We start from the raw sequence: 57671 nt of genomic DNA, 5'->3' as shown, positions 1-57671 counted from the left end.
TTTACGCATTCTCTTTACGAAGGGGCTTACTGAACTCTTATCATTTCCCCATAAACAATCATGGTAATAATCTGTTAATGGTGTTTGTCTTAAAATACTAAAAGCTTTATGACAATAGCTGAAAGCATAAATTAAAGTGAAAGGGAATGAAATTGTTCCCTTTTTACTTTAGAACTTCTTAAACTAATGGGGTTTACTTGAAGATCATTGAGTTGCATAGGCAGCTCTTTTTTTCTTATTGAACTCCCATGAAAGAACTAAATTATCTTTCATTTTCTGTGGTGAAGTGCTAATTTTAACGGGCACTTTAATTGAAGATTCGCATCCAGAAATAATCAATAAAAACCAAACTAGATAAATAAAGAACCAACTGTTTTGATCAAACTTTGTTTCAAAACAGTTGGTTTCTTTCTGTATAAAATCAGTGTTTGCGACTTACTTTTAATCGAACTTTATTCAAAAGCTACAGAATATGTTGAGTTACAATAAAGATGTATACTAGACAAAAAAGTTGTATACTGATTACTTAAACAGAATACATGAGTGATTATAACTAATCTCGTTATACTTTATAATCACATTATCTTGTAAATAAGATGATTTAGCATGAAATACAAACCTTGGTACAGTGTGTTGCTGTATCAGGGTTTTTTTACGGTTATTTATTATGGAACACAAAATATATACAATTGAATAGCCTTTATTACATTGATTGATTTACAATTCAAATTAAAAAAAGAACTAATTATTATGAAGAGATTGATCATTAAAAACAAAGTTCGATAATTTAAAATGAAAATTGATTATTTTAATAAAGTTTTGTATCAAAGCAGGATTTTTTCTTATTCAACAATCGGGCCATTTAATTGAATGAGGAAATTGTTTAAATTTGGAACCCTTGCCATTCTATATCGTTAATCATAATTATTAAATGGCTATTTTACTGAATATTTAGAGAGAACTTTTTACACTTTACCTTGCTAATTAGGTTGTGAATTAGAGTTTTGCACATCTCAACCGAACCCGTTAACAAAAAGTAACGCTCTTTTATTTCGAAAGATGCAGAGGATTGACGTTATTACCAACAACCTGTGCCATCTTTTATAGACTCCTTCATATTCCTTTTCCCAAGATGGTATTGAATTCGCAGGATAAGGGAACGTGTATAAATAGACAATTTAGTAACGGTGTAAATCTGCATTTTTCAACCGGCTCCTCAGCTTCAACTAATGGGGGCGTTAATTAAAGATTATTGAGTTGCGTAGGCAACCATCTTTTTCCTTATTGAACTAACACTGCAGTTTAGTTGAATAACAAATGCTATAATTTGGATATAAAAAGAAATGAGGGAAGATATGAAAGTTAGAAACTCAGTAAAGGCAATTATTTTGGATGGGGAAAAAATATTATTAACTAAAAACCAAGATGACGAGGGGTATTTTTTTCTTTGTCCTGGTGGAGGGCAAGAACATGGTGAAACATTCCATACCACTTTAAAAAGAGAGTGTATTGAAGAAATTGGACTTAATATAGATATCAAAGAATTATTACATATCAGGGAGTATATAGGAAAAAATCATGAATACGCTGAATTTGATTTTGATGTTCACCAAATAGAATATTATTTTTTATGTCAGGTAAGTAGAACTGAAACTCCAATAAAACCAACAAATCCTGATAATCATCAGGTAGGTGTTGAGTGGATTCGTATTGAGGATTTATTAAATTACAGGCTATACCCAAAAGAGTTAAGAAAATATATAATTGGATATTTAAATGGTGAAAATTCACCAGTTTATCTTGGAGATATAAATTAACTTGTTATTAGCAAGGTCTTTAGTAGAAGATCATTAAGTTGTTCAGGCAGCACTTCTTTTATTTAACTACCGGGTGCTTTAGTGGAGTAAGGCGAATTAAAATAATCAATCCTTTTTATAAAAACAGTTATTAAAAATAAAAGAAAGCTGTCATTTTGATCAATCTTTATTCAAAATGACAGCTTTTTATATACAGTTAAATCAAGGATTTAGAGTGATTCCAATTAATTTGTCGTTAGTTGAAAGAGGTTCACTTTATCCCTTTAAATTCCCAATAATTTTTTTCGAAAAAATTAATTATCTCATCTTTATAGTTAAATTGATCATTGAGCTTTTGTAATAACTCAATATCATGGGTATGAGTTTTTCCTGTTTCTAGCATTTCTCGATATAAATCAATATAAGGGAGTTTATTATGAATAGCGTTGTTTAATTCCTTTTCTACATCATAGGGAATTTTTTTAAATCTCACCTCTGCAATCCCTGTCTCATCAATTTCAAGAATTGCATACTGAGCACGTAGATCAGAATGTAACTTGCCCCATTTGTAAAAGGGCTGTCCTACAGTTCCTGGGTTAATAATCAACTGATCATTGCTACTATAGCGTAACAATTGGTGATGGGTATGAGCATAAATCGCAATATCGTAATCATGCTCAAATAACTGATCAAAATTTTTCTGATCATTAGTGGGCCATAAATCTCCTCCATAATTTTTATTTTGTAAATTATGGCTAATGCTGATAGATAGATTATTAACTTGTCTTGTTAAATGTAATGGTAAGCTCTTAATAAGATTAATATAGCTTTCATCTAAATTTTCACACTGATACTGAACTAACCTAGAAATATAGATATCAGAAGCATTATCAAAGTCAATCTCTTTATTCAGTACGTCAAGGAAGCAGTCTTCCCAATTTCCTTTAACGTAAGTAGCAACTTTAATACTATCTAATATTTCAAATAAATCATTTGCCCCAGGCCCAGGCATGATTAAGTCCCCTAAAAACCAATATTCAGTGACACCTTCTTTGATCGAATCTTCGATAACTGCTTTTAAAGCACTTGCATTCCCATGGACATCTGCTAGTAAAGCAATCTTATGTTTCATGTCTTTCATTTCCCTCCCTTTAAATTGACGTATAATCTAAACAGAATGTATATTTTTGTTTTATCATTTTATGGTATATTATAAAAATTATTTAGAAACCTTCAATCGAAGGGCTGAAAAAAAAGCAAAGCCCAAGAATGCCGTAAAATTACCATTCTTGGGCTTTTGATTTCGGTGTATTTACTCTAAAAAGGACTTCCTGGATAGCCTCTTTGCCTTTATACACTGATGTAAGAGCTATCGGATTAGCTCTATCTGCTTTGATTTTTACCAGATGGATACTCGATCTTCTGGAGTTATATACATGCCATCTCCAAGCTTAATTCCATAGGTATCATAGAATTGCTGAAAGTTCACAATCGTGCGATTAACCCGAATTTTAGCGGCTGAATGTACATCGTTTTTGCTCAGGTACGCTGCAAATTCTTTTGTGGTTGTGGATTTCCATATTTCTGCATTGTTTTCGAAATATGCTTTATAATCCGGATTACTCATTTTGGATACAACTTGTAGTGAAGCCGCCATTCCACCTAAATCAGCGACATTCTCACTTAGTGTAAGCTGACCGTCGTTCAACACACCCGGGATAATCTCAATTTCGTTATAGAACTCAATCAGTTCCTGGTTTTTCTCTTCGAATTTCTTAAAGTCCTCTTCTGTCCACCAGTTATTTGCATTTCCATTTTCGTCGTATGCTGATCCGTTGTTATCAAATGCATGGCTGATTTCATGGCCTATGACCATGCCAATGGCACCATAGTTTGCTTCAGGTTTAGCGTTAATATCATAGAAAGGCGCTTGAAGAATACCGGCAGGGAACGTAATTTCGTTATTAAAAGGATTGTAGAAAGCATTTACGGTATATACGCTTGTACCCCATTGCAACCTATCCACCGGTTTTCCTAGCTCGGCTTTCACGTTATCAATGTATGCTTTGTTTACTGTCAAGGTATTAGAGAACAGCGAACCACCTTCGTCATATGTCTTGATCGCTACTTTATCTAATGTCGTATCCCACTTATCTGGGTAACCGATCTTAACAATCATCGTATCCAGCTTTTTAATTGCTTTAGCTTTTGTTGTTTCTGACATCCAATCAAGAGCTTTGATTCTCTCCTCATACGTAGCAATTAACTTCTCTACCATTTGCTCAACATCTTTTTTAGCTTCTGGTGAAAAATGTTTCTCGGCAAACATTTGCTCCAAATATCCGCCCATTGTACCAGTTATCTTGGCTACTGCGACTTCCTTATCTGTTTTTTCTCCTGTAACGCCATATAACGTTGCGTCAAACTCTTTGGCAGCATCTTCGAAATCATCTGACAACAAACCGCCTGCTGCCATAAGCAGGTGCACTTTGGAGTAAGTTTTAAGCGCATTAAGATTAGTTTCAGTCAAGAGTTCAGCACCTTTTTGCGCCAGCTTCACATCGAATACGATCACTTTATCAGTACTGTCGACTTTCATCGATTTCAAGACTTGTTTCATATCTACTGTTTTGAACATGTCATCGAATTGTTCAATTGTATACGGATTATAGTATTTATTGACATCGCCTTGTTCATGAGGTTCAAGCGATACGGAAGCTAAGCTTTTCTCCATTTCGTAAACATTCTCGGCAAGTGCTTTCGCTGCAGACTCTTTCTCGCCCGATAACTCAAGAAGTCTGGCCATATATTGAATATAGGCTTTTTTCGCTTTCGAGTCTTCCGTGTCAAAGCTGTTCTTATCCAGACCTGTAGCTAATCCAGCGTAATACAAAGCATTTTCACTGCTGTTCTTTGCATCGTTCATGATTGCAAAGCTGAATAATGAGCTTTGACCCGAATCCTTCTCCAGGGTAAGATCAGCTTGAATAAGTTCATCAAGCGTTTTAGCCTCGTCTATTGCCTTTACATATTTTTGAATAGGTTCAATCCCTTGTTTATTTCTATTTTTCTTATCCAACGCCGTCGAATAGAAGTCGGTAATTTTCTGTTCTTTTGTTCCTTCTGCGAATTGTTTGCCAACGAGCTCATCTATTATTTTTTCTATTTTATCGTTATTTTGCTTATGCAGCTCGGAAAATACGCCGCCCATGATTTCTCCATCCGGAATTGTCGATTTATTTAACCATTCCTTATTGATTGCTTCATAAAAATCGTCATTTAAATGGGAGCCTTTAAGCGTCCACACTCTGGCGATAATTTTTTGGAACTCATTGATCGTAATATTGTCATTTGCGCCTAATGTGCCGTCAGGTTTGCCAGTCAGTACGCCTGCTTTTGCAAGTTTATCGATATCTTTCTTAGCCCAAGCTGGTACATCGGTGAACTCGACATCAAATGTTCCGCTGCGCAGATCATTTCCGACAGGCTCTGGTAATTCGCCGAAAGCTCTACTCAACATGACTAAAGCTTCAATCTTCTTAGCCGGCTCATTCTCTCTTAAATCTTCGTTTTTAGAGCCTTGCATAATGGATTCTTTATTAATTCCTGGTTGATAAGCATCTGCTGCCAGCAACAAGGTTTTAACGATTTCTCCTCTTGTCGCTGGTGGCGACATTTCATCGGCAAATGCCGATACGCTAACTGATAGGACCATTATTATGGCCATGAGTAAGGATAAAACCTTCTTTTTCATCTTCATTCTCCTTTATAGTAGATTTGTATAAATAAAGATAAATGGGTGTAATTTAGTATTTCTACCATTTGAATACCATTATAGTTGATTTATTTCAGTTTGAAAATATGTAAGGAGATTTTTCATTTTCAAGAGAGCATTGTCTAGTCTAGCGCTTTTAAGCTAGAGCGGTACCACTAGTAAGATCACTTTTTGGTTAAATAAAATCCACCTCTGCTAAAGTTAAATATGAGGAAATGTGGCGAGTATTTAAGGATTGAAAGGTAAGCACAAAATCGATTCCGGACGCAATTATGCCGAGACAATTGATTTCAAAGCAACATGTGTGCTCGTTAATAATAAAGAATGATAATTGGTAATAACGTTTGATAAAAATCACCTCTTTAGTTATTCTTGGAGGTGATTTTTAATGTATATTTATGTTAAAATTGATGTTTATCTTGTGAAAAAATGTACTTGAACTAACGAAGAAGGTTAGTGCAATAAAGGTACTTTATTGATTATCTATATTGTTTATAGATAATAAAAAAATATACTTAGCTATATAGTGAATAATTTTAACTTCTTTCGCACAGACAAATTTTTTGTTGCTGCCGCTTCGCTTTCGCACAAAAAACACTTGTTGCTGCCGCTTCGCTTTCGCACAAAAAACACTTGTTGCTGCCGCTTCGCTTTCGCACAAAAAACATTTATTGGCCCAAAGCCAATTCCAGACGCAATTATGACGAAGCATAATTGATCTGTATAGAAGTAAAGGGGAAAAATATGAGAAAAAAAGTTATTTTATCATTAATGTTAATGACATTTCTTTCTGCTGTAGAAGGAACAATTATTAGTACAGCAATCCCCCGTATAACGAGTGATTTGTCAGGCGTCGAACTTGTTAGTTGGGTATATGCAATTTATATGCTAGCCACAGCCGTTTCGACTCCAATATACGGGAAACTGGCTGATTTATTCGGTCGTAAAAAAGTTTTACTGATTGGAGCTACAATATTTTTAGTCGGCTCTGCACTTTGCGGTGTTGTTACATCGATGGAACAGCTCATCGTCTTTCGTGCCCTTCAAGGTCTAGGTGCTGGCGCTATTTTGCCAATAACAATGACAATCATGGGTGACTTATATAGCGAAGTGAAAGACCGTGCAAAAGCACAGGGTTGGATTAGTGCTGTTTGGGGCGTCTCTGGTGTAATCGGACCATTAGTTGGAGGATTTTTAGTTGATTCTCTCTCTTGGCGCTACATCTTCTTCTTAAACGTTCCATTTGGAATTATCGCTTGCTTAATGATTGTAATTTATTATAAAGAATCTATTAAACCTGCTAAGCACCATATCGACTATCTTGGAGCGACGGTATTTTCATTAAGTACAATCGCGCTACTATACGCGTTATTAACAGGTAGCAGTCAGCAAAACTGGGAGGACATTACAATTGTTAGCCTCTTAATCTTTGCAGCTGTTGCATTCATTATTTTCTTATTCATTGAGAGAAAATCTCCGGAACCATTAATTCCGCTAGCACTTTTCTCTAATCGTACATTATCTATTATAAACATATTAACTCTTATTTCTGGTGCAATGATTATTAGTATTACAATGTATCTTCCGATTTGGAGCCAAGGTGTATTAGGAAAAAATGCGACAGAGGCCGGACTCGTTTTAATGCCGCTTCCTGTTATGTGGACATTTGGCACTATTTTTTCTGGGAAATTAATTGATTACTTAAAAACGAAACAAATCATTCTACTTGGAGCTAGTATTCTTTCAATTGCTGCCTTTTCACTATTTACTTTGTCAACAAATTCACCAGCATTCCTTATTTATGTTGCAGTTGGATTATTCGGCTTAGGAATGGGGCTTATTGTACCTATTTATATGGTAACAATTCAATCAGCTGTTCCAGCCCATACGCGAGGGACGGCAATTGGCTTAAACACATTTATCAATACGTTTAGTCAAACATTAGGTGCTGCAGTTTTCGGGGCAATTTTCAATACGATGATTCATGCACAGGGGATTAAAAACCTTGATCTCGTATCTTCTGGTGGACATGGAGGAACTACAGCAAACATAGTAACCAAATCACAAGAGGCATTAGCTTCAAGTGTACATTTCATTTATATGAGTACTTTTATATTAGCACTAGTAACTTTAGTAATTGTTTGGTTCTTATTAAAGCCATCCACACAACCTAGTGAGCAATAAAAACACTTTTACTTAAAAATATGGCAGTAGATAAAATGTTTTTAATTATTTTAGAAAAGCAATAATATAATTTCATATTAAAAAAGCGCGAGAAATCAATGTTTCTAAAATTGATTTCTCGTGCTTTTTTAATACATACTATTTAATCGTTCTTTACACTTTGTCGATAAATGAAAACACTACTAATTATCCCAAGTCCACCAAATAACAAAATCCATTTTTTGTTGAAAATAAGCCCATAGACCAGAATTGCGCTACTAATAATTCCACTTGAAAAAGCACTGGATACCATGGATTTGTTTGTTGGTTTAGGGAATTGAATAGAGGTCCCCAGATTTTTATTTCCCCATTTACAAGCCGCATCCATAATGTTAAGTAATTTATCTAACATCTTTTTATTCCTCTTTCCTCTTAATTTTTAAATACAATGAAAGAAAAAATAGCATTGGAAAGGGCACCCAAAAAAGATAACGATGAAATTGATAAACAAACCATACCGATAACTTTTTTCGTCCTCTGTTCTCTATTCTTTTTGGATAATAAAATAAACCCTGAGATGAGCAGGACGATTGCTACAATGATATTAAACACGATGAAGAACGGTGTTGATTCTTTAAGAAAATCTATAATATTCCAAAATAAACTCATTGCTCTCCTCCTATTTTATATTTGAAATAGAGCTTCTACTCAAAGATACTTGCTACCAACTGCTTAGTCATAAATTGAAATGCAGCAAAATGGTCACAGTTCTTTGATATTCCGTCTTTACTTGCAATACTAGAAAGAAGTACGGTGAAAGTTGAAAATGCTAACTTTTCCGGAACTTTTAATTTAAGATTTGCTTGTTTGATTGCAGTACGAAAAAGATTACTACTATCAAATATTAGTTTTTCTTTCATTTCCTCCGAAAGCTTACTATAAAATGCTGTGAAATCGATTGTTTTTACTTCATAAAGAAATGGTTTGCTTTCGTATTCATAGTAAAGTTGGATTATTGCTGTTTCAAAGCCGGACTTTTCAGGGCATTGTTCAATTCGTTTAATAAAATTCCCATAAATAGTTTCTTGAATGTCGTACAAAACTTCAAAAAAAAGTTCTTCCTTACTTGAATAAAAATTATAAAAAGTACCCGTTGATATTGCTGTTTTTTTGCATAATTCACCAATACTTGTTTCTTTATAACCTTGAGAAATCCAAAAAGCCATACACTCATCTTTCAATTTACTTTTAATCATAATTTTATCTTCTTCTGAAAAAACTTTTTTTCCTCTTGCCAAAGGTGAATACCTCCTTTATGAATTATTTATATGAATATTCATGTTGTATATTCATATAGTATCATCAACACGAATTCATAACAAGGGATTAATTTCGTAAATTTCATCAACTTTGGAGGAGACGATTACCTGACTAAGCCTTTTCAAGCACAAGAATTGCAAGCGCATTTTGGGCGTTATTGAGAAGAAGCGGGAGCTGGTCTAGGGATTGCTATTGCAAATTGGATTATTGACAAACATCATGGCAAAGTAAAAGTACAGAGCGAAGTTGGAGTGGGAACATGTTTTGAAATTATTTTTCCAAAGAATCAAAAGCTATAAAAATACGCGAAGACCAAATAAAAACGGGGGTTTATATGTAGGAAAGATTACATAAACATTAGAAAAGAATCCATTTTGATTAGTCTTCTTTTCAAAATGGATTCTTTTATTTGTTGGAAGGATCACTGTGAAACAGAATCCTCAATTCTTTTAAAAATTAATAGGACTGAGCTTAATAAAAATACTACCAAATAAAATCTTTATTAGACCATCTATTACAAAAAAGATATCTAGATTAACGTTAGTAATCATTAATCCTATGAACGCATTGATGATTAAACTGATTGATAGAAAAAGCATTAATTTACCATGTACCGGAATAAAAGGTAAGAAATGAACACCAACAGCTAAAATAATTAATAACCAGCAAGTTCTATAATCATCGGCGAAAAATTGAAAACTAATAAAAACTAAAATTGCTAATAAAAAAATTGAAAAATTAGACCACCTTTTTTGGCCGCCTGTACCAGGACCGACTGCTAATTTCTCTCGAGTTTTAGGGCTTAATTGCCAAACCATACCTAGTATATAAACGATGGCAAATGGCCAAATATTTGGATAGCCGTTATATTTTATTAATAATAAGAACATTGCTATGCCAGCAATTATTAGCCATATCCCATTAATCTTTTGTCTGGGGTATTTGTAAGCTTGTGTTTCCATGTTCTATTCTCCATTCTTAATTTTCTACTTCCTCGAATAATAGATTTCTAAAATAATATATCAAACTGAATTATATTTTTTTGTCATAATTTGTCGATGTGTATAGGTCCAAATTAAGTTGCATTGTTTTAAACCTTATAAATACTAAAAGCATTTAAAAAGACGGTAATAATTGGATTTATATACCATATTTTATTTTTTTCTTTGTATAATAAGAGCATGAATATTTCAAAATCATAGAGTGTAAAAAAGGGCAGGAGTTAAAATCGAATATGTTTGAGGATGCTAAAAAATTAATTTTTAGAACTTTAAAAAATGATGATTATCATTTCGTTCTTCGTTGGAGTAAGGACGAGAAATTTTGCGAAGCCAATGGGTGGAGAAAAAATTTAGACGAAGAAGAATTATTTAGTTGGTGGCAGTACAGTGTGAATTTGAATCGTAAGGATTTTATTCGCTTAGGAATTGAATATAAGGACAGATTAATTGGTTATGCAGATCTAGCAGAGATTCAAAGCGACAGTGCTGAAATAGGTATTGCTATTGGTGAAAGTCAGTTATGGGGGAAGGGTATAGGAACTACCGTAACTCACATGTTCATAAAGTATGCGTTCGAGAAATTTGGTATTACAACATTTTATGGTGAAACACATGAAACTAATTTTCGTTCAAGAAGAATGATGGAAAAGTTAGGGTTTGAGGAAGTTAGTAGAAACGGCAGTGAAATTTATTTAAACAAGGATACACCTCTTATGCAGTATAAATTGTATCTAGAAACAGACGACACTTTGAGGATTCGCCTTCCGATATAACAAATTTATTAAGGTATGAAATGTTAAAAACGTATACCGTGAATATAAGTTGATTTCCGTCCCTGCTGGACGCCCCCCTGGAAAGTGCTCATCTGAAACGGAAATCAACCCCACGTTATGGTTAAAAGGTTAAAAATAATTTATTGACAATTCAAACAAATATACTATAATAATTATCAAGATTTGCATAACGAAAAATTGTTGATAACAATTTGGAGTATAAGAGTAAAAGTGTTGAAGAGAACTAGTAGTTTTAATGGAACTGACAGAAAGTAGCCGGTTGATGAGAGGCGCAAGGAAAGTTAAAATGAATTCATCTTGGAGCTGCGTACCGAACTTTAGTAGGCTACGACGGGTTTGCATCCGTAATCAATGCAAAGGTATCGCATTTAGCCGTACCTATTGAGAAGAGTTATGTGAGTAGCTCTTAAATTAAGGTGGTAACACGTTCATAACACGTCCTTTAGGTTTATTCCTAAAGGGCGTTTTTTTATCTTCATTCAGCAGAAGCGGGTGGTAAGATGAACGTGATGTGACTCCTTTTATAGAGGAGCCCAGTCTAAGAACGTCACATCCTGTGGCAATTTATCTGTAGCGAAAGCAAAGCGTCAGCGGCAAATGTTTTCTGCGCGAAAGCGAAGCGTCAGCGGCAATTACGCCAGGGCGAAATTGATTTTTACTCTTATAGAACTTGCAATATTAATTCAATATTAAAGGAGTTGTATTGTATGTTTTTAAAACTAGAAGAACAATTAAAGATGATTCAAAAGGGGGTAGGTAAGAGCGTTAATGAAGGAGAGGTTTTGCCTGATAAAATCCCCACAATGTTAATTGAAATAGGGAAAGAGTCTGTACTAGATATTATTCCATCATTAATTGCTGAAGAATATATTAAAAGTAAAAGTGAGTTTATGCGATTAATGAAACAAAATGGCGTTTCTTTAAATGGGGAAAAGCTTGTGGAAGATGATACTGACATAATATTAATGAATGATGAGATTTTACAAATTGGGGAGCAACAATTTATACGATTCATAAAATAAGGGAACTAAGTTGAATTATTCGCCAATCGATAACTAAACAACTATATCAGATCCTTAAACGAGTTTTAAAAAAATCACCTTCGATATTACGAAGGTGATTCTCATTGTTATTATTTCCCTAGAACAAATTCAGCAATTTCATCTAAAATCATTTCTTTACCTAGAGGGAAGTAGCCTTTATTGACCGCATCATTTTTAATAATAAATACGTGGTTGTTCTTAACAGCATTCATGTTTTTCCAAATTGTTTCTTCTTGGAACTCTTTTAAGCGTTGAGAACCGTCACCTGTTGTAAATACGAATAGGTAATCTGGATTGTAGTCAATTAAAGCTTCTTTTTGTACTTGTACTAGTGGTTCATCCATTGGTGTACCTGGAACTGCTGGTAATTTTAAATCTTTAAAGAGTACGCTACCGTAACCATAGTCACCATATATACGGAATGCATTTGGATATGCAGCCATTTTCATGAACTTCGCATCACCAGTTTTAGCAACGATTTTATCGTGTAACTTGCTTGCCTTTTCGTCATATTGTTTGAACCATTCTTTTGTTTCTTTTTCTTTATCGAAGATTTTACCTAGTTCCTCAAACTTTGGACGCCATTGATCTAATGGAGTTTTTAACATAACAGTCGGTGCAATTTTAGATAGTTGATCATAAATTTTTTCTTGACGATCATTTATAAGAATTAAATCTGGTTTTGCAGCAGCCACCGCTTCGATGTTAATTTTGTCACCCCAAGCAGAGCCGACCGGTTTTACATCTTTTAATTGATCTTCAATATGTGGATCAATTTCTTCTTGAGACGTATTTGCAGTAATGATTGGTTTCATGCCAAAGATTAATAACTCTTCTGTTGAACCACTAAGGTCAGCAATTTTCTTTGGATTAGCAGGGATTTTAATTTCCCCCTTGGCATGTTCTACTGTACGTTCTTCTGTTTTAGCGTCTGTTTGTTTTTCTTCTTTTTTATCAGAAGAGCAAGCTGCAAATAGTATAGATGTAATAACTAATACCATTGTTAGTAATGTTAGTTTAAATTTCTTCATATTTTTGTTCCTCCCGGATAAATTGTTTGCGACCCACTGCATTCTAATGGGTGTTCAACATCTCAAGCTAAAATGAGAAGCTCAACGCCCATTAGAATGCTCTCTCTATCTATTTAAGAGAGGAAGAGTGCTCCTTCTTTTATGCTTTTATCTGTTCTAGATTATTAATTATTGTCAAATCGTAAGTTAAACAAATTGGCTTACTGTTTACAGGGCATGAAACGATTAGTGCTTCAATTTCGAACACATTCCGAAGTGTCTCACTTGTCATTACTTCATCTGGAGTTCCTTGGTGAATCAGTTTACCATCCTTTAAAGCAATCATATGATCAGAAAAACGAGAAGCATGATTTAAATCATGAATGACCATAACGATCGTACGGCCTTCTTCTTCATTTAATTTTTTTAATAACTTTAAAATTTCTAGTTGGTGAGCCATATCTAAGTATGTTGTTGGTTCATCTAATACAAGTAGGTCCGTTCCTTGAGCAAGTGCCATTGCAATCCATACTCGTTGACGTTGGCCACCTGATAAAGCTTCTGCTGAACGGTTGGAAAACTCTGTCATCCCTGTCACTTCAAGTGCCCAATGGATGTAGCGATAATCTTCTTCCTTCAGTGTTCCAAATCCATTTTGGTGTGGAAAGCGGCCATATGAAACAAGTTCAAACACAGTAAGACCCATTGGAACTTCTGCAGTCTGGGGTAAAATCGCCATTTTCTTTGCAATTTCTTTTGTTGACTGTTTTTCAATTGCCTTTCCATCAAGATAAACAGTCCCTTGTTTTGCCTTTAAAATACGAGAAGTTGTTTTTAACAATGTAGATTTCCCACATCCATTTGGTCCAATAATCGTTGTTATCTTTCCTTCGGGAATCGCCACTGATAATCCATCTATTATTAATCCTTCATTATAGCCAACGGATACCGAATCAACTGCTAAAGTTACCATCAAAAAAGACTCCTTTTACTTTGTCCTCATAAGTAAATAAATAAAATAGGGTGCACCAATAATAGAAATAACAAGACCGACTGGTATTTCTGAAGTTGTTAGTACACTTCTTGAAATTAAATCTGCAAATAGTAATAAAAAAGTGCCAATCAATGCTGCTGTAGGTAACATAATTTGATGTTTTCCTCCAACAAGACGTCTTGCCAGGTGGGGTGCCATTAATCCGATAAATCCAATGCCACCGGCAACAGCTACCGATGCACCAGCCAAACAAACGGCGATAAATAATAATTTACGTCTTTCCTTCTCTACATTTACACCAAGGCCAACCGCTGCTACATCTCCTAAATTCATTACATTCAATACATGTGCCTTGCAAAATGCAATGGGTAGAAATATGAGCATCCAAGGTAGTACGCTTAATACAAACTTCCAATCGGTTCCCCATAAACTCCCTGCTAACCAAATAGTTGCAAAGCGAAAATCATTTGAAGTCATTTTCATCGAGAAGATTAAACTAACAGCACTAAATCCTGCTGCAACTGCAATACCGACAAGAATTAAACGAGTGGATGAAACGCCGTTCTTCCAAGCTAGCGTATAAATAATAACCGCTGCTAATAAAGCACCAACTAGCGCAAATAATGGAAGAATGAAAACTGATATTAGCGTACCGGTCCCAACTTTCCCGAAGAAAAAATAGACGAAAACAACAACTGTTAATCCAGCACCAGCATTTATACCGATAATTCCAGGGTCAGCAAGTGGATTTCTAGATAAGCCTTGCATGATAGCTCCTGATATCGCTAGCGCTGAACCAACTAAAATCGCGATAACCATTCGAGGCATACGAAATTCGAATAAAATGACAGATTGATCTTCGGCTCCTAACCCAATTAACGATTTCAATACATCTATTGGTGGTATTTTAAACGTCCCTGTATTTAAGCTAATTAAGAATACCGACACAATTAGGCAAGCTAAAATGGCTAAAACTGAAATATTCTTTTTTGTTAAGATTTTTTGCTTCATATTTTCCCTCTCCCTTCATTACGAGCTAAGTAAAGGAAGAATGGAACACCTATTAAAGCTGTAATTGCACCAATTGGCGTTTCAAATGGAGGATTGATAACACGAGATAACATATCTGCACATTCTATTAACAAACCACCTAATACTGCTGAACATGGAATGACCCATCTATAATCGGACCCGACGAGAAAACGCGTCATATGTGGGATAACAAGTCCAACGAATCCGACAGAACCTGCCATAGATACGGCTGACCCCGTTAAAACGAGCACAAGTACAGTTCCAATAAATTTAATGAAGGTTGTATTTTGTCCAAGCCCAATCGCAATTTCTTCGCCGAAACTTAAGATGGTAATGTATCTCGACATTAAAATCGCTATAACAAGACAAACAAGTCCTATCGGTAGCAACATATCAATACTTACCCATTTCACACCTGAAACGCCTCCTGCATTCCACATGCTCACTTCTTGAGCAAGATTGAAATAAAGTGCAATACTAGAAGATATGGCCCCAAGCAGTGCACTAATCGCTGCACCAGCTAACGCTAACTTCACAGGTGTGAGCCCTCCAGGTGAGGATGCACCCACACCATATACAATACTTGCACCAAATGCGGCACCAATGAATGAAGCAAGAACAAACATTATGTAAGGGGAATTAGGGAAAAATGCATACGTAATTGCAATTCCAAATACCGCACCATCTGTAATACCCATTAAAGAAGGCGAGGCAAGGGGGTTTCGTGTCATACCTTGCATAATTGCTCCGGATACCGCTAGAAACGCACCAGCGACTACTCCTCCAATTGCTCTTGGAATACGAAGCTCCCAGATGACATTATGATGTGTAAGTAAATCATCGAATTGAAAAACAGCTTGCCAAACAGTCGTTAAGCTAATATCTGCCGCCCCAAATGAAATGGACATGCCCATACTTAAAGCTAATAAAATCGTACCTACTATTAAAATAATAGAAGCAATAAGCGGTCTGCTCTTAATCTTTTTCATATTCGTTTCTTGTTGTTCTATGCTCCTCGCGCTTGCTTCCATCCGTTACCATCCTAACTAACAACATATATTCGTTAAAGTGAGATTCATTCTCAATTATAGGCAAAAAAAATAAAGGTTCGCCTTAATTGATAATGATTCTCATAATCACTTGTCCTATTCTACATAGCACCCTAAAAGATTGTCAAACATTATTTTTAAAATATATTAATTTTGTTTATTTTTACATATTTGAATATGCTTATAAGGCTTCCATTAAGCGGATTTCAGGAGGGGAGTGTGGATAGTTAAATTATTTAAATAATAATAAATTCGAATAGAGACTATCAAAATAAAAACCAAAAGTGTGCTTGTAAAATGTGGCCCTTGAAGCATCGTTTTTTGTTTTCTTACTATAATAATTATGCATGGCTGTCCTCAAAAGGTTCTATACTTTAACAGCTTTATAATTAATCTTATAGAAGGAAATCATACAATAATCCAAGTCCTTTATAGGTTATCGCAACAAAGGTAATCTAATTTTTAAGTATTGCATAAACCCTTTTATATAAAGAAATTGATGAATAATTTATAAAAATGCAATGAATTGTTATGTCAAATAATAGGGTATAGTATATTTAGAGTTTAACTTTAAAATTGAATTATTTGTTAATTTCTCTCTCATTTTACCATTACCTTGCAAAATAATGGTATGCTATATCACGATAATAGTTTATGGAGGCGGTACTATGTATTACAGTAATGGTAATTATGAGGCTTTTGCACGTCCTAAAAAACCAGTGGGTGTTGATGAGAAATCAGCGTATCTTGTTGGTTCGGGGCTAGCTTCACTTTCAGCCGCATGTTTTTTAATTCGTGATGGTCAAATGAAGGGAGAGAATATTCATATTCTCGAAGAACTAGATATCTCAGGTGGTAGCCTTGATGGTATTTTAAATCCGACAAGAGGCTTTATTATTCGCGGTGGTCGAGAAATGGAAGATCATTTTGAATGCCTATGGGATCTATTCCGTTCAATCCCATCATTAGAAGTAGAAAACGCTTCTGTTTTAGATGAATTTTATTGGTTAAATAAAGAGGATCCTAACTATTCGAAATGTAGATTGATTGAAAATAGAGGACAAAGACTTGAGGATGATGGCAAGTTTACATTATCTGATAAAGCATCTGAGGAAATGATTAAATTATTCTTTATTCCTGAAGAGAAATTAGAGGATGTAAAAATTACAGATGTTTTCTCTGAAGAGTTCTTTGAATCGAATTTCTGGCTATATTGGTCTACGATGTTTGCTTTTGAAAAATGGCATTCTGCAATGGAAATGCGTCGTTATATTATGCGTTTCATTCATCATGTTGGGGGTCTACCTGATTTATCTGCTTTGAAATTTACAAAATATAATCAGTACGAATCTTTAGTACTTCCTATGATTAAATATTTGGAAAGTTATAATGTTGATTTCCAATTTAATACTGTTGTAGAGAATGTTTTAGTTGATAAAGTTGGCGATAAAAAAGTAGCCCATACTTTAGTGTTAAAACAAAATGGTGTGAAAAAGAATATTGAGCTAACAGAAAATGAATTAGTGTTTGTAACAAATGGTAGTATCACGGAGAGTACAACTTATGGTGACAATAATACGCCGGCCCCTATAAGTACTGATTTAGGCGGAAGCTGGTCACTTTGGAAAAACATCGCTTCCCAAGATTCTGATTTTGGTAAACCAGAAAAATTCTGCGATAACCTTCCAGAAGAAAGTTGGTTTGTTTCAGCAACGCTTACTACATTGGATGATCGAGTTGCTCCGTATATTGAAAAAATCAGTAAAAGAGATCCGTATGCAGGCAAGGTAGTTACGGGTGGTATTGTAACTGCTACAGATTCTAATTGGATGCTAAGCTATACGTTGAACCGACAACCGCATTTTAAAAATCAACCAAAAGACCAATTAGTAGTTTGGATTTATGGTTTACTATCAAATAAACCAGGTGATTTTATTAAAAAGAGTATCACGGAATGTTCTGGAATTGAGATCGCGCAAGAGTGGTTGTACCATATGGGTGTACCTGTAGATGAAATACCGGATATTGCGCAAAATTCTTGTAATACTATTCCATGTTACATGCCTTATATAACATCTTACTTCATGCCTAGAGCAATGGGAGATCGTCCTTTAGTTGTCCCTAATGGATCTACTAACTTAGCCTTCATTGGGAACTTTAGTGAAACAGAAAGAGATACTGTATTCACAACTGAATATTCAGTAAGAACAGCGATGGAAGCTGTTTATCAATTATTAGATATTGATCGAGGCGTTCCAGAAGTATTTGCATCTACTTTTGACATTCGTACTTTATTATCTTCAACTGCTCGCTTACTTGATGGTAAAAAATTAACAGATGTAGATGCTCCATTTATCTTAAAACAAATAGGTAAATTTGGTATTCATAAAACGAAAGACACAATCATCTATGATTTACTCAAAGAAAGTGAATTGATATAGAGATATGTGCTAAAAAAGCTGATTCATAATTGAATCAGCTTTTTTACATTAAATAGTGAATTTTTTCATTTCGTCTCTTAAAGCATCAGCAATAGCATTTAGGTCTTTAGCTTTTTCAGAGACAGTCTCGATGCTTTTAAGCTGTTCATTTGCGGAAGCGGAAACTTGTTCTGTTCCAGCAGAGGTTTCTACTGCAGAAGCAGATATGTTTTGTACGGCACTAATGATTTGCTCCTTGCGTTCATCCATCTCATGAGATAAATGTTTCACATCTTGTGCCACTCCACTCGTTTGGTCTAGAGCTACCTTTATTGTATTAAAGATTTCGCTAGTATCCTTTGTAGCTTTTGCATTTTGTTCGACAATGCTAAGGCTCGTACTGATTTCCTGCACAGCACTTTTAGAAATATCCTGAATGGCAGAGATTTTATTCTTAATATCCTCAGTAGCATTAGATGTCTGTTCCGATAATTTTCGGATTTCATCCGCGACAACTGCGAAACCTTTACCGGCTTCACCGACGCGAGCTGACTCAATGGAAGCGTTTAGAGCCAATAAATTAGTTTGAGTTGCGATGTCTGTAATTGTATTAACAATACTTGATATATCAGATGAAGTTTTATCTACTTCTTGAACAATGTTGCTTACCTGTTGAGAAGATTCTCGATTTTTCTCTGACCAAATAGAGAGTTGATTGATGGTTTCTACACCTTGATTACTTAAATGATCAATATCCTCTGTCATAGAAGCAATCTTCTCTGTGTGCTCAATAACACGATCAATGTTTCCAGATAGTTGATTTAATTGTTCAGCACTTTTTTCTGTATCATGAGCTTGCTCTTCTGTAGCCTTTGCTACTTCATTAATGGCTGAGCTAATTTCATCAGTCGTACGTACCGTATCTTCTGCTATTTGAATAAGAATCTTTGAGGAATCTGATAGCTCGGAGCTAGTTTTATGTATATTGACGGTAACATTCTTTAATGCCGATTGCATGCCAGAGATGCCTTTTGCCATAAGACCAATTTCATCTTGATGATGTAATAGCTTCTCTAATTCTGGATTTTCGGTAAAGTCTAAGCTAGTAGTTTGATGAATGATATTTTCAAGATTCTTAATGGCAGTAACAATGCGACCAATAATCCACCACATTAAAGCACCTATAACGATAAAACTCACTATGCCTGTAATAATCTGATAGCCTAGTACAGAGTTTGTAATAGATTGAATACCGCTTTCAGGCACCCCAATATCAATTACGCCATAAAGCTTGCCATCTTTATATATAGGTTCCATGATGTCATATGTCCAAATACCTTGAACTTCAGCATACCATCTCGTAAATTGCTTTTTTCCGTGCTTGGCACCATCGATTGTGTATGCATCCTCATATGTTTTTCCTAATTTCCCTTTATCACTATGCGCCACTGCTTTTGCATTGGTATCAATGACAATAGCATAAGTTACATTCTCTTGTTTTTCTTTTGACTCCACAAAATCTTGTAAAGATGAGATGGGATCATTCTCAGAATTTAATATAGTTTCAACTTGCTTGGCGATTTCATAGACCTGTTCATTGGCTTTTTCAATTAAAACTTCTTTACTATTTTTGCCCACAATCCAAACACCTAATACGGAATTAATGACAGATGACAATAACAGCAAACTTAATGTAAAAAACAATAATCGTCGCTTAATGCTTTTGTTTTTCAAATAGTTTCCTCCTCTGAGTTTTATTGGAACTTTATGCCTATGAAAACTCAAATTTTAAGTATAGTATTATGTACTGAAGCAGGAATGTCAATAATGAATTGAGAGTCTTATTACTTAAAAAGTGACAGATTAGAGTATAAAAGTCCTTTTGTTTTTCGATAACCTTGTGGATGTTAGAACAGATCGGAAATACCTATTTTCGGAGTGTAAACAGTGTTAGTTGTTTTAAATAGCCTCTCATTTAAAATTTATATTAGTAGGTAGCGACCGACTGTTATTTCGCCGGTTGCTTTTTTAGTGTAATAAAATAAAAATCGATGCAACTAACTATCAATCAAAATGCTCTAACGGTATGTAAAGAGAAAAAGAGGTGATTATATGCGATCCGAGTTTCTTGTAAAAAAAGCAAAGAAGGGAGATGGAGAAGCGTTTATACAATTAATCCGTCAATATGAAATAACGCTTTACCGGACAGCAAAACGACTAGGCTTGAAAGATGAGGACATTGCAGATCTTTTACAGGATACAATACTGACAGCGTTTGAAAAAATAGATTCTCTAAAAGAAGCAAAATATTTTAATACATGGATTTGTCGAATACTTTTAAATAACTGTTATCGCTTTATGAAGCAGGATCAACGTACTGTACCACTGGATGTGACGACATTGCATGAACTGCGACACCAAGATCAAATTTCACTTGAGCTTGATGAGGCATTAGAAAGTCTAGATGAGAGCTATCGCATTGCTTTAACGCTTTATTATGTGAATGGGCTCACGACAAAGGAAATAAGCGAATTTCTTCATGAATCAGAAGGGACGATTAAGTCGAGAATTTCTAGAGCGAAGCAATATCTGAAAAATAATTATTATGTTGAGGGGGCACAATTGCTATGAAAAAATCATTAGACGACCGTTTACATGAAGAAATGAATAGAGAACAAGAAATACCAGAAGTTGTGCAAAAAGCTTTTGATCGTTCCTATACAGAAATTCGCTCTAAATCAAAGAAAAAGACAAAAAAACGTTGGTTGAAGCCTATTTCAGCTGCGGCTGCATGTGCAGTTCTCGCTTCGGGTGTGATTTTGTCTAATGATACAGCGATGGCTAAACTAAAAGCATTTCTAGGTTTCCAGGAGGATGCTGGAATTGAACTTGCTAGTCAAAATGGAGAAGTACAATACTCTGGGGTATCGCAAAGTTCACAAGATGTTACGGTCACACTTGAAAATACATTTGCTGATGCCTATCGTGTAGGGCTACAGTTCAAGATTTTACCAAAGAGCATGGATATAAGAGATATTCAGCATATAAGTATTGAATATCGTATATATGATTCTAAAGGAAAAGAAATTGATGCCCATGTTTCAGATACAAAGCCTCTTACTTCAAAAGGTTTAGCGGGTAATACTGAGGAGCGAATGCTGAAAGGAACCGACCAATCCATAATTTTAGAACAAATATTACAGTCGAATGACCAGGCATGGCCTTCTCTAGATAACGCTCAATTAGTAATTGAAACAATTCATTTCTTTACAGAAAAGAAAGGGATTGTTCATATTAATGGAGAATGGCCATTTACATTGACACCAACGAAGGTTGTAACACAATCATTTGAAGCGGAAAAGGCTGTTGAGGGTATTCAACTACAATCAGCAACCCTTACGAATGGCTCTATGCATGTATCTTTAATAGTTGACGTTTCCGAGGATGAAAATCAATTTTTTGAATGGGCGTTAACAAATGAAAAGGGAGAGTCCTTTTATGCACGAGGAGCCAATATAGAATTGAAAGATGGGAAAACTTTTGTTAATTTAGTTTACCCTTATAGTATTTGGAATAAAGAAAAACAATTAAGCTTAAATATTAAGGGCTATGAAGAATTAAAATTAAAAAGTAAAGACTAATAGATAATTTAAATATTTAGGAGTACATTGGCAGCTATATCGCTAATGTACTTTTTCATTTGTTTATCAATAATAAAGCGAACGGGAATCTATAAAATCTCTTTTTATTTTTGGATAATATGGGAATTGTCACCAAAAATAGTGAGTGACATTAGTTAAAACGTATGCTATGTATATAAGTTGATTGGAGTGGAGGCTGGGCGACTCCTTGGGGATTAGCGATTAAGAGGAACGAAGGCTAAAACCATCACGTCCTGTGATAACGCCTTCGTGACCAACATCGTGTTGGCCCGAGACCCTGGAGCGAGCAAAGCGAGTGAAGCGGCTCATCGGACGCCCCCAGGAAGCTTTGCTCTGTGCGAAAGCGAAGCGTCAGCAACAAAGCGCCCAGCCGGAACGGAAATCAACCACACGTTTTGGTGATGAACCTTATATGGTATAGTATTGATAAAATTACAGAAATACAAGGGGGGATTGTTTGATGAGAAGGTATACTTTTTTTGCATAGCAAAGGCTATTGCAATATAGGATAAATTAAATAGCCTTTGCTCTTCCTAAAAAAATATTAAATTTAGGAGTGCAATTATGAGCTATAAAAAAGCAAAGCATATTCTACCAGCTGAGTTGCTAGAGTTAATACAAGAATATGTTGATGGTGAATATATTTATATACCGCGGAGAGCAGAACATAAAAAAGACTGGGGATCCAATACTGCTACAAGAAAAGAATTGGGTGTAAGAGACTGTAATATTTATAACGATTATCTAACGGGAGCGGACACGGCTACTTTAGGTGAAAAATATTATTTGTCTTCGAAGAGTATCCAAAGAATTGTATTAAAAGAGAAAAGAAGAAGAATAGAATAGTATAAGCCAGTGTGGTTTTTGACCACATTGGCTTATTTTCTTTTATGAAATATGTATGAGGTTTTTTCAGGCAATCTAGGCTGGGTATAATTTAATCAGCTTCTTGTGAATTTCCATCTTTAGTTTATTTTGATATTCATTCAAAAAAGGAGAGAAAAAAATGAATTTTACCAAAGTATTAGGGACCTCTTTTCCATCAGTACAAACTGAGCGCATTAAATTAAGAAAGTTGAAGTTGGAGGATGCTCCTACGTTATTCAATTATTATTCAAATGAAAATGTATATCGTTATCTTGATTGGAATGGACCAGAAACTCTAGAAAGAAGTTATGAAGTAATTAATTTTTGGAACAAAGGCTATGATGAAGGTTGGATTATTCGTTTTGCTATTGCTAACAAAGAAACCGATGAAATTATTGGTACTATTTTTTTAAGTGAATTTGAAGGCAAACGAGCTGAAATTGGTTATGAATTATCTGAAGAATATTGGCATCGAGGTATTATGTCGGAAGCTGTTAAAGCAGTATTATCAATAGGATTTGATCAGTTAGGTTTAGTAAGAATACAGGCAATTGTTACAGAGGAAAATATAGCTTCAAAGAAACTATTGTCGAAATTCAACTTTAAGGAAGAAGGTTGCTTAAGACAATTTGAATGCCATAGTGTTACTGGAGAATGTAAAGATATGTTGATCTATAGTTTGTTGCATACTGAGTTTTCGAAAAAGAATATATAAGTTTTATGGTAATTTCAGATGGATTTCCAATAAAAAATGCGACAAAAACCTATTTAATGAGTTTTGTCGCATTTTTATATTGTGGTCTATTTTTCTCTATTTTTGAAAATTCCTGTTAATAGAAATTCCAGTATGTGATAATAACCGTAAATTAAGGTAATGGGAGGGGGATAAAATGGAGAAAAATATTTTAAGTTTAAAACTAAAAAGATATCGAGAAGAGAAAGGAATCACCCAACAAGAACTAGCTGAGATTTTAGAAGTAAGTGATAAGTCTATATCCAAATGGGAACTTGGGAATGGTTATCCGAGTAAGAGAAATATGCTGAAAATATCGGAGGTTCTAGATATCAGTGTGGAAACATTGCTATTAGAGGAAAAGAACGATGATAAAGAAAAAATAAAGTTAAGTATTAATTATAGCTTAATTAGTTATATCATTATTTTTGCTGTAACTTTAATGATCAAAGGTTTGACAGGTGCAGAACAGTATCAAAACATTTTATCTAAAGATATTATTGAGATTTTAAAACTACTTGCAAGTGCATTTGTACAAAATATAGGAATTGCTTTACCACCCGCAATTATCATTGGTTTTGTTTTTTATTTTTATATTTTTCCTAAACAATCAAGAGAGTAGATATAAATCTGCTTTCTTTTTTTACAATAAAGCTTTATAACTGATAATTTAGAGTTATGACGCATGAGAAGGTGAGAAAATGCTGGGGAAATTTTTGAGAAGTAAAAAGAAAAATAAGGAATGGCGTGGAGGAAATTCAAATGGACGACCTAAAGTAGCTATAAATGAATTACAATTGCAGCATTTAAAGGATGCTGGCAAAAGTAATCGAGAAATTGCACGAATTCTTCGCGTTTCGGAAGCTACTATTCGAAGACGATTGAAAGATTTAGAGGGGTGATTTTTTCTCTTTATTCGAGTCGTTATACATATTTCTTCATCTTGGGATTCCGATAGATTATAAACAAACTTTTCGGTAGGATATCATAAAGAGTTTGTTTTCTTAAATATGGATTACAATACATATTATTCAGAACGAGGGGTTGAGTTGCTTGGAAATATCAATTAATAGCTTACAAGAATGTGACGCAGAAGAATTGTATCAGTTCGAAAAGAACAATAGACAATTCTTTGAACAAATGGTACCTAGTCGTGGAGAAGATTATTATAATTTTGAAACGTTTAAAATAAGACATAAAGAGCTTTTAGCAGAACAACAGGAAGAAAAATCAAAATTCTACTTAATAAGAGATAACTCGGGCAATATTATCGGAAGAATTAATTTAGTAGATATAGATACAACGAATGATATAGCAGAAGTCGGTTACAGAGTGGGACAAGAATATGGAGGAAGAGGAATAGGGGCTAGAGCCTTAAAGCTACTATTAGAAACTGAAATCCGTGTCAAAAAGATTAAAGCAAAAACAACAACAAATAATATTGCATCTCAAAGGGTTCTTGAAAAGAATGGCTTTAAACAAGTGTGTATAGATGATAATGCGTTCGAAATGAATGGGCAAAAGTTGCAGTTTATCGAGTACCTTTTGGAACTTTAAAAGCCATGATGCCTTCTGTTAGTTTTGATGGATAGTAAAAATCTTAAGAGGGGTGGTTGAAAGACAGTGTTTAAACGAATCATGATGCTTTTTTCAATTATTACAGCGATACTTTTCTTGATCATTACGACAAGTTATATTATTCATCAAATAAAATTATCAAAGGAAGAAAAATTATTTACGCCAACAGGAAAAATGGTAGAAGTTAATGGACATCAAATGCATGTGTACGTAGAAGGAAATGGAGAAGAAACGCTTGTATTTATGTCTGGGGGAGGCACAAGCTCACCTGTTTTAGATTTTAAATCATTATATTCATTGTTAAGCGATAAATATAAAATCGTTGTCGTTGAAAAGGCAGGTTATGGCTTTAGTGACATTACAGATTCTGAGCGTGAGATTGATACTATTTTACAAGAAACAAGAGAAGCTCTATTAAAATCAGATGTTGAAGGACCATATATTTTATTTCCTCATTCTATGTCTGGTATTGAGGCATTGTATTGGGCTCAAGTCTATCAGAATGAAGTTAAAGCAATTATAGGGTTGGATATGGCTGTTCCTGCTGCATATAAAGATTATGATATAAATATGCCTTTAGTTCATTTAAGTGCCTTTGCTGATAATATTGGTATTACTAGATGGATTCCGGGCCTTTCTGAAAGTGATGCCATCAAATATGGGACTTTGACAGATGAGGAAAAAGAATTGTATAAAGTAATTTTTTATCGTAGAACAGTAACTAAAAATATGGTGAATGAAATTAATCATATTAAGGAAAATGCCGAAAAGGTAGGAGCGGCTGAAATCTCAAATGTTCCAATGCTTTTGTTCACTTCAAACGGTCAAGGGACAGGGTGGAATGAAGATGAGTGGAATGAATTTCAAAAGGAGTTCATCAGTAAACATAAAAATGGCACATTAATAAAATTAGATTGCTCACACTATATTCATGATATTGAATTTAAGCGAATAGCGGATGAGTCAGAAAAATATATAGAGAGATTAAATCATTAGGTTCATCATCAAAAGTTGTGTATGCCATTTAAAACGTATGCCCATATATAAGTTGATTGGAGTGGAGACTGGGCGACTCCTTGGGGATTAGCGTCACAGATGAGACCCTGGAGCGAGCAACGCGAGTGAAGCGGCTCATCGGACGCCCCCAGGAAGCTTTGCTCTGTGCGAAAGCGAAGCGGCAGCAACAAAGCGCCCAGTCGGAACGGAAATCAACACCACACATCATGGTGAAAGGCCATAAAAATTACTAATTGTTATAGAAAAAATCAAAGTGGGGGTTTTAATCATGAAATATTTATTACAAGTTGATTTTCCAATGGACGGGCCATTCGGTGAAGAAATGTCCGAAGCATTTGCAGATTTAGCGAAAAGTATTAACGAAGAGTCAGGTATGATTTGGAAGATTTGGACTGAGAATGCTGCGACTAAAGAATCCGGTGGAATATATTTATTTAAAACTAAAACAGATGCTGAGAAATATTTAAATATGCATTCAGAACGATTAACAAGTTTCGGCATTACCGATATTCGTGGGAAAATCTTCGAGGTGAATGAAGTATTATCAACGATTAATAATGCTCCAATTAAATAGTTAGCTAAAGCTAATTAGGGGTCATAAATGGCAGTATTATCAGCTAAATAATTAAAAACAGAAAACATGAGATTGTGATTTAACAATCTCATGTTTTCGTTTTTTATTTTTAATAATAATTTATTACTTGCAAAATATATCCGCTGTGTATATATTGTATATAAAGTATATATACATTATTTAGAGTGTTACCTTAAAGAGTTCAAGGAAATGCTTACATTATTGCAAACGGAGGATGGATGATGGAAAATGTCATTGAATTACAGCATGTTCATAAATCTTTTAAGGGATTTCAGATAAAGGATTTCTCTATTAACGTAAAAAAGGGCTTCGTAACCGGATTTATCGGGGGAAATGGTGCAGGGAAATCTACAACAATCAAATTGATTATGAACTTGCTACAGCAAGATAGTGGTACTGTTTCAGTGTTTGGGATGGATTATAAAAAGCATGAAAAAGAAATAAAGGAACGTATTGGCTTTGTCTATGATGAAAATGTTTTTTATGAATATGTAACGTTAAAGGATATGAAAAGGATTATTAAACCAGCCTATAAAAACTGGGATGATGATGCTTTTCAACGTTATGTTACTCAGTTCGAACTACCACTGAACAAAAATATGAAGACCTTTTCAAAGGGGATGAAGATGAAAGCTTCGTTAGCTATAGCTCTAGCTCATCATGCAGAATTAATTATTATGGATGAGCCAACTGCGGGGCTCGATCCGATATTTCGTAGAGAGTTACTAAATATTCTACATGAATTGATGCAAGATGAAGATAAAACGATTTTCTTCTCGACACATATAACAACAGATTTAGACCGAGTTGCGGATTATATTACCTTTGTTCATAACGGTGAACATATATTCACGAAGGAATTTTATAAGATTGAAGAGGAATATGCCATTGTCAAAGGGACGTTGAATTTATTGGATCAGGAAACGGAAAGAGAGTTTGTTGCAATTCGAAAAACGAACACAGGCTTTGAGGCATTGACAGCGGATAAAAATCGTGTGGCAAACATATTTGGGGATTCTGTTATTATGGAAAAACCAACGCTTGAAGATATTATGTACTATACGAAAAAAGGGTGGTAATGGGATGGTTAATCTAATAATAAAGGATGTTTTAATACAAAAGAAAATAATTTTACTGTACATTCCTATTATAATAATCCTTTTATTGGGAAGTATGAGTTCCCCGTTGTATTTCGGGTTTATATTTAGTATATCATTTATAATGACTAGTTTCTCTTATGATGAAAAAGATAATGCTAATATCCTTTTTAATTCGCTACCTTACACGAGAAAGGAAATTGTCAGTTCAAAATATATAGGTTCTCTTGTATTTACACTAGCGTTTATATTCATCATTTATAGTAGCAACTTCCTCTTAAATGGAAAAGCGATAATGTTTTTATGGAAAGAAATCCTGCTTATTATTGGTCTTGTAATGGTCGCTATTTCATTTATGTTTCCAATTTCTTATAAATTTAAAACGAAAAATTTGCCAATTGTTGCAAGTGCTTTAGTCGGTATCTTGCTGCTAATAACTACTTTTTTTATTCCTAATTTATTTGGTGAAATAAGAGAGCTGACTCAAAAGTTTCTGACCTTACAAGAAACACAAATGTATTTCGTAACTATCCTTACGATCATTATTTTATATATTGGATCGTGGCTACTATCTATTCGTATATATACGAGAAAGGCTTTTTGAAATAAAACAGCTTGAGCCCGTTGATGTAGGCTCAAGCTATTTAAGTACGCTTAAACAAAAAGTCCCATATAATAAAATCTGAGTATCGTCGACCTTGACTTCCGATGTCGATGTAACAAATAAAAGTGTACAAATGGGCTAAACATTATTTTCATGAGGCAGAAAATTATACTCTAAACAATAGACAATGTAATCTTTATGTGGAAAGACATTATAAATCTAAATTGTTTTATATTTCCCTGAATGTCCAAGCATAAGTACAACTGACGAAAGCATGCTGAAATAAAAACTGCTCATGCTAACGGAATAACCATCGTCTTCTGTGCTGATCACATAAAAATAAAGAAGAGGTATTTGCATGCAAATTATTATTTCCAACAGTTCAAAAGAACCGATTTATGAGCAAATTTATACTCAAATTAAAAAGCTAATTTTATCAGGTGAATTACAAGAGGGGCAGTCATTGCCGTCTATGCGACAGCTTGCAAAGGATTTAGAAATTAGCGTTATTACAACAAAACGCGCTTATGAAGAGCTAGAGAAAAACGGATTTATTTATTCTATTGTGGGGAAAGGTTCGTTCATCTCAGAACAAAATAAGGAAATGATGAGAGAAAGAAAAGTAAAAGTAATCGAAGAAAATCTATTGATTGCCATTCAAAATGCTAAAGAAATGAACATTGGCTTAGCAGAGCTCAAAGAAATGCTCACACTATTGTATTCAGAGGATGAGTGATGGAGACAGCTGCTAAATTCGTGTGATGAATATATTTAGAGATGCGGTTATTGTGAAAAGGTCTACCCTCGAAGATAGTATGTAATATACGAAAAAAGGAAGGTAATTGGATGATTAACCTTATACTTAAGGATGTTTTAATACAAAAGAAATTAATTTTATTTTACATTGCTACTATAATAATCTACTTATTGGCAGGTGTACCCCTAATATTTTTGGGATTTCTTTATAGTGTAATATATATACTAAATGCTTTCGCTTACGATGAAAAAGACAATGCTAATATTTTGCTCAATTCTCTGCCATATACGAGAAAGGAAATTGTCAGTTCAAAATATATAGGTTCACTGATATTTACAACATTATTTGTTTTCATGATTTATGTGGGGGATTTCCTCATAAATGGAAAAGGTGATCTTTTTATTTGGAAAGAAATGTTGCTTATTATTGGTCTAGTTATGGTCGCTATATCATTCATGTTTCCAATCTCCTATAAATTTAAAACGCAATATTTATTGATTGCTTCAGGTGTTTTATTTGGTATTTATATGTTAACAATTAGTTTACTAGTTCCTATAAATGATATATTAAGAGAACTAACACGAAAGTTCTTGACTCTACAAGAAACGCAAATGTATTTTGTAGCTAGCATTACGGTTATTATTTTATTTATTGGGTCGTGGCTACTATCTATTCGTATATATGAGAGAAAAGCTTTTTAAAATAAAACGGCTTGAGCTCAGGCTCAAGCCGTTTTCGTACGCTTAAAAGCAAGCTTCCATAGAACGAAGTTCGTGAGGACAAGCATGAATAAGTAAATGATTGCTCCATAAGTAGTATGAGTAGTCAGGAAGTAATGCAGTGCCGCCAGAACACCTAATGGGATAAGCAATATAAGGGTTTTCCAGCTCTGGGCATCGCCAACTTCATTATAAGGCTTTGTGAAAGGAATTACGCTTCCCATGCCGATGTAGCAAATGACGGTGAACATGCAGCTTGCTACTAAAACAATTAATAAATCTGGGATAATTCTCGTACCATAAATGAAGCAGAAAATGATGCTTAGAAAAATATACAATGGAATATACAACTTAATCAAAAAGGCTTTTAAGGTGCCTTTTTTCAAGTTTGTATAATCTATAATTGGAAAGACTTTATAGATCCAAGCCGCTTTATATTTTCCTGAATGTCCAAGCAAAAGCACGGCTGACGGAATAATTAGCATGCTGAAATAAATATTTAAATAGCCCATGCTAACGGCATAATCAACAGTTTCGGACCTTGAAAAAGAAAACATAAAAATAAATGGAATGACAAAAGAAAATCCTAAAGATGGATATACTTTCAGTTTAAACTCTCGCTCTTGTTTCATCATAAGAGAAGCGAAACGGTAGAAAGCTCTTTCTTCATGAGTTCTACAAATGATTGTTAACAAAAGGGTCTTAAATCGATTGTTCTTCTCTTTTTTCGATTTGCTTGTGTTTAATAGTTTTTGTAGATTACGTTCAAAGGTTGGAACCAGCTTTAGATAAAGCCATATCGAGATGATTGGCATGACAACAGCAAATATACTGAACACCACTGTAAATAAAGAGTTGTTACCGTTTAGCAATAGTTCATAAGGAGCGGAAAACCACATAGGAATTAGAAAAATACTCCACCAATGAAACACTACCGCCATATCAAAATTAACGAATTCAAAGGATCTAATAAGAACTTGATAGCCAATCATCATCATTAATGATAAGCCGATTTGTACATAATTGATGATGTCTTTCAGCTTTTCTCCATCAAAGAATCTTAAAATAGCAATATATAAAATAGCGGTTAATACAACAATAAAAACATTAATTAAAACGAGTAAGAGCACAGTTAAAATGAAGAATACAATCCCTTGATTAAATAGGCCCACCATAAGGGGAATGGCAGTGAATGCAATAGTTAAATACGTCAAGTAAATGAAAATATGCATAAATTTGGCCGCATTGATCGTTTTAGCAGAGATAGGCTTGGTTGATAGGATACTTCTGTCCCGTACATCCAAGAGTACTGAAGAAAAATCAGAAATCAATGTTGTCATGATGATAAAAATAATCATTGCATAAGCAATACTCATCTGGAAAAGATAGTTTTGACCAAATCCCATAAAAGGAACCAACATAAGTCCCATTAAAACATAAATCCATAAAGATTTGATGTAGCCATTCTTTTGCTTTTTGTTGTTTTTATTTGATGCTTGGTTAAATATGGTCGGTACTTTACGCTCATCCATTGTTAGTTTAATATGGAGGATCTTTCTCATGATCTCGTAATCGATGCCCATTTTCACAAAAACAAATTGAATCTTATCAAGTAGCTGAAGCGTTTTGAAATCTTTCATGATCATACCTCTTGCACAATAGAAACGAATTTCTCACCAATTTCCTGATGATCATGGAAGCCTGTCAATTGGTTGAAAATCTTTTCCAGAGTTCCTTCGGTATTGTCTGCCTGTAGTTGGGCAAATGTCCCATCGGCAGCGATTTTCCCATCATTCAGCAGGATGATGCGACTACTGATTTTTTCGACAACATCCATAATATGAGAGGAATAAAATATTGTTTTTCCTTGGGCAGCTAGTTGAATCAAAATCTCTTTAAAGATCATCACACTATTCGCATCTAATCCATTGATCGGTTCATCTAAAAATAACAAATCGGGATTATGTATAAGGCTAGCGATAATTAATAGCTTTTGCCGCATCCCTTTTGAATAAGAAGATATCCTTGAATGATACGCTTCACCAACACCAAACAATTCCATTAAGGATTTTGATTTATCAGCAACGACTTCTAATTCAAGGCCATAAAGCTGGCCGATGAAGGTTAAATACTCGTAACCAGATAAATTATCATAAACATCTGCTATTTCTGGTACATAGCCAATACGCCGTCTATATTCAATGCTGTCTTTTCCAATATTCTCCCCGAAAAGCTTAATTTCTCCACCGTAATCGCCTTCGATCCCCAAAATGATTTTGACAGTGGTACTTTTACCTGCACCGTTCGGACCGATATAACCAATTATTTCACCTCGCGAGACGTGCAAGTCGATTCCTTTTAATATTTCCTTACTACCATAACGCTTCGTCAAATTCGTAATCGTCAAGATTTCTTCCATGTTGCAACTCCTTTCGGTTGATCCTATATTAACGGGCAGTAATTTTTCTGGTACCGTCTGGAAAATCTCGATTGGTGAAGACTAATAATCGGTGGAGGATGAAGAAACGCCACCAATTAGAGTTTCACTTTATCTTATGTTTAGTGTAATCGATTTAGATAAAATATCCACAAATATTATGTAATGTATAATAAGTGGGATAATATCCCTGTTGTTATATTATATAATCTATTGATGACCATTATAAGTTAGAAATTTTGGTTTATTGTGAGGGAATTATATCTTTTATACTGAGAGGGTTGAGCTTTTAGAGATGTATTGAATATTCTGTATTCGCAGATGAGTCAACTTTTTTCGAAGAGATTAATAGCAAAAAAATTATATAATATGACTAAATTTGGGGTATTGACATATTTATGGTTAGAATTATATATTTATTTCAGCGTAATTTTTGGAATATTCACTATACTATTTCGATCTAACTTGTACCTACAACGTGTTGACATGTAGTTGTGTTGTTGTGGATGATTTTTAAAATCAGTATCAAATGTAAACGTTTACTTAATACAATTGAATGCAAGATTTTTAAAGGGGGAAAATCAATGAAGAAAGTACGCATTGGAGTAATTGGAGCTGGATTAAGAGGAGGTTTAGCTCAATATTGGCATAAGCCTGATGGAGAATCAGAAATTGTTGCTTTGGCTGATATTTCTCAAGAACGTTTAGATAAATTTCAAGAAAAATTTGAAACACCTTTATTTTTAACGAAGGATTATAAGGAATTACTAACAAGAGACGATATTGATGCTATTGCAGTTTTATCACCGGATTATTTACATGAAGAACATATTATTACTTGTTTAGAAGCAGGAAAGCACGTATATGCTGAAAAACCTTTAGCGATTACAGTGGAGGGTTGCGATCGAATTTTAGATATATGGAAAAAATCAGGGAAGCATCTAATGGTCGGTTTTAATATGCGATATATGGGGATGTATCAAACGATGAAAGGCTTAATCGATTCAGGTGCTATTGGAGAATTAAAAGCCATTTGGGTCCGCCACTTTGTTGGCTTTGGCGGTTACTTCTATTATCATGATTGGCACGGTAATTCCAAAAATACAACATCTCTATTACTGCAAAAAGGCTCACATGATTTAGATGTGATTCATTGGATTTCTGGAAAACATGCGACGAAAGTATCTGCATTTGGTAGCTTAGATTATTACGGTGGAGATAAACCAAATACGTTAACATGTCCGACATGTGATCAGAAAAAAACATGTCCAGAATACGTCCCACATACATTCACGGAATGTGCGTTCCGAGAAGAAATTGATGTTGAGGATAATAACATGCTCATTATGGAATTAGAGGGTGGTATAAAAGCTTCCTATTTACAATGTCACTTCACCCCAGATTATTCACGAAATTATACATTTATCGGTACGAAAGGGCGTATCGAAAATGATGATGTAAACAATAAAATTTATTTGAAGACGCGTAAATCTAATTCCTGGGAAGAGCTTAGTGATGTTGTTTATGAAATGAAACCCGAGGAAGGAAGCCATGGGGGAGCAGATCCTAAAATTGCGCAAGATTTCGTAGAGCTAATACTTTACAATAAAGAGCCTTTAACAACTCCATTTGCTGGTCGTATGAGCGTAGCAGTTGGCTGTGCAGCAACGGAATCACTCCGTAATGGGGGAAGAGTTGTTGAAATTTCACAGGAATCTACTATTCTACAGCATTGATAAATAGGGGGTGTATGTATGACGCTTTTGGATGAAACAACTGTTGAAGAAAAGCCATTTAAAACAAAGCGTTTGTTCAAAAAGCAATCAAAAGTAAAGAGGAATCACTGGGTAGAGTGGAAGAAATCTATCAGGAAAAATTGGGAGCTTTATTTATTATTAGTCCCTGTCATCCTTTACTTTTTGATTTTCCATTATTATCCGTTATACGGCTTGCAAATTGCCTTTAAGGACTTTATTGCTACAAAGGGGATTACTGGTAGCCCATGGGTAGGTTTTAAGCATTTTGAACGCTTCTTTGATAGTTATTATTTTTGGAGATTAATTAAAAATACAATAGGAATTGGTGTATTTACGTTACTAGTATCTTTCCCTGTACCGATTATTATTGCATTACTGTTAAATGAAGTGAAAAGTCTTCGGTTTAAAAAGTTTATACAGACAATTATTTATGCACCGCATTTTCTATCAACAGTAGTTGTAGTAGGTATGTTGTTACTTTTCTTAAAGTCAGACGGGATGATTAACCAAGTTATTACGTTGTTTGGTGGTACGCCGATTGATTTTATTTCGGAGCCAGCATGGTTTAAGTCAATCTATGTACTATCAGACGTATGGCAAACAATGGGGTGGAGTTCCATTATATATATTGCAGCGTTATCGGCGGTAGATCCAGCGCAGCATGAAGCAGCAATGATGGATGGGGCATCAAAATTTCAGAGAATTATTCATATTAACATCCCGGCGATTATGCCAACAATCGTTATCTTATTTATCTTGAACGTAGGATCAGTTATGGCAATTGGATTTGAAAAAGTATTTTTATTGCAAAATGATTTAAATATATCGACTTCGGACGTCATTTCAACCTTTGTTTATCGAAGCGGGATTATAGAAGCGCAGTATAGCTTTTCAGCGGCTGTAGGTTTATTCAACTCTATCATTAACTTTATCCTTCTCATTATGGTAAACCAAATAGCGAAAAAAGTAAGTGATACAAGCCTATGGTAAAGGAGTGGTGAAATTGAAAGAATCGAAAGGCGATCAAGCGTTTACAATCTTTAATTATATTTTTTTAGCAATTGTTGCGATTATCGTTCTTTACCCATTGCTTTTTGTATTAAGTGCTTCATTAAGTAATCCGCAGTATGTTATCTCAGGTGATATGTGGTTATGGCCGAGGGACTTTACTGTCGAAGCATACAAAAAGGTATTTCAAAATCCAGAAATTATTAATGGATTTATCAATACATTGAAGTACACATTTTTCGGAACGGTATTGAATATTGTGATGACAATTTGTGCAGCCTATCCTCTTTCACGTAGAGATTTGAAAGGTAAAGGTTTCATTATGGCATTTATGGTATTCACGATGTTCTTCAGTGGAGGGTTAATACCAACATACTTATTAATTCGTGACTTAGGCATGATTAATACATTTTGGGTCATGATTATTCCGAATGCTGTTGCTGTATGGAATATTATTATTATGCGGACATTCTTCCAATCGATTCCTCATGAATTAGAGGAATCCGCAACGATTGATGGAGCAGGAAACTTTCGAATTTTATGGAGTATTGTACTACCACTATCATTCCCTGTTATGGCAGTAATGGTTTTATTCTATGCAGTAGGACATTGGAACTCGTATTTTCAAGCTTTAATTTATTTACAAGACCAAAGCAAGTTTCCACTCCAACTTATACTTAGACAAATCTTAATTCAAGGACAAGCCGATGATATGATTCAAGCAACTTCAGAAAGCTTTCTAGCTCAAAAACTTAGCGTTGAAGGGTTGAAATATGCTGTTTTAATCATTGCCAACCTACCAATGCTAATGCTTTATCCGTTCTTACAAAGATATTTTGTAAAAGGTGTCATGATTGGTTCATTAAAAGGTTAAAGAATAGGAGCGATTTAAATGGCGATGAAAAAGAAACGTGTATATGGTTTGATGGCAACTATGATGTTAGCAGCTAGTATTTTAGGAGCTTGTTCAGATAATAAAGAAAATAAAGCAAGTACAAGCGGCAACGCCGACAATGTGAGTGCTACGGGGATGCCCATTGCTAAAGAAAAAATTGAAGTAGATGGATTTGCAGCTAAGTTTTTTGCTTCACAAGATTGGAATAGCTTAATGCTATGGAAAGAATATGAAAAAATGTCTAACATCCATATTAATTGGACAACAGTTCAAACAGAAGTATTAGCAGATAAAAAGAACTTACTTTTAGCAGCAGGGAACTATCCTGAAATTTTCTTTGCATCGGCATTCTCAAGAACTGATTTAATCAAGTATGGTCAGCAAGGCGTATTCCTACCATTAAATGATTATATTGATAAATATGCACCGAATTTCAAAAAGCTTTTAGAAGAATACCCGACTGTAAAGCAAGGTATTACGATGGCAGATGGAAATATTTATGGTTTCCCAACAATCTATGATCCAAAGTTTGAGTCTCTTCGTGTAGGAGCACCATGGATCAATCAGCAATGGCTAGATAAACTAGGCTTAAAATCACCTGAAACGACAGAAGATTTATATAAAGTGCTTAAAGCATTTAAAGAAAACGATCCAAACGGTAACGGTCAACAGGACGAGCAAGGCTGGGGATCTGGTTATGGAATTAAGCAATTTATTGATTATTTAAGAGGTTCATTCGGCTTGAACAAACAAGGAACGATGAATCTGAATTTAGACTTTAAAGAAGGAACTGAAGAATTCCGCTTCGTTCCAACAACAGACGAATACAAACAATTACTTGAATTTTTAAACAAATTGTATAGCGAGGATTTAATCAATAAAGATGTTTTCACAACAGAGCCTCAAAAATTCGCTGCTGAAGCAGGTAAAGGGACTTTCGGTATGCTAAGTGAAGTAGATCCGAAAGAATTGTTCAAATTAGATGGTTATGTAGGTGCGCATGTATTAGAAGGCCCTAATGGAGATCGTCAATTTACAGCAATGTCTAACGGTCTTGGTAATTTAGGAATGTTTGTTGTCACAGATAAAGCGAAAAACCCTGAAGCGATGGTACGTTGGATTGACCATTTATACGGTGATGAGGGAACAAAAATGTTCTTCATGGGCTTTAAGGGTGTAACTTACGAGGAAGATGCAGCTGGTAATGTAAAGTATGTAGATAACATTACCAACAGCCCTGATGGTAAAAACTTAGATCAAGCAATAAGTGACTACCTAACATGGCCAGGCGGTTACTACCCTGGAATCGTTACACAAAAGTATTTCCAAGGGGCAGAAGCTAAAGAAAATTCAATTAACAATGCTAAGCAAGTAATGCCATATGCATTGAAAGATGAAGACATTATTCCAGGCTTGAACTTCACATTAGAGGAAAATGATCAAGTGTCAGCTATTTTAACAGACATTCAAACATATGTGGATGAGATGACAGCAAGCTTTATTACAGGTAAGACAAGCTTCGACAAATGGGATGACTATAAGAAAACAATTGAGAAGATGGGCTTAGAGAAATATATGGAAGTAGCTCAAGCAGCATATGACCGTACAAAAAAATAAAGTGTAGCTTCATACAGTCGGTGTCATCTCATTGAATGATAAAAGAACACAAGCTAAAACTCTCACTTCCTATGAAAACGCTTGTGTGACCAACAACCTATTGTCTGGAACTAATCGAACATTTACTGGCAGTTGAGCTTCAATTTATTTATTCTTTTGATGCAGATGCCTGACTGCCGGTTAATGTGGGATAAGAATGAGACATACGCGGCGAATTTAGTCGTGCATGGATTTCTATTGTAGGGAGGCAAAGTAAATGAAATTTGAAGGATGGAAAGGGAAATTATACTGGACAGTTGAGTTAATAACATTGTTAGCAGTGTTACAGTTAATGTGGATTGGCTTAACCTTACTTGGACTTATTTTATTCGGAATTACTCCCGCAACTGTTGCGATGTTTACAACATTACGTAAAAGGTTGCAAGGGGAGGACGATTTAAAACTACTTGTCAAAACATATTGGAAGACATATAAAATAGAGTTTATTTCATCGAATAAAATAGGTATTGTTATTTTAGGTATCGGCTACTTTTTAACAATTAATTTCCAGATAATTTCGTCGTTTCATGGGATGATAGGTTTACTATTGCTTACCTTATTTGTAACGATTAGTATTCTATTTTGCATTATGGTATTGAATATTTTTCAAATTTACGCTCATTATGAGCTACCATCCATCCGTTACTTTGCTGTTTCGATATTATTTAGCGTAGCATACCCACTTCAAATGATCGGCTCTATTGCAGGGATTGCCGTATTATATCGCATTTTTAGTTGGATTCCAGGATTATTGCCGTTTTTCGGCGTTAGTTTAACAGCTTTATTTTTATCTTGGATGTCATCGCATATTTTCAAAAAGAAAACGGAAGCTGAAGCACAAATAAAATCAGAGCATTATCCCAATGAAGGGGTGACTTCATGAACAAGACATGGATCATTCATGCCAATATTGTGATGGAAGATGGCATTTTAGCGAATGGTTTTTTACAAATGGTAGATGGGGAAATTGCAGTAATCGATCAAATGAATAATTGCCCTCCATTGATATCGTCTGACAATATTATTGATTGTCAGCAACAAGGCTATATTATTCCCGGGATGATCGATATACATGTACATGGTGCTTTAGGGCATGACTTTATGGATGGCGCCCCTGCTGATTATGCAAAAATTGCAAAATATTTAGCAAGCGAAGGTGTAACAGCCTTTTTAGCAACAACGACGACAAGCCCTATGTCAGAAATTGAAGCTGCTATCGAAGCACTTGCGTTTTATAACAAAGAACAGCCTACTGCGGTAGCTGAAATGTTAGGAATTCACCTGGAAGGTCCGTTTATCAATCGATCAAAAAAGGGAGCGCAGCCAGAGGAATCAATTTTAAAACCAAATGCTAGGCAATTTAATGATTTATACGACAAGTCAAATCAATTAATTCGCTTGGTTACATTTGCACCAGAGGAAGATGTGAATTTTGAATTACTTCGGGCATTGAAAAGTAAAGATGTGATCGCATCTATTGGTCACTCCGATGCTAACTATGATATGACTATCTGTGCCATAAGAGCAGGTATTACACATGCAACCCATCTATTTAATGGAATGAGAGGCATTCATCATCGCGAACCAGGTGTTGTAGGGGCAGTGCTATTAGAAGATGATGTCTATGTTGAACTGATTCCAGATAATATACATTTTCATAAAGATTTGCTGTTGATGATTCGTAAAATGAAAGGTTTGAATCGCATGCTTGTCATTACTGATGGTATGCGTGCAAAGGGAATGCCAGACGGTATTTATACATTAGGTGGCGAAGAAGTAGAAGTGTTTGATAATCGCTGTATTCAACGTAAAACAGGCTCCTTAGCAGGAAGTGTGTTGAATATGAATACAGCAAGAAAAAACATAGAAGAGTGGCTGACACTTTCACTAATCGAACAAGTTCGTCTCGTTTCTCTAAATCAAGCAATCCATTTAGAAGTTTCTGATCGTAAAGGCTCTCTCGCTGTAGGGAAAGATGCAGATGTTGTTTGGCTTAATGCTGAGGGAGAAATAGAGAAAACCTTTTGCTTAGGGAATCTTGCCTTTGAAAAGAATTGATATATCGATAGGCATCTTTTTGATTAGATGATATATTGATAACAAAACCTAGGAGAAGGATGAGTAGAAGATGAAACCGTTAGATCAAGCTAGTGTAATCCCGCTATATCATCAATTGAAACAAAGATTATCTGCTAAGATTCAATCGGGTGAGTGGAAGCCAGAGGATAAAATTGATTCTGAAAATCAATTGATGGAGATGTTTCGCGTCAGTCGAAATACTGCAAAGAAAGCAATAGAAGAATTAGTACAAGAAGGAAAATTATACCGCATTCAAGGGAAAGGAACTTTTGTTGCGAAGCCAAGGTTTGAACAATCGCTGGGTGGTTTTTATAGTTTTAGTCGTGTGCTTCAAGAAAAAGGTCTAAACCCAAGAGATGAAGTACTTGAGATTCAGGAAGTATTCCCTTCAACAAAGGTTAGACACAGTCTTGAATTAGGTGAAGATGAACAAGTCATTGAAATGAAACGCTTACGTTTTGCCGATAATGAACCAATTGTTTTAGAATCGTCATTTTTACCTAAAAGTATCATCAAGGATAGTGAAATATTACATGAGGTTAGTTCCTCTTCCTTGTATAGCCTATTAGCACAACGTTTTGACATTATCGTTGTGAGGGCAAAAGAAGCTTTCGAACCTGTTCTCATTAGTAGAGATGAGGCGCATTTGTTGAAAACGGAGGCAGGAAAACCCGCTTTATTACTAGAACGTACTGCATTTGATACTTCAGGAAAGCCAGTTGAATTTTGCATTTCAATAGTAAGAGGCGATCGCTGCCGGTTTTATACAGAATTAAATTAAACTCATAGTTCCTCTCTATGAGTTTTATAGTGTTAAAGAATAAAAAGTCCAAGGAATCTTTGTGAATGCTGGTATTTAAAATGTGGGTTATTTCTGTTTCTTTGACTACTCGCTGAGGGGCGAGTGCTTTTTCCGCTTACGTTGCTTCTGACACTTTGCTTTCGCACAGACGTGAAGAAGTTCCGTTTATCGTTATAAAAATGGAATATCATGCTAAAAGATACATGCTAAGTGTAGTGTTTGATTGGAGTGCAAGACTGAGCGACTCCTTGGCAATCACAGAGATGATTCTGCTTCAAACTTATAGAGGAACGAAGGCTAAAAGTATCGTGTCCTGTGATAACGCCTTCGTACCTAACATCCTTTTGGCCTAAACTGCTAATCGGGCGACTCTGGAAAGTGCTCAGTCGGAACGGAAATCAACCCATTTGTTTTGTCGGTGAGTTCATACTTTATAGGCATTTTAAGCTCATTGACATAATTGTTTTTAATAATGTCACATAAGTTATCTGAATTTTTATACTATAAATCATACCAACAACCCATTGAGGGAGGAACTCGATTATGCCACTAGTAACGACGAAAGAAATGTTAGAAGACGCTTATAGAAATAATTATGCAATTGGTGCTTTCGGGGCGCATAATTTGGAAATTATTAAAGCGGTTATTGTAGGAGCAGAGAAAGTAGGTGCACCTGTTATTTTACAAACGACTTCAAGCACTTATAAATATGTAGAAATGCATTATATGATTGCGCTTGCCAAAACAGCTGCTGAACAAGCAAAAGTACCAGTAGCCCTACATTTAGATCACGGTGAGTCATATAAAGTTGTAATGGAATGTTTACGAGCAGGCTATACGTCGGTGATGATTGATGGTTCTACATTGCCTTTTAAGGAAAATATTAATCTTGTGAAAAGAGTTGTAGATGCTGCAAGTGCAATTAATGTACCTGTCGAAGCAGAGCTTGGAACAATTGGTGGTGTAGAAGATGATGTAACGGTTGACGAAAAAATGGCCTTTTTCACGGATCCTAAACTAGCTGAACGCTTTGTGAATGAAACAGGTATCCAATCGTTCGCGCCAGCTTTTGGCACAGCACACGGTAAGTATAAGCAAGAACCACAGCTACAATTCGAACTACTGCAGGAAATTCACCGTGCTACAAATGTGCCATTAGTAATGCATGGTGCATCAGGTGTACCAGAAGAAAGCGTACGTAAATCTTTAAATTGCGGTATTGCGAAAGTGAATTTTTCAACAGAGCTAAAAGATTTATTTGCCGAGCAATTAAGAGCCTTCTTTTTAGAAAATCCGACAGAAAATGATCCTAGAAAGTATTTTCTTCCTGCACGGGAGGCATTAATTGAGTTAGTAGAGCAAAAGATTGTGATGTTACAAAAATGATTACGACGATAACTTTAAATGCAGCCATCGATCAAGTATATGAAATGAATTCTTTAATGCTTGGTGAGACAAATCGTGTATTGCAGAGGCTGCAGCAAGGTGGGGGAAAAGGCATTAATGTCGGACGCGTCATTCAAACGCTAGGTGGTGAAGTGTTCGTTGGTGGTTTCGTTGGTGGACTAAATGGGGAAAAAATAAAGGCACTTTTAAAAGAAGAGAAAATGCAAACAGGATTTATTCAAATAGAAGGCGAAAGTCGAATTTGCCTAACCGTTTCAAATAAGCAAACGAAGGAAATGACCGAGCTTTTAGAAGACGGGCCAACGATTCACCAGCATGAATGGCAAGAAATGCTGAATTGGATTGAAACCCAAACGCAGTGTTCTGAATATTTCGTGCTCTCAGGAAGTCTACCTAAGGGTGTACCGATGGCTGCTTATGCAATGATTATTCGATTATTAAAACAAAAAGGTGTTCGGGTTGCTCTCGATACGAGCGGAGAAGCTTTGAAGCAAGGCGTTGAAGCAATACCTTTTATTATTAAACCTAATGAGGATGAAATTGTTCAATTAATCGGGAAGCAGGCTGTAGCACAAGACGACTTAATTCAAGCTGGTGAAAAAATACAGGATTTAGGAATTGAGCATGTATGTTTTTCGTTGGGCGAAAAAGGCGCTTTATTTGTTAATCGTTCAGGGGTTTATCAAGTAAATGCACCGAAAATTAATGTTGTAAATACAGTTGGTAGCGGTGATGCGTTTTTAGGAGGACTTGTCTATAAGCTTTCAGAAGGTGTGGACTGTACAGAGGCATATAAATGGGCTGTTGCATGTGGCTCTGCAAATGCAGGCGAAAAAGAAATTGCGAAAGTACAAAAGGGGACTGTTCAAAGTCTCATCAAAGAGCTACAAATAACTAAAATTAAAGAGAGATAGGGGTTTTATTTATGCACACGTATAATGAGATTATGAAACAAGCTCAACAATTAGGTAAAACAAAAGAGATTGTTCAGTCGCTTACACTCAATGAAGATCCTGTAGACATAGTTCTTTTCACAGGATGTGGAACATCATTCTATTTAGCAATTGCAGCAGCACGTTATTACCAATCGGCTACAGGAGAAGTAGCGGTAGCAGTCCCAGCATCTGAGTTATTTTTACACACGGATACCCATATTCTATCAAATAAAAAGTATAATATTATCGGTATTTCACGCTCAGGAACAACTTCTGAAATTATTATGGCATTGGAGCATTTGAACGGAGTAGAGAATATACGTACAATGGCAGCTACGTGTAATGGTGATACACCATTGGCTGAAGTAGCAGATGAAGTGATTGCCTTAAACGATATTTCAGAAAAAAGTGTTGTAATGACGCAATCATTTTCTAATATGTTATATGCGCTTCAACTATACGCGGCAAAGATTAGTCAACGTGCTGAATTGATGAAACAATTAGAAAAAATCCCTGCACTTGTTAAAACAGCATTAGGCAATGGAGAGCAGTTAAAGCTAGTGACAGAGGATTTAACGAAAAAACGCTTTATCTTTTTAGGGTCAGGTGCTTATAACGGATTAGCTAAAGAGGCAACGTTAAAGCTAAAGGAAATGACACAAACAGAATGTGAAAGCTATTCTAATTTAGAATTCCGCCACGGCCCAATTTCTATTGTCGATAAAGAAACGGTTGTTATTTTATTTACACAAAACGAAACCAAGGACTTCGATCAAGCGTTAATAAAAGATATTCAAAAGCTTGGTGGTTTTGTTGCTGTAATTGGTATAGCATCAGCAGACTTGGAAGCAGATTTAATCATTAGACTTTCAGAAGAAATAGATGACTTGAATCGACTTGTTGAAGTAGTTCCATATTTCCAGTTGTTAGCGTATCAACGCGCAATATTCAAAGGCTATGATCCAGATAAACCACGTAATTTAACGCAAGTGGTAAGCCTTTAAATGAAACACTTCATTCAGTGAATAGGTAAAAGTTATTGTGTAATTAACGTCCAGTTATCCCGAATCAATCAGACACTACTGGTCGTTAATGTGGGATAAGAAAATTGGCGGTGAAAAGATGAGTTACATTTTAGTAGCAGACGTAGGTGGAACAAAATTAGCAGCGGCTTTATTTGATATACATCAGCAATTGTTGAGCACAAGAGAAGTGGCTAGTGATAAAACAAATCGAGAAGCTTTATTTGCTTGTTTGATTGATAGCTTTGCACAGCTATGTGCAGAAAAGGAAGTTACTTTTAATGAAATTTCAAAGGTATCTATTGGTGTGCCTGGTATCGTTGATATTGAAAAAGGTATCGCGGTTTATCAAAATAATATACCTTGGGAGAACTTTCCGATTTGTACGCGTTTAACTGAAGTGTTCCCACATGCTCATATTAAAATGGACAACGATGTGTATATAGCAACATGGGGAGAATATCGAGCTAGAGAGTTCTCCAAAGAAACGATGGTATATGTTACATTAAGCACCGGTATTTCTTGCTGTACGGTTGTCAATGGTGAATTTTTAAGGGGAACCGGATTAGCTGGTGAAATTGGCTTTAGTATTGTCGATAATGACGGAACTACACTAGAAGAAAGTGTAGCTGGACCAGCAATTGAAAAATTAGGGAGAAAGCTACTCGGTGATTCTGAGATATTATTGAAGGATATTATGGAACTTTACTACAATGGAAATCCGATCGTCGATAAGATTTTGGAGCCATTAGTCCAATCCGTAGAGAAACAGTTGCAGCAAATAATTTTTCTGCTTGATCCACATTGTATCGTTTTAGGAGGAGGCTTTTTTAATCATCATCCTAAAATCATTGACTATATTAAAGAAGCGATTCAGCAGCATTTTGTAGGGACACCTTTTGCAGGGAAAGAGCAAATCATTGAAAGCAGCATTCATAAAGGTGAAGCGGGTCTTTACGGAGCAGCGATAAAATAACAAAAGGCAGTAAACAAATGAAAGTTTGTTTGCTGCCTTTTTCTATTAATAATGTTAAAGGATACGAAGGTGAAATTTACGCAGGTTTCTACGGGAAGGGGCGGATTTATCAAGTATGCCTCGGCATACTTGTGTCCGGAATCGACTGTATGCTTAGGCCTGCAGATGTCTTTTGTGCGAAAGCGCAGTGCTAACGTAGCGGCAACAACATGTTTTTGTCTGTGCGAAAGCGAAGCGACAGCAACAACATGAGGGCCGACACGATGTCGGTCATTTCGGTAATGCCACAGGACGTGGCGTTTTTACCGATGCAGGTCGGTTAGTCGTTATCGCATGGATGCGATAACGGCTAACATCCTATATGAACACCTTTACGATTTCCGTAGCATCCGCCAGAGGCTTTAACCTTAACGAATGCGTTTCTCTGTTTCTAAGTCAAAAAAATGAACGCGTGACATGTCAAATAGTAGATGTGCGACCTGACCTTGTGTAATTTTTGTATCGGAGTTCACCCGCGCGATATAAGGCTGACCATTTAATTGTGCATGTAGCATCAGCTCAGCACCTGTTAATTCTGATACTTCAATATTTGCGTCAATTGCTGTGAAGAACGGTTCGGGATTTACGGAAGATTTTTCATAAATATGCTCTGGTCGAATGCCAAGAAACAGTTCTTTTTGTAAATAACCTCGTTCTTTTAATAATTTACTTTTTTCTGCTGGAATAGTTAGTGTAATATCATCAATCTGAATCCCGTTTTCTTGGAATACTCCTTTAAAGAAGTTCATTGATGGTGAGCCGATAAAGCCACCAACAAATTTGTTCTCTGGTGTTCCATATACTTCTTCAGGTGTCCCGATTTGTTGAACTATACCATCCTTCATTACAACGAGACGAGTGGCCATTGTCATCGCTTCTGTCTGATCGTGTGTTACGTAAATAGTAGTCGTTTTTAATCGTTGGTGAAGCTTTGTAATTTCAGCGCGCATTTGTACGCGAAGCTTTGCATCTAAATTGGACAGAGGCTCGTCCATTAAGAAAATATTTGCATCGCGGACGATTGCTCGACCGAGTGCTACACGTTGACGCTGCCCACCTGATAGAGCTTTCGGCTTGCGATCTAAATACTTTTCTAAATCGAGAATTGCAGCTGCATTGTGGACACGCTCTTTTATTTCCTGCTTAGAAAACTTGCGAAGCTTTAAGCCAAATGCCATATTATCGTATACTGTCATATGCGGATATAGTGCGTAGTTTTGGAAAACCATCGCGATATCTCGATCCTTAGAAGGTACATTGTTCATTTTCTTGCCATCTATTAAAAAATCACCAGACGAAATTTCCTCTAAGCCGGCAATCATTCGTAATGTTGTCGATTTCCCACAACCGGAAGGCCCAACAAGTGCAATAAACTCCCGATCTTGAACCGCTAAATTAAAGTCAGATACAGCTGTTACACCGCCATCATATGTTTTAATAATATTTTTAAGTATGATTTTTTCCATGTTTATAGCCCCTTTGTTTGTTTTTTTAAGTGTATAAAAAATGTAGGGGAAAACTAAATATTTAAAATGCATAATTTTCAGTCATTATTTTTGTGCATTTTGTAATTTTGATCGAAGAAAGCTAGCAATATAGACGAGTATAGCGCCGTCTAGATTTTTTGTAGAAATATTTGTTGTTTCTTGAAATTTTGCTAAACGGTAATTAAGAGTATTTCGATGAATATGTAGTTTTTTTGATGTCAAAGAAATATTTAAACCACATTCGTAAAATGTCTTGACTGTGTCAAGCAACTCCATATCAGACTGCAAAGGTATTAAAATTTGTTCCTCTATAAATTTCAATATGGAAGTAGGCATTTGTTGCGTTAATAAAATAGGGAATATCGTTTCAAATGAATAAAATTGTTCAGCATTTTTATAATGTAAGCATTCCTCGAACCATTGAGCTTCTCGTTGGAACTTACTTGGGAATTGCTTATTTATTTCATAAGCTTCGCCTTGATACAAATGAATTTGAACGAAAAAATCTGTTTCAATTGTGCGAATAAGTGCAATGAAATCTTCCTTTTTATTAATCGAACTATCCATAGCCTCAATTAATAGAAAGCGATTTGTTGCAACCTGAAGTACTACCGTATCTTGCTGGAAAAAGTTCAAAGTAGCTTCTTTTAATTCTTCAGCAGGAGGATTATCATTTAAAAAGATGAGCTGAATAACGCGAGCTTTGCTATATGATAGCCTAGATGGTATGTCACCGTTCAAATATAAAAATTCATACCAGATTTCCGATGGTTGAGATATTGTGGAAGTGATCTCAGTATAAAAAACAGTGAGCCATTGGTAGTCACGCTGTGAAATCTCTTGCTTGGAAACAGAAAACCATTCATTTGCTTGTTGATGGTAGAAATAAAAAAAGTCATACATTAACTCAGTTGGCTTTGTTCGATAATGACGGTAAGTAGAAAACAATGCTTTGAGATTTAAGTTCATTAGATAACTCCTTCCTTTGATATTCTGTAACCAAATATGAATTGCTCCCTTACAAGCAGACAGTGGAAATAATAAACAGATTTTAAGCGGTTTGAGCCATGTAGTCCAATGGCTTAAGCCGTTTAGCTCTTTTTTGGAATGTTCTTATTTTTGTTGTTGACGTGCGGTGGAGACATTTACGATAAGCAGTGTGAGAAATGCTAGCCATTTCAGTGTAACATTTTGTATTTCAATGAACATTAAGAAGTGTCAAAACTAATAGAAGGAGAGATAGTTATCTATATTCGGAAGAAAGATTGATAACATTCTTGGAGGAATATACCATATAATAAAGAGATAGAATATTTAGTTTTTAGATAGATGCAAATTGGAGGCGTAAAATGCTAATCAAATCAAATGAACAATTGCTAGTTGTATTAGATAATTTATTACGTGAACCGCAGGGATTTTGGGATGGATTTTATGATCAAACATTTAAAAAGGTACCTTTTTTTGTTAATAAACCTGATGAAAATCTAGTAAGCTATTTTGAAAAAAAGGTGATTCAGCCAGATAAAGTTTTAGAGTTAGGCTGTGGCGCTGGACGAAATGCCATTTACTTAGCAAAACAAGGCTGTTCAGTTGTTGGTGTCGACTTATCGGATCATGCATTGCAATGGGCGCAAAAAAGGGTTGATGAAGCAGACGTAAATGTAGATTTCATTTGTGCTAATATTTTTGAACTGAATCTACAAGAAGAGAGCTTTGATTTTATTTATGATTCAGGTTGTTTTCATCATATAGCACCTCATCGTCGTGTGACGTATATTGAATTGATTCATAAATTATTAAAGCCTAATGGTTACTTCGCTTTATGCTCATTTGAGGAACATGGTGCATGTGGTGGTTCCGCCATCTCAGATGAAGAAGTATATAGAAAACGTAGCTTAGAAGGCGGATTAGGGTATACCAAAAATCAACTAAAAGAAATATTTCAATCATTAGAAGAAATAGAAATACGGAAAATGATAGCCATATCTGATGAAGATCAATATTTCGGTCTAGAAGGATTTTTAGTAGGTTTATTTAAAAAGAATCAATGAGGAGGTAAGCTTGTGCGGAAAATTAAAGTTCAGCTTTCCGAATATAATCCACATTGGGAGCAACAATATGCATTTGAACAAAACGAAATTGGAAAAGCTTTAGGTGATAGTGCTATTCGTATTGAGCATATTGGAAGTACATCGATAAAGGGACTAAAAGCGAAACCGATTATTGATATTCTTGTTGGTGTCCGGAGTTTAGATGAAGTGCTGAGCTTCATAGACGCTTTAAGTAAAATTGACTATGAATATGTACCGAAACTACAGTTTAAGGATAGAAGATTTTTTAGAAAGGGATTATGGGGGCAGGGAACAATCCATTTACATATTTGTGAATATAACGGTAATGAATGGGCTGAAAAATTACTTTTCCTTGATTATCTTAGATCACATCCAAAAGCAGCAAATGAATATGCGGTATTAAAAAATCAATTAGCGTCTAAATATCGATTCGATCGACATACACAAAGGAAAAAGAGCCGTTTATCCAAATGATTCTTCAAAAGGCTAAGATGTTGTGAATAAAAGGCTTTGAGATTAGGTCCTTTCAATTATTCCCGGGAAATAATTATGATTAATTGCTTAAAGAACGGGATGATAGAAAGGACTTCAAAATGTATTTTTATCCTCAATTATAATTAGCCTATAATAGGTGCAATTCTTCATTTTGAAGGATTGAATTTTTTACGAGCTAGAAATCGTACCACAAGGAAGGAAAAATCCCTATCCTGTGGACCTTTTGAGTTGGATACAGTTATGTAAAAATAAAGCAAGGGGGTATAGGAAGTGTTTAATGATTTTAAGCTTAACGATGATCGTCCGGTTTATATTCAATTAAAAGATTATTTGAAAGAAAAGATTGTGAAGGGACACTTGCTGGAGCATCAAAAACTTCCATCTACCCGTGAACTTAGTAAATTATTATCGATCAGTAGAAATACGGTACTGAATGCATATGCAGATTTAGAGCAAGAGGGCATGATCTATGCTGTAAAAGGAAAAGGTAATTTTGTAGGGAAAGTCGAAACGTTGAAAGCTTCATCTGTCGAATTTAATTGGAAGGAGAGGCTAAATAACGTTACTTTGTTAGCTGATGAATTAGATTTAATGAAGCAAGATATTCATGGAGAAAAAGGGATGATTTCCTTCAATAGTGTTGCCCCTGAAGAAAAGCTTTTTGATGTTGAAAATTTTAAAAGAGCCTTTTTGACCCGTATGTCCCTTGAAGGAGATGTCGTGTTGAATTACGGATACGCAAAAGGCTATAAACCTTTAATCGAGTACCTTCTTCACTATATGGAAATGAAGGGTGTAGATATTTCCAATAAAGATATTTTAATTACGAATGGCTTTACCGAGGGCTTGGATATTTTATTATCTTCTTTAAGTAAAAAATCCGGACGTGTTATTTGCGAAAACCCTACTCACCATGCGGCATTAAAGCTTTTTCGCTTACACGGATTTGACATCCACGGAATCGACATGAAGGATGATGGTATCGATATTGAACAAGTTAAGAAAAGCTTATCGGAAAAGGAATTTGATTTTGCTTACTTAATCCCGTCCTATCATAATCCGACAGGTATTGTGACATCTTCTGAAAAAAGAGCTGAAATTATTAGGCTTTTTTCGCAATATCAAATTCCGATTGTGGAGGATGGCTTTAATGAGGAATTACGTTATTCAGGCTCGCATTTAGCACCGCTAATGACTTTTATCGGTGAGGGCAACAATGTTATTTATATTAGTAGCTTTTCTAAAATTCTTTTTCCGGGCTTACGTGTTGGATGGATATTAGCTGATAAGGAACTCATCCACTGTCTGGAAAGTATGAAAAGAGCACGTACTATTCATACATCGACATTAGATCAGGCTGTGCTTTATCAATATTTACAGGATGGTTATTTTGAAAAATATTTAAAAAAGGCGAAGTTCGTATATAAGAAAAAATATGAATTAGCCCGTCAAGCTTGCCATCATTACATTCCTTTTAAAAGACTGACAGGAGATGGTGGACTTCATCTCTTTATTGAGCTAGAAAAAGGAATGGATGCTCGTACACTATTGAAGAAGTGCTATCAAAGGGGAGTTGTTTTTTATCCTGGAGACGTTTTTTATAGCAATGGCGAAGGCAGTAACACATTTCGATTAGGATTTTCTCGGCTAAAAGAAGAGGATATTGTGCGTGGCATTAAGATTATTGGTGATACTTTGAAAAATGAAATAGGGAGTTGAACATATGAAAGTTGGCGTTATTATGGGGGGCGTTTCCTCAGAAAAGCAGGTCTCTATCATGACAGGGGAAGAAATGATCGCTCATTTAGATAAGAGTAAATACGAAGTGGTAGCTATTGCACTAAATGAAAATAACACGTCAGAGCTTATTGAAAAGGTGAGAGATATTGATATTGCTTTAATAGCATTACATGGCAAATTTGGAGAGGATGGTACGATTCAAGGTGTACTAGAGGCTATGGGCGTTAAGTATACGGGTAGTGGTATACTTTCAAGTAGTATGTGTATGGATAAAAATATTTCGAAAAAAATTCTACGTTATGAAGGCATTGAAACACCGGATTGGCTTCATCATTCGATTATCGAGGAGCTTCAGTTTGATGAATTAGATAAGATGGGCTATCCGTTAGTAGTTAAACCTAATTCGGGTGGCTCCAGTGTAGGGGTAAAAATAGTTAATGATAAAGATGCTTTACTCACTTCGGTTGAGGAAGTATTCAAATGGGATCCTGAAATCATTATTGAAAAATATATAGAAGGTGAAGAAATAACATGCTCCATTTTAAACGGGGAGCTATTACCGATTATTTCAATTCGCCATACAGCGCAGTTCTTTGACTATAAAGCGAAATATGAGGATGCCACTACGATAGAGGAAGTTGTAGAACTTCCACCTGCCATACATGAACGTGTTGCTGAAGCCGCAAAAGCCTGCTATAGCGCATTAAAGTGTAGTGTTTATGCCAGAATCGATATGATGATCAAGGATGGAATCCCATACGTCATGGAGGTTAACACATTGCCAGGGATGACAAAAAACAGCCTACTCCCAAAAAGCGCATCCTCGGCCGGAATTACTTATACGCAACTTTTAGATAGGATTATTGAAATTTCCTTACAGGTTGAGGAATAAAGGCTTCATCGCCGAAATTTTAGATGCATTTGTAAAACGTATACTATGTATATAAGTTGATTGGAGTAGAGGCTGGGCGACTCCGTAGGGATTAGTATGAATAGTGAAAGATTGTTCAATAGAAAAAACACCTCTATGTTGATTTTTAAAGGGATAATCCCCATTTTCAACAAAAGGTGTTTTCTTAGTTTCTTAATTACGCCTTAGATAATTCAATAAATCCATGTCCAAAAACATCTCGTACATCATGAATAGCAATAAAAGCATCCGTGTCTATTTCTTTGACAATTTTCTTTAACTTCACAACTTCCTGTTTACTAATAACAATGTACAGAATCTCTTTTTGTTCCTTCGTGTAATAGCCATGGCCTGATAGAACTGTCACGCCTCGATTCATAAAACCACTCACATGACTGGCAATCTCTTCTGGCTTATTCGAAATAATCGTAACTGCCTTTTTCGGGTTTACACCTTCAATAACAAACTCCATCACCTTTGTTCCGACATAAAGCATAATGACAGTAAGCATTAATGCTTCTGCTCCGATAATAAAGTAAGATGAAAAAGCTACAATTAAATCAAAAAACAATAAACCGTAACTAATACTCCAGCCTAAATATTTGTTCGTCATTCTAGCTAAGATTGTTGACCCTGCTGTTGTTCCACCAACTCTTATAATTAAGCCTATACCAACTCCAGCAAACACCCCGCCAAAAATAGCATTCACAATAATTTCATTTGAAGAAATCGACCACGATTCTGTTAAATGTAAAAACAGTGAATGAAGGGATACTGCAATAATCGTATAAATAGTCATTTGCCTACTTAAAAACTTATAGCCAACTACTAATAAAGCTGCGTTTAGCGCAAAGCTCACAATACTTGGCGACCATCCAAACAAATAATAGGCGATGATTGTTAAACCTGTTACGCCACCTTCACCTAAATCATTAGGTATAACAAATAAGTTTACAGCCAGTGCAAAAAGCATCGCCCCGATTGCAATCATTAAAAAATCCATAATGAACTTCTTCATATATACACCACCAAAACAAATTGATTTTTTCCTAAATACATACTATATCAAGTTCCAGACATTTCATATACTTTTTGGAATGTTCGTTTATGATAAATCTTATTCATGTTAGTATGTCCTTTATTGGAGAAAAAGTCGAATTGAAAAAAATAGTTCATGAAGCTGTTATTAAACATCGATGTGAAATCAGCTTATAATATATACTATATCCGAGCTTTAAGTATCTACAAAACGGAGGTGTGAAATAATATATCCTACAATAATTGGGGGAAGGAATATAAATAAAGAACAAATAATAAGGAGTGTTAGAAGCAGTTATGGATCAATCGTTAGCAATTCGTAATATTAAAATGAGTTTGAGAATATTAAATATATTATTAATAGCTACTATAGTAATCATTGCATCATGTATCTTATTACTCTTTGGGTTATTAGTTGTAGCTTTAACAGTCTCTGGTGAGAAGATTAATAAACTAGTTTTAGATTCTAACATTGACATTTCTTTTAAATTTAATGGATTAACTGTTTTTTTTAATAAAGATATAACGAGTAATTTTGTTTATGATAAAAGTGAAACAATCGTATTAATTTTACTCTCGATGATCTTTACTTTGATTGTTATGTCAATTTTTATTTTATTATGGAAATTTGTTAAATCAGTCATTGTTGGGGATGTATTTACTCTTAGAAATAGTAAAAGAATAGAGCTAGTAGCATATAGTTTATTAATTTTAAGTTTTTTAAGTAATACGGTTCAAGCATATATAGTTTCAACATTATTACATATGTTTTTAAACAATAATGAATTAGACAATATTGAATGGATTCAATCCGTTTCTTTTAGATTTTTTGATATAAATTGGAGCATACTACTATGTAGTTTTATAGTTTGGACAATTGGTAGGATATTTAGATATGGCTCTTTTTTACAAGAAGAGTATGATGCAACAGTATAGGAAGTGAAGAAATTGACGATTATCGTAAGATTGGATCGTGTATTAGCTGATAGAAAAATGCAATTAAGTGAGCTTGCAGAAGCAGTAGACATATCGATTGTCAATTTATCGAATTTAAAAACGGGGAAGGTAAAGGCAATACGTTTTTCAACGTTAAATGCAATTTGTAAAGTATTGAATTGTCAACCGGGGGATATTTTAGAGTATGCTGAGGATGAGGATACCTTTGAGTAAATAAATTTTTAAGTTGTACTATAGGATGGAAATACGTATAAGTACATTTCTAGAACAAGTCGCATAGGATAACCTTATAATGTGTGAGGGGATTGAGAAAATGTACTACATTCCTTATTACGGAAACATGCCTATGTATAGCTATAGAGATCAGCTTGTTTATTGGACACCTCCTTATCAGGTAGGGTATGCGAACAGTGCTGAACCTTCTCGTTTTTCCAATGGTGGAAGTATTGTATTAAAAGATTATGGACCTCAGCCACTTGTCATCAATCTTAAAGATGCAGCTAAGCAAAACGATACGTATCGTACTACTCTGTGGACGGGAAAGAACTCACAGATTACTTTAATGAGTATTAATGTTGGTGATAATATTGGCTTGGAAATACACCCAAATGTTGATCAAATTTTATATATTGAACAGGGTGAGGGATTTGCTCAAATGGGCCCTAGTAAAAACAATTTAAATTATGAAAGAAAAGTCTACGAAAATTATGCCGTAGTAGTGCCTGCTGGAACGTGGCATAACGTCACGAATATAGGGAATGTGCCATTAAAGCTTTATTCAATATACGCTCCTCCTAACCATCCATTTGGTACGGTACATGTTACGAAAGCAGACGCTATGGCCTCGGAAGCAGGCTACGGTCAAGGGAATGAATAATCAATTTTAGATATGAAGCTTTTTCCTTGATAATACAAGCATAACTAAAAAAGACAACTCCTACTTAGAGAAGTTGTCTTTTTTGTCGTCGTTTAAATGCAATATAGATAGATAATAAGCCATTCAATGTTAAAAGGGTAACCAGTGCTATGGCCAAAAATGCAATATCGGGAGCAAAATATCTAATAGTGTGCCAAGGTGTTCCTGTATTATAGCTTAATAATGGAATGGAGATAATGGCCAAAACTAAAAGTATAAAACCGAATATACCCGACACTCTTCCTTTATTAGTTTTAACCTTTAATAGAAGATAAATAAACATCACAAAAAGTAAACATAATATAGCAATTGTTATGACTTGAAATGTAGGTTTATATTTAGGTGCGTCAACGGGCTCTTTCCCATTTAAAATATTAATAATCCCTTCTTTCAAGTAAAGAAGTGATTTTTCCTCTAATATATGACTTTTGTTAGTGAGAATTACCCCGCCCCAATCAGTTTCTGGTAGATAAAATACTTCTGAGCGTGCGTCAGGATTTGAACCAGAATGCCATATCATTTCTTCTTTGGATTCTGGATATGAGATTCGTACACCAAGGCCGTAATATCGATATTTACTAGTTTGAACAAATGGCGATATATAAAGGTTCAACGCATTTTTACTTAAAAAATCGTTATGCTCATGGTGACTAAGTAGCTTAATGTACTGCACCATATCTGTTGCACTTGCCGTTATATATCCGTAGGGTGTCCCTCCATTATCAAATGTGACTGTGCTTTTGACAGGGTGACCAAGCCATGATTGATAGCCAGATAAGTATCCTTTTTCATAGGCCATGCTACTATTAGCGGCTGCACTTTTCATCCCTAATGGAGAAAAAACTTGTTCCTCCATATATTCAGAAAATGGTTGATTGGTCACTTCTTCGATGAGAGCTCCAAGAATAGAAAAGTTAGCATTACTATACTGATGTTTTTCTCCAGGAGCAGCAGTCAGCTTCACATTCGATAAACTTTCTGCATTTTCCTTTATAGCACTTAAATCTTTAGATTCTTTGTCCGATATAGCTAAGCCAGAATAAGTGCTTATCCCACTTGTTTGCGTAAGTAACTGTTTAATCGTTATTTGAGAAGCGGCTTGTTTATCTTTTAGGGTAAACCATGGCATATACTTTTGAACTGGATCATCTAATTGAATAATGCCTGCATCAACCAATCTCATGATGGCTAAACCTGTTAATGATTTACTAATAGAACCAACTACAAATGGAGTTTCAGCAGTTACCTTTTCTTCGGATTCTCCCGTTACGCCCCACGATTTAGAATAAAAAATATCATTTTTATGAACAATAGCAATAGATGCCCCTGGAATTCGCTGCTCTTCTAAAAAGTTTTCAACATACTTATTTATAGTACGCTTAATGTCTTGTTCCCCAGAATCTGCAGAGATTTGTGAGACTGGTTGAAATAGATAGAATGGAATAAATAATAAACATACTACTATTGTTTTATATACAGAGATTTTTTTCATTGTTGTTTTCACCTATTCCCCCGAAAATTTTTCCTTCATAATTTCATAGTCACGACCTTTAATCTATTAAGTAAATTTCAAAAAAATATGGCTCATTACCAAACGCGTGGTTGATTTCCGTTCCGACTGAGCGCTTTTCTGGGGCGTCCAATGAGCCGCTTCGCTCACATTACGTATTAACAAATTCCGTTCCTAATTTTTAGTGATTATCCAAAAATATACACTTCTTTAAAGTATATGATATTTGTTGTGAATACTATTCGGGAGAATTTAAACTACTTAATCCAAAGCTTTCGAAAATCTACGAAGCCGAACGAATCAAATTGGATATCCTTAATCATAGGATGGAAGATACGGCTTTTAATAGGATGATTTAAATATAAAAATAAATTCTCTTGTCGTATATAACATTCAACCTCGTTAATCCAACATTCTCTTGTCTGCCAATCCGTTGCTTGCTTTATTTTTTCAAAATAGACATTCAAATTTTCTAAGTGAGCATTAGATAAAAAACGATTAAAAATAAGTGCTTTATTTAAAAATGCACCTAAAAAAGATAAGTGATGATCCATCGAAGCAACTTCACCCATCATTAATAAATCGGCTTCTTCAAGAGAAGGATCGTAGTAATCTGATATTGAGTAGACTTTAACATCTAAGTGAAGACCGAATTTACGAGCTTCTTGTTTGACCCACTCGGCTTCCTCAACACAGTTTTGTTTGTCCAGCGTATATACAGTTATTAATTCTCCTTGATATCCGGCCTCTTCTAGTAAAGATTGAACGCGCTGAATATCCTTTGTTTGGTGCTTAGATTTCCAAAAGAAATAGCTGGACGCTTCTTGAAGATTACTTCGACCTAAATCCTTCCACAATTTCCGTACATCCATAAGATGATAAATAGCCTCTCGAAACGCAGCATTATGAACAATAGTATTGCGTTTGAAATTAAATGACAAAAAGCGAAATCCCACTTCAATGTCTTGTTTATGTTGGTAAGTTGTAATCGTTTCATTGTGATTTTGCACTTCATACATAGCAGAGTGAGTTGTTTCAATTGGTACCCGATAAATTTCAATCTCATCTAATATTGGTCTAGTAAGAAAGTAATTGTCGAACGCTTGGAGGACGAGTAAGTTATCCGTCCGTTTTTTAATTTGAAAAGGACCTGTTCCTATCCACTTATTTTCGTCGAATGGCTCATTGACAGGCAATATAACGAGATTGTGGAAGCTCAGAAATCTAGGGAAAAGTGCATTTGGTTTAAAAAGCTTAAAGCGAATTGTAAAAGGAGAAAGACACTCTATTTGGTCTATATCTTCCACAAGCCAAGAATGTGGTGAAGAACTTGTTTTAAAACGATCAAGCGTATAGCGCACATCTTCACTTGTTAATAAGTGCTGATTATGAAAGCGGACTCCTTTTCTTAAGACGGATTGTAATATTAAGTGCAACACCTAGAAGTCAATATAAAGGAAGCCCATAACGACCTCGTGTAGAATGTAGTTACCACACAAACATTCAA

Annotated in this window: 54 protein-coding genes, 2 pseudogenes and 1 other annotated feature; of the genes and pseudogenes, 38 read left to right on the top strand and 18 right to left on the bottom strand. The window is 35.1% G+C overall.

The window, feature by feature from the left end:
• Positions 1-1355: 1355 nt before the first annotated feature.
• Positions 1356-1817: an NUDIX domain-containing protein gene (locus ACIQ7T_RS21295; RefSeq protein WP_370077337.1), complete on the top strand. Its 462-nt coding sequence runs from the start codon at positions 1356-1358 to the stop codon at positions 1815-1817.
• Between the two features lie 250 nt (positions 1818-2067).
• Here ACIQ7T_RS21295 and ACIQ7T_RS21290 read toward each other — a convergent pair whose 3' ends face one another.
• Together ACIQ7T_RS21290 and ACIQ7T_RS21285 are read right to left on the bottom strand one after the other, a co-directional pair.
• On the bottom strand, positions 2068-2928 hold the full coding sequence (locus tag ACIQ7T_RS21290) for a metallophosphoesterase family protein (protein WP_402873319.1): 861 nt from the start codon (positions 2926-2928) through the stop codon (positions 2068-2070).
• A 267-nt stretch (positions 2929-3195) separates the two neighbouring features.
• The gene (locus ACIQ7T_RS21285; protein ID WP_402873316.1) at positions 3196-5550 is read right to left on the bottom strand and encodes a M13-type metalloendopeptidase; all 2355 of its coding nucleotides are present in this window, start codon (positions 5548-5550) and stop codon (positions 3196-3198) included.
• A 765-nt stretch (positions 5551-6315) separates the two neighbouring features.
• Here ACIQ7T_RS21285 and ACIQ7T_RS21280 point away from each other — a divergent pair.
• Complete coding sequence (locus ACIQ7T_RS21280) at positions 6316-7755, top strand: MDR family MFS transporter (protein ID WP_402873313.1); 1440 nt, start codon at positions 6316-6318, stop codon at positions 7753-7755.
• A 142-nt stretch (positions 7756-7897) separates the two neighbouring features.
• Here ACIQ7T_RS21280 and ACIQ7T_RS21275 read toward each other — a convergent pair whose 3' ends face one another.
• The 3 genes from ACIQ7T_RS21275 to ACIQ7T_RS21265 are packed head-to-tail and all read right to left on the bottom strand — an operon-like array spanning position 7898 to position 9032.
• The gene (locus ACIQ7T_RS21275; protein WP_370077333.1) at positions 7898-8146 is read right to left on the bottom strand and encodes a hypothetical protein; all 249 of its coding nucleotides are present in this window, start codon (positions 8144-8146) and stop codon (positions 7898-7900) included.
• Between the two features lie 20 nt (positions 8147-8166).
• Positions 8167-8403, bottom strand: a complete 237-nt coding sequence (locus ACIQ7T_RS21270; protein WP_370077332.1) for a hypothetical protein — start codon at positions 8401-8403, stop codon at positions 8167-8169.
• A 35-nt stretch (positions 8404-8438) separates the two neighbouring features.
• Positions 8439-9032, bottom strand: a complete 594-nt coding sequence (locus ACIQ7T_RS21265) for a TetR/AcrR family transcriptional regulator (protein WP_370077331.1) — start codon at positions 9030-9032, stop codon at positions 8439-8441.
• A 96-nt stretch (positions 9033-9128) separates the two neighbouring features.
• Between ACIQ7T_RS21265 and ACIQ7T_RS21260 the strand changes: the two are divergent.
• A pseudogene (locus ACIQ7T_RS21260) lies at positions 9129-9229 on the top strand (response regulator transcription factor); the annotation flags it as partial.
• Positions 9225-9353, top strand: a pseudogene (locus tag ACIQ7T_RS21255) (ATP-binding protein); the annotation flags it as partial. The pseudogenes ACIQ7T_RS21260 and ACIQ7T_RS21255, both read left to right, overlap by 5 nt.
• Positions 9354-9503: 150 nt before the next feature.
• On the opposite strand, the gene ACIQ7T_RS21250 reads toward ACIQ7T_RS21255, so the two are convergent.
• Positions 9504-10016, bottom strand: a complete 513-nt coding sequence (locus ACIQ7T_RS21250; protein ID WP_370077330.1) for a DUF6609 family protein — start codon at positions 10014-10016, stop codon at positions 9504-9506.
• A gap of 272 nt (positions 10017-10288) precedes the next feature.
• Here ACIQ7T_RS21250 and ACIQ7T_RS21245 point away from each other — a divergent pair, with 272 nt between their 5' ends.
• Together ACIQ7T_RS21245 and ACIQ7T_RS21240 are read left to right on the top strand one after the other, a co-directional pair.
• Positions 10289-10828 carry a GNAT family N-acetyltransferase gene (locus ACIQ7T_RS21245; protein ID WP_370077329.1) on the top strand — a complete coding sequence of 180 codons (540 nt, stop codon included), beginning with the start codon at positions 10289-10291 and terminating at the stop codon, positions 10826-10828.
• Positions 10829-11053: 225 nt separating this feature from the next.
• Positions 11054-11295, top strand: a binding site (T-box leader).
• A 261-nt stretch (positions 11296-11556) separates the two neighbouring features.
• Positions 11557-11871 (top strand): hypothetical protein, encoded by a 315-nt coding sequence (locus ACIQ7T_RS21240; protein ID WP_402873307.1) that lies wholly within the window; start codon positions 11557-11559, stop codon positions 11869-11871.
• Positions 11872-11981: 110 nt separating this feature from the next.
• Here the strand turns inward: ACIQ7T_RS21240 and ACIQ7T_RS21235 are convergent, their stop codons facing one another.
• The 4 genes from ACIQ7T_RS21235 to ACIQ7T_RS21220 form a co-directional block, all read right to left on the bottom strand.
• Complete coding sequence (locus ACIQ7T_RS21235) at positions 11982-12923, bottom strand: ABC transporter substrate-binding protein (protein WP_370077327.1); 942 nt, start codon at positions 12921-12923, stop codon at positions 11982-11984.
• A 139-nt stretch (positions 12924-13062) separates the two neighbouring features.
• Positions 13063-13875, bottom strand: coding sequence for an ABC transporter ATP-binding protein (locus tag ACIQ7T_RS21230; RefSeq protein WP_370077326.1), 813 nt, complete (start codon positions 13873-13875; stop codon positions 13063-13065).
• A 15-nt stretch (positions 13876-13890) separates the two neighbouring features.
• The gene (locus ACIQ7T_RS21225; protein WP_402873303.1) at positions 13891-14907 is read right to left on the bottom strand and encodes a FecCD family ABC transporter permease; all 1017 of its coding nucleotides are present in this window, start codon (positions 14905-14907) and stop codon (positions 13891-13893) included.
• Positions 14904-15959 (bottom strand): FecCD family ABC transporter permease, encoded by a 1056-nt coding sequence (locus ACIQ7T_RS21220; protein WP_370077324.1) that lies wholly within the window; start codon positions 15957-15959, stop codon positions 14904-14906. Before ACIQ7T_RS21220 ends, ACIQ7T_RS21225 begins: the two co-directional genes overlap by 4 nt.
• Before the next feature lie 686 nt (positions 15960-16645).
• Here ACIQ7T_RS21220 and ACIQ7T_RS21215 point away from each other — a divergent pair.
• A complete protein-coding gene (locus ACIQ7T_RS21215; protein WP_370077323.1) occupies positions 16646-18418 on the top strand; it encodes an oleate hydratase in 1773 nt (590 codons plus the stop codon).
• 48 nt (positions 18419-18466) lie between these two features.
• Here the strand turns inward: ACIQ7T_RS21215 and ACIQ7T_RS21210 are convergent, their stop codons facing one another.
• Positions 18467-20131 carry a methyl-accepting chemotaxis protein gene (locus ACIQ7T_RS21210; RefSeq protein WP_370077322.1) on the bottom strand — a complete coding sequence of 555 codons (1665 nt, stop codon included), beginning with the start codon at positions 20129-20131 and terminating at the stop codon, positions 18467-18469.
• Between the two features lie 378 nt (positions 20132-20509).
• Between ACIQ7T_RS21210 and ACIQ7T_RS21205 the strand changes: the two genes are divergently transcribed.
• The 13 genes from ACIQ7T_RS21205 to ACIQ7T_RS21145 all read left to right on the top strand — a co-directional run bounded on the left by ACIQ7T_RS21205 (position 20510) and on the right by ACIQ7T_RS21145 (position 30008).
• Positions 20510-21028: an RNA polymerase sigma factor gene (locus ACIQ7T_RS21205; protein WP_370077321.1), complete on the top strand. Its 519-nt coding sequence runs from the start codon at positions 20510-20512 to the stop codon at positions 21026-21028.
• Positions 21025-22038 carry a DUF4179 domain-containing protein gene (locus ACIQ7T_RS21200; protein WP_370077320.1) on the top strand — a complete coding sequence of 338 codons (1014 nt, stop codon included), beginning with the start codon at positions 21025-21027 and terminating at the stop codon, positions 22036-22038. Before ACIQ7T_RS21205 ends, ACIQ7T_RS21200 begins: the two co-directional genes overlap by 4 nt.
• A 585-nt stretch (positions 22039-22623) precedes the next feature.
• Positions 22624-22905, top strand: coding sequence for a CD3324 family protein (locus ACIQ7T_RS21195; RefSeq protein ID WP_370077319.1), 282 nt, complete (start codon positions 22624-22626; stop codon positions 22903-22905).
• A gap of 160 nt (positions 22906-23065) precedes the next feature.
• Entirely contained in the window at positions 23066-23641 is a 576-nt protein-coding gene (locus ACIQ7T_RS21190) for a GNAT family N-acetyltransferase (RefSeq protein ID WP_370077318.1), read from the top strand.
• A 175-nt stretch (positions 23642-23816) separates the two neighbouring features.
• Positions 23817-24281 (top strand): helix-turn-helix transcriptional regulator, encoded by a 465-nt coding sequence (locus ACIQ7T_RS21185; RefSeq protein WP_370077317.1) that lies wholly within the window; start codon positions 23817-23819, stop codon positions 24279-24281.
• Between the two features lie 79 nt (positions 24282-24360).
• A complete protein-coding gene (locus ACIQ7T_RS21180; protein ID WP_370077316.1) occupies positions 24361-24561 on the top strand; it encodes a helix-turn-helix domain-containing protein in 201 nt (66 codons plus the stop codon).
• A gap of 151 nt (positions 24562-24712) precedes the next feature.
• On the top strand, positions 24713-25216 hold the full coding sequence (locus ACIQ7T_RS21175; protein ID WP_370077315.1) for a GNAT family N-acetyltransferase: 504 nt from the start codon (positions 24713-24715) through the stop codon (positions 25214-25216).
• Between the two features lie 66 nt (positions 25217-25282).
• Complete coding sequence (locus tag ACIQ7T_RS21170) at positions 25283-26233, top strand: alpha/beta hydrolase (protein ID WP_402873294.1); 951 nt, start codon at positions 25283-25285, stop codon at positions 26231-26233.
• A gap of 289 nt (positions 26234-26522) precedes the next feature.
• On the top strand, positions 26523-26828 hold the full coding sequence (locus ACIQ7T_RS21165; RefSeq protein WP_370077313.1) for a monooxygenase: 306 nt from the start codon (positions 26523-26525) through the stop codon (positions 26826-26828).
• 242 nt (positions 26829-27070) lie between these two features.
• Positions 27071-27928, top strand: coding sequence for an ABC transporter ATP-binding protein (locus ACIQ7T_RS21160; protein WP_402873291.1), 858 nt, complete (start codon positions 27071-27073; stop codon positions 27926-27928).
• A 4-nt stretch (positions 27929-27932) separates the two neighbouring features.
• Positions 27933-28550 carry an ABC-2 transporter permease gene (locus tag ACIQ7T_RS21155; RefSeq protein WP_402873288.1) on the top strand — a complete coding sequence of 206 codons (618 nt, stop codon included), beginning with the start codon at positions 27933-27935 and terminating at the stop codon, positions 28548-28550.
• A gap of 358 nt (positions 28551-28908) precedes the next feature.
• Entirely contained in the window at positions 28909-29286 is a 378-nt protein-coding gene (locus ACIQ7T_RS21150; RefSeq protein ID WP_370047444.1) for a GntR family transcriptional regulator, read from the top strand.
• Positions 29287-29396: 110 nt separating this feature from the next.
• A complete protein-coding gene (locus ACIQ7T_RS21145; RefSeq protein WP_402873284.1) occupies positions 29397-30008 on the top strand; it encodes an ABC-2 transporter permease in 612 nt (203 codons plus the stop codon).
• 23 nt (positions 30009-30031) lie between these two features.
• Here ACIQ7T_RS21145 and ACIQ7T_RS21140 read toward each other — a convergent pair whose 3' ends face one another.
• Together ACIQ7T_RS21140 and ACIQ7T_RS21135 are read right to left on the bottom strand one after the other, a co-directional pair.
• Entirely contained in the window at positions 30032-31666 is a 1635-nt protein-coding gene (locus tag ACIQ7T_RS21140; protein ID WP_402873281.1) for a hypothetical protein, read from the bottom strand.
• A 2-nt stretch (positions 31667-31668) separates the two neighbouring features.
• Positions 31669-32445 (bottom strand): ABC transporter ATP-binding protein, encoded by a 777-nt coding sequence (locus ACIQ7T_RS21135; RefSeq protein WP_402873278.1) that lies wholly within the window; start codon positions 32443-32445, stop codon positions 31669-31671.
• A gap of 602 nt (positions 32446-33047) precedes the next feature.
• Between ACIQ7T_RS21135 and ACIQ7T_RS21130 the strand changes: the two genes are divergently transcribed.
• The 11 genes from ACIQ7T_RS21130 (at position 33048) to ACIQ7T_RS21080 (ending at position 45000) form a co-directional block, all read left to right on the top strand.
• Complete coding sequence (locus tag ACIQ7T_RS21130; RefSeq protein ID WP_370077307.1) at positions 33048-34199, top strand: Gfo/Idh/MocA family protein; 1152 nt, start codon at positions 33048-33050, stop codon at positions 34197-34199.
• Between the two features lie 18 nt (positions 34200-34217).
• On the top strand, positions 34218-35210 hold the full coding sequence (locus ACIQ7T_RS21125; protein WP_370077306.1) for an ABC transporter permease: 993 nt from the start codon (positions 34218-34220) through the stop codon (positions 35208-35210).
• Entirely contained in the window at positions 35191-36102 is a 912-nt protein-coding gene (locus ACIQ7T_RS21120) for a carbohydrate ABC transporter permease (RefSeq protein WP_402873274.1), read from the top strand. Before ACIQ7T_RS21125 ends, ACIQ7T_RS21120 begins: the two co-directional genes overlap by 20 nt.
• 24 nt (positions 36103-36126) lie before the next feature.
• Positions 36127-37740 (top strand): extracellular solute-binding protein, encoded by a 1614-nt coding sequence (locus ACIQ7T_RS21115; protein WP_402873341.1) that lies wholly within the window; start codon positions 36127-36129, stop codon positions 37738-37740.
• Between the two features lie 256 nt (positions 37741-37996).
• Positions 37997-38662 (top strand): YesL family protein, encoded by a 666-nt coding sequence (locus ACIQ7T_RS21110; protein ID WP_370077304.1) that lies wholly within the window; start codon positions 37997-37999, stop codon positions 38660-38662.
• Positions 38659-39837, top strand: a complete 1179-nt coding sequence (gene nagA, locus ACIQ7T_RS21105) for an N-acetylglucosamine-6-phosphate deacetylase (protein WP_370077302.1) — start codon at positions 38659-38661, stop codon at positions 39835-39837. The genes ACIQ7T_RS21110 and nagA overlap by 4 nt, the downstream gene beginning before the upstream one ends.
• A gap of 70 nt (positions 39838-39907) precedes the next feature.
• Positions 39908-40639: a GntR family transcriptional regulator gene (locus ACIQ7T_RS21100; RefSeq protein WP_370077300.1), complete on the top strand. Its 732-nt coding sequence runs from the start codon at positions 39908-39910 to the stop codon at positions 40637-40639.
• A 564-nt stretch (positions 40640-41203) separates the two neighbouring features.
• Positions 41204-42046 (top strand): class II fructose-bisphosphate aldolase, encoded by an 843-nt coding sequence (locus ACIQ7T_RS21095; RefSeq protein WP_402873269.1) that lies wholly within the window; start codon positions 41204-41206, stop codon positions 42044-42046.
• Positions 42043-42981, top strand: coding sequence for a 1-phosphofructokinase (pfkB, locus tag ACIQ7T_RS21090; RefSeq protein ID WP_402873266.1), 939 nt, complete (start codon positions 42043-42045; stop codon positions 42979-42981). The genes ACIQ7T_RS21095 and pfkB overlap by 4 nt, the downstream gene beginning before the upstream one ends.
• A gap of 11 nt (positions 42982-42992) precedes the next feature.
• Positions 42993-44006, top strand: coding sequence for an SIS domain-containing protein (locus tag ACIQ7T_RS21085; protein WP_402873263.1), 1014 nt, complete (start codon positions 42993-42995; stop codon positions 44004-44006).
• Positions 44007-44124: 118 nt separating this feature from the next.
• On the top strand, positions 44125-45000 hold the full coding sequence (locus ACIQ7T_RS21080; RefSeq protein ID WP_370077293.1) for an ROK family protein: 876 nt from the start codon (positions 44125-44127) through the stop codon (positions 44998-45000).
• A gap of 407 nt (positions 45001-45407) precedes the next feature.
• Here ACIQ7T_RS21080 and ACIQ7T_RS21075 read toward each other — a convergent pair whose 3' ends face one another.
• A complete protein-coding gene (locus ACIQ7T_RS21075; protein ID WP_370077291.1) occupies positions 45408-46505 on the bottom strand; it encodes an ABC transporter ATP-binding protein in 1098 nt (365 codons plus the stop codon).
• A gap of 84 nt (positions 46506-46589) precedes the next feature.
• Complete coding sequence (locus ACIQ7T_RS21070; protein ID WP_402873259.1) at positions 46590-47495, bottom strand: PucR family transcriptional regulator; 906 nt, start codon at positions 47493-47495, stop codon at positions 46590-46592.
• Positions 47496-47875: 380 nt separating this feature from the next.
• Here ACIQ7T_RS21070 and ACIQ7T_RS21065 point away from each other — a divergent pair, with 380 nt between their 5' ends.
• From ACIQ7T_RS21065 to ACIQ7T_RS21050, 4 genes are all read left to right on the top strand, one after another.
• Positions 47876-48577: a class I SAM-dependent methyltransferase gene (locus ACIQ7T_RS21065; RefSeq protein WP_402873256.1), complete on the top strand. Its 702-nt coding sequence runs from the start codon at positions 47876-47878 to the stop codon at positions 48575-48577.
• A 12-nt stretch (positions 48578-48589) separates the two neighbouring features.
• Positions 48590-49072, top strand: coding sequence for a GrpB family protein (locus tag ACIQ7T_RS21060; protein ID WP_402873254.1), 483 nt, complete (start codon positions 48590-48592; stop codon positions 49070-49072).
• A gap of 291 nt (positions 49073-49363) precedes the next feature.
• On the top strand, positions 49364-50812 hold the full coding sequence (gene pdxR, locus ACIQ7T_RS21055; RefSeq protein ID WP_402873251.1) for a MocR-like pyridoxine biosynthesis transcription factor PdxR: 1449 nt from the start codon (positions 49364-49366) through the stop codon (positions 50810-50812).
• A 4-nt stretch (positions 50813-50816) separates the two neighbouring features.
• Positions 50817-51725: a D-alanine--D-alanine ligase gene (locus ACIQ7T_RS21050; protein WP_402873249.1), complete on the top strand. Its 909-nt coding sequence runs from the start codon at positions 50817-50819 to the stop codon at positions 51723-51725.
• Between the two features lie 196 nt (positions 51726-51921).
• Here the strand turns inward: ACIQ7T_RS21050 and ACIQ7T_RS21045 are convergent, their stop codons facing one another.
• Positions 51922-52761, bottom strand: a complete 840-nt coding sequence (locus ACIQ7T_RS21045) for a YitT family protein (RefSeq protein WP_370077281.1) — start codon at positions 52759-52761, stop codon at positions 51922-51924.
• Between the two features lie 317 nt (positions 52762-53078).
• Here ACIQ7T_RS21045 and ACIQ7T_RS21040 point away from each other — a divergent pair, with 317 nt between their 5' ends.
• The 3 genes from ACIQ7T_RS21040 to ACIQ7T_RS21030 all read left to right on the top strand — a co-directional run bounded on the left by ACIQ7T_RS21040 (position 53079) and on the right by ACIQ7T_RS21030 (position 54615).
• On the top strand, positions 53079-53717 hold the full coding sequence (locus ACIQ7T_RS21040) for a DUF2975 domain-containing protein (protein ID WP_402873247.1): 639 nt from the start codon (positions 53079-53081) through the stop codon (positions 53715-53717).
• A gap of 12 nt (positions 53718-53729) precedes the next feature.
• On the top strand, positions 53730-53951 hold the full coding sequence (locus ACIQ7T_RS21035) for a helix-turn-helix domain-containing protein (RefSeq protein ID WP_370077277.1): 222 nt from the start codon (positions 53730-53732) through the stop codon (positions 53949-53951).
• 100 nt (positions 53952-54051) lie between these two features.
• Positions 54052-54615 carry a cupin domain-containing protein gene (locus tag ACIQ7T_RS21030; RefSeq protein ID WP_370077275.1) on the top strand — a complete coding sequence of 188 codons (564 nt, stop codon included), beginning with the start codon at positions 54052-54054 and terminating at the stop codon, positions 54613-54615.
• A 64-nt stretch (positions 54616-54679) separates the two neighbouring features.
• Here ACIQ7T_RS21030 and ACIQ7T_RS21025 read toward each other — a convergent pair whose 3' ends face one another.
• Both ACIQ7T_RS21025 and ACIQ7T_RS21020 read right to left on the bottom strand, forming a co-directional pair.
• Positions 54680-56146 (bottom strand): serine hydrolase domain-containing protein, encoded by a 1467-nt coding sequence (locus ACIQ7T_RS21025; protein WP_402873338.1) that lies wholly within the window; start codon positions 56144-56146, stop codon positions 54680-54682.
• A gap of 275 nt (positions 56147-56421) precedes the next feature.
• A complete protein-coding gene (locus ACIQ7T_RS21020; RefSeq protein WP_402873244.1) occupies positions 56422-57600 on the bottom strand; it encodes an ABC transporter substrate-binding protein in 1179 nt (392 codons plus the stop codon).
• Between the last annotated feature and the right edge of the window lie 71 nt (positions 57601-57671).

The organism is Lysinibacillus sp. NPDC096212 (genome assembly GCF_044763105.1).
Taxonomy (GTDB): Bacteria; Bacillota; Bacilli; order Bacillales_A; family Planococcaceae; genus Lysinibacillus.
The sequence above is the reverse complement of the archived record's forward strand: the minus strand, read 5'-3'. Positions and strand labels throughout refer to the sequence as shown.

What these genes read in the sequence shown, in the direction of transcription:
- ACIQ7T_RS21280 (WP_402873313.1), top strand. Translation starts at nt 6,316, where the DNA reads ATGAGAAAAAAAGTTATTTTATCATTAATGTTAATGACATTTCTTTCT.
- ACIQ7T_RS21225 (WP_402873303.1), bottom strand. Translation starts at nt 14,907, where the DNA reads ATGAAGCAAAAAATCTTAACAAAAAAGAATATTTCAGTTTTAGCCATT.
- ACIQ7T_RS21220 (WP_370077324.1), bottom strand. Translation starts at nt 15,959, where the DNA reads ATGGAAGCAAGCGCGAGGAGCATAGAACAACAAGAAACGAATATGAAA.
- ACIQ7T_RS21230 (WP_370077326.1), bottom strand. Translation starts at nt 13,875, where the DNA reads ATGGTAACTTTAGCAGTTGATTCGGTATCCGTTGGCTATAATGAAGGA.
- ACIQ7T_RS21155 (WP_402873288.1), top strand. Translation starts at nt 27,933, where the DNA reads ATGGTTAATCTAATAATAAAGGATGTTTTAATACAAAAGAAAATAATT.
- ACIQ7T_RS21270 (WP_370077332.1), bottom strand. Translation starts at nt 8,403, where the DNA reads ATGAGTTTATTTTGGAATATTATAGATTTTCTTAAAGAATCAACACCG.
- ACIQ7T_RS21190 (WP_370077318.1), top strand. Translation starts at nt 23,066, where the DNA reads ATGAATTTTACCAAAGTATTAGGGACCTCTTTTCCATCAGTACAAACT.
- ACIQ7T_RS21200 (WP_370077320.1), top strand. Translation starts at nt 21,025, where the DNA reads ATGAAAAAATCATTAGACGACCGTTTACATGAAGAAATGAATAGAGAA.
- ACIQ7T_RS21185 (WP_370077317.1), top strand. Translation starts at nt 23,817, where the DNA reads ATGGAGAAAAATATTTTAAGTTTAAAACTAAAAAGATATCGAGAAGAG.
- ACIQ7T_RS21040 (WP_402873247.1), top strand. Translation starts at nt 53,079, where the DNA reads ATGGATCAATCGTTAGCAATTCGTAATATTAAAATGAGTTTGAGAATA.
- ACIQ7T_RS21275 (WP_370077333.1), bottom strand. Translation starts at nt 8,146, where the DNA reads ATGTTAGATAAATTACTTAACATTATGGATGCGGCTTGTAAATGGGGA.
- pfkB (WP_402873266.1), top strand. Translation starts at nt 42,043, where the DNA reads ATGATTACGACGATAACTTTAAATGCAGCCATCGATCAAGTATATGAA.
- ACIQ7T_RS21130 (WP_370077307.1), top strand. Translation starts at nt 33,048, where the DNA reads ATGAAGAAAGTACGCATTGGAGTAATTGGAGCTGGATTAAGAGGAGGT.
- ACIQ7T_RS21145 (WP_402873284.1), top strand. Translation starts at nt 29,397, where the DNA reads ATGATTAACCTTATACTTAAGGATGTTTTAATACAAAAGAAATTAATT.
- ACIQ7T_RS21180 (WP_370077316.1), top strand. Translation starts at nt 24,361, where the DNA reads ATGCTGGGGAAATTTTTGAGAAGTAAAAAGAAAAATAAGGAATGGCGT.
- ACIQ7T_RS21160 (WP_402873291.1), top strand. Translation starts at nt 27,071, where the DNA reads ATGGAAAATGTCATTGAATTACAGCATGTTCATAAATCTTTTAAGGGA.
- ACIQ7T_RS21045 (WP_370077281.1), bottom strand. Translation starts at nt 52,761, where the DNA reads ATGAAGAAGTTCATTATGGATTTTTTAATGATTGCAATCGGGGCGATG.
- ACIQ7T_RS21150 (WP_370047444.1), top strand. Translation starts at nt 28,909, where the DNA reads ATGCAAATTATTATTTCCAACAGTTCAAAAGAACCGATTTATGAGCAA.
- ACIQ7T_RS21135 (WP_402873278.1), bottom strand. Translation starts at nt 32,445, where the DNA reads ATGGAAGAAATCTTGACGATTACGAATTTGACGAAGCGTTATGGTAGT.
- ACIQ7T_RS21195 (WP_370077319.1), top strand. Translation starts at nt 22,624, where the DNA reads ATGAGCTATAAAAAAGCAAAGCATATTCTACCAGCTGAGTTGCTAGAG.
- ACIQ7T_RS21240 (WP_402873307.1), top strand. Translation starts at nt 11,557, where the DNA reads ATGTTTTTAAAACTAGAAGAACAATTAAAGATGATTCAAAAGGGGGTA.
- ACIQ7T_RS21295 (WP_370077337.1), top strand. Translation starts at nt 1,356, where the DNA reads ATGAAAGTTAGAAACTCAGTAAAGGCAATTATTTTGGATGGGGAAAAA.
- ACIQ7T_RS21080 (WP_370077293.1), top strand. Translation starts at nt 44,125, where the DNA reads ATGAGTTACATTTTAGTAGCAGACGTAGGTGGAACAAAATTAGCAGCG.
- ACIQ7T_RS21115 (WP_402873341.1), top strand. Translation starts at nt 36,127, where the DNA reads ATGAAAAAGAAACGTGTATATGGTTTGATGGCAACTATGATGTTAGCA.
- ACIQ7T_RS21050 (WP_402873249.1), top strand. Translation starts at nt 50,817, where the DNA reads ATGAAAGTTGGCGTTATTATGGGGGGCGTTTCCTCAGAAAAGCAGGTC.
- ACIQ7T_RS21095 (WP_402873269.1), top strand. Translation starts at nt 41,204, where the DNA reads ATGCCACTAGTAACGACGAAAGAAATGTTAGAAGACGCTTATAGAAAT.
- nagA (WP_370077302.1), top strand. Translation starts at nt 38,659, where the DNA reads ATGAACAAGACATGGATCATTCATGCCAATATTGTGATGGAAGATGGC.
- ACIQ7T_RS21165 (WP_370077313.1), top strand. Translation starts at nt 26,523, where the DNA reads ATGAAATATTTATTACAAGTTGATTTTCCAATGGACGGGCCATTCGGT.
- ACIQ7T_RS21140 (WP_402873281.1), bottom strand. Translation starts at nt 31,666, where the DNA reads ATGAAAGATTTCAAAACGCTTCAGCTACTTGATAAGATTCAATTTGTT.
- ACIQ7T_RS21290 (WP_402873319.1), bottom strand. Translation starts at nt 2,928, where the DNA reads ATGAAACATAAGATTGCTTTACTAGCAGATGTCCATGGGAATGCAAGT.
- ACIQ7T_RS21030 (WP_370077275.1), top strand. Translation starts at nt 54,052, where the DNA reads ATGTACTACATTCCTTATTACGGAAACATGCCTATGTATAGCTATAGA.
- ACIQ7T_RS21250 (WP_370077330.1), bottom strand. Translation starts at nt 10,016, where the DNA reads ATGGAAACACAAGCTTACAAATACCCCAGACAAAAGATTAATGGGATA.
- ACIQ7T_RS21075 (WP_370077291.1), bottom strand. Translation starts at nt 46,505, where the DNA reads ATGGAAAAAATCATACTTAAAAATATTATTAAAACATATGATGGCGGT.
- ACIQ7T_RS21065 (WP_402873256.1), top strand. Translation starts at nt 47,876, where the DNA reads ATGCTAATCAAATCAAATGAACAATTGCTAGTTGTATTAGATAATTTA.
- ACIQ7T_RS21025 (WP_402873338.1), bottom strand. Translation starts at nt 56,146, where the DNA reads ATGAAAAAAATCTCTGTATATAAAACAATAGTAGTATGTTTATTATTT.
- ACIQ7T_RS21215 (WP_370077323.1), top strand. Translation starts at nt 16,646, where the DNA reads ATGTATTACAGTAATGGTAATTATGAGGCTTTTGCACGTCCTAAAAAA.
- ACIQ7T_RS21070 (WP_402873259.1), bottom strand. Translation starts at nt 47,495, where the DNA reads ATGAACTTAAATCTCAAAGCATTGTTTTCTACTTACCGTCATTATCGA.
- ACIQ7T_RS21100 (WP_370077300.1), top strand. Translation starts at nt 39,908, where the DNA reads ATGAAACCGTTAGATCAAGCTAGTGTAATCCCGCTATATCATCAATTG.
- ACIQ7T_RS21125 (WP_370077306.1), top strand. Translation starts at nt 34,218, where the DNA reads ATGACGCTTTTGGATGAAACAACTGTTGAAGAAAAGCCATTTAAAACA.
- ACIQ7T_RS21085 (WP_402873263.1), top strand. Translation starts at nt 42,993, where the DNA reads ATGCACACGTATAATGAGATTATGAAACAAGCTCAACAATTAGGTAAA.
- ACIQ7T_RS21205 (WP_370077321.1), top strand. Translation starts at nt 20,510, where the DNA reads ATGCGATCCGAGTTTCTTGTAAAAAAAGCAAAGAAGGGAGATGGAGAA.
- ACIQ7T_RS21285 (WP_402873316.1), bottom strand. Translation starts at nt 5,550, where the DNA reads ATGAAAAAGAAGGTTTTATCCTTACTCATGGCCATAATAATGGTCCTA.
- ACIQ7T_RS21245 (WP_370077329.1), top strand. Translation starts at nt 10,289, where the DNA reads ATGTTTGAGGATGCTAAAAAATTAATTTTTAGAACTTTAAAAAATGAT.
- ACIQ7T_RS21110 (WP_370077304.1), top strand. Translation starts at nt 37,997, where the DNA reads ATGAAATTTGAAGGATGGAAAGGGAAATTATACTGGACAGTTGAGTTA.
- ACIQ7T_RS21235 (WP_370077327.1), bottom strand. Translation starts at nt 12,923, where the DNA reads ATGAAGAAATTTAAACTAACATTACTAACAATGGTATTAGTTATTACA.